Source organism: Actinacidiphila polyblastidii (genome assembly GCF_036353415.1).
Lineage (GTDB): Bacteria > Actinomycetota > Actinomycetes > Streptomycetales > Streptomycetaceae > Actinacidiphila > Actinacidiphila polyblastidii.
In genome coordinates this window covers 1-55,894 of record NZ_JAZEWV010000041.1, presented here as the reverse complement: position 1 = coordinate 55,894, position 55,894 = coordinate 1, and the positions used below count along the sequence as shown (strand labels likewise).

Genomic DNA, 55,894 nt, shown 5'->3' with positions numbered 1-55,894 from the left:
TGGTCGCCGTCACGCTGCTGTGCGGCGCGGCGACCGCCGCCTGCGGGCCGATCGTCTTCGTCGGGCTGATGGTGCCGCACGTCGTGCGCGGCATCACCGGACCCGACATGCGGTGGACCCTGCCGTACGCGGCCGTGCTGTCGCCGGTGCTGCTGCTCGGCGCGGACGTGATCGGACGGGTCGTCACCCGGCCCGCCGAACTCCAGGCCGGCATCGTCACCGCGGTGCTCGGCGGGCCCGTCTTCATCGTCCTGGTCCGGCGCGGAAGGATGGCCGAGCTGTGAGGAGAACGCACCGGCCCGCCGGCGGGTCCGGGGGCGGCGCCCTGCTGCTCCGCAAAGGCGCCTTGTCGATACGCGGCGACCGGCGCGCCCTGCTGGTCTGCGCGGCGCTGCTGCTGATCGCCCTCGCCGGGGCCGTCGTCCTGATCGGCACCGGCGACTACCGCATCGCGCCGCTGGACGTGCTGCGCTCCCTCACCGGCCACGGCGACCCCGGGCAGGACTTCGTGGTCCGCCAACTTCGCCTGCCCCGCGTCGTGGTGGCGCTGCTGGTGGGCGCCGCCCTCGGGATGGCGGGCGCCGCCTTCCAGACCGTCTCCCGCAACCCGCTCGGCAGCCCCGACGTGATCGGCTTCGGCCAGGGCTCGGCGGCCGGGGCGCTGCTGGTCATCGTGGTCCTCAAGGGCTCGTCCTACGAGGTCGCGGGCGGCGCCGTGGCGGGCGGCCTGCTCACCGGGCTCGCCGTCTACCTGCTGGCGTGGAAGCGCGGCGTGCACGGCTACCGGCTCGTGCTGGTCGGCATCGGCGCGTCCGCGGTGCTCTCCGCGGTCAACAGCTATCTGCTGGTCAAGGCCGACTTCGTGGACGCCGCGCGGGCCGTGGTGTGGCTCACCGGATCGCTCGACGGCCGCGACTGGGCGCAGGTGTGGCCGCTGCTCGCCGCGTGCGCCGTGCTGATGCCGGTGCTGCTCCTGCAGAGCCGGAGCCTGCGCGTCACCGAGATGGGCGACGACACCGCGCACGCCCTCGGCGTCCGCGTCGAACGCACCCGGCTGGTCACCGTGCTGGCCGCGGTGCTGCTCACCGCCTGCGCGACCGCGGCGGCCGGGCCCATCGCGTTCATCGCGCTCACCGCACCGCAGCTCGCCCGCCGGCTCGCCCGTTCGCCCGGCGTGGCCCTGGTGCCGTCCGCCCTGATGGGCGCCGCCCTGCTGGTCGCCGCCGACTGGGCGGCGCAGCGCGCCTTCGGCTCCGGCCAGGTCCCGGTCGGCGTCGCCACCGGGGTGCTCGGCGGCGGCTACCTGCTGTGGCTGCTGATCGCCGAACGCAGAGCGGGCCGGATGTGAACGGGCCGGAGGTGAACGCGCCGGAGGTGAACGAGGCCGGACACCGGCCGCCTCCCGCCGCGTCCCCGCCCCTGCCGCGGCCCACGACCCCACCATCTCCGGGAGGACCCCGCATGACCCGCAGCACCGACAAGTCGACCGCCCCGACCGGCCCGGGGCTTCCGGCCGTCCCGGGCGTCCCGGCGCAGCGCCTCGCCGCCGAGTCCGTCACCCTCGCCTACGACCAGCGGGTCATCGCCCGGGACCTCTCGGTGGCGATACCCGACCAGTCGTTCACCGTCATCGTTGGCCCCAACGCGTGCGGCAAGTCGACGCTGCTGCGGGCGCTGTCCCGGCTGCTGAAGCCGGCCGAGGGCAGGGTGCTGCTGGACGGCAGGGCGATCGGGACGCTGCCCGCCAAGGCGGTGGCGCGCACCCTGGGCCTGCTGCCGCAGAGTTCGGTCGCCCCCGACGGCATCACCGTCGCCGGGCTCGTCGCGCGCGGCCGCTACCCGCACCAGGGGCTGCTGCGGCAGTGGTCCGCCGAGGACGAGCGGATCGTCGACGAGTCGATGGCGGCGACCGGTGTGGCCGCGCTCGCCGATCGCTATGTCGACGAACTCTCCGGCGGCCAGCGGCAGCGCGTCTGGATCGCCATGGCGCTGGCCCAGCAGACGCCGCTGCTGCTGCTCGACGAACCCACCACGTACCTCGACATCCAGCACCAGATCGACGTCCTCGACCTGTGCGCGGACCTGCACGAGCAGCGCGGCCGCACGCTCGTCGCGGTGCTGCACGACCTCAACCAGGCCGCCCGCTACGCCACCCACCTGATCGCCATGCGCGACGGCCGGATCGAGGCGCAGGGGCGGCCCGCCGAGATCCTCACCGCCGCACTGGTGGAGGAGGTCTTCGGGGTGCGCTGCCGGATCATCGAGGACCCGGAGAGCGGCACGCCGCTGGTCGTCCCCTCGGCCCGCCGCGCCACGAGGCCGGCGGACACCGCCGTCACGGCGGGCCCGGCCACCGACCCGGCGGACACGGCGTCCTCGGATGCCGCGGCTACAGCAGCGACCGCAGCCGCAGCACGTCCCGCAGGCTCGCCTGCACCCTGACCCGGCCGGTCGCCCACGCCCGCGCGAAACCCAGCTCGCCGGCGACCATCGCGACGAGGTCGTCGCTCCTCATCGACAGCCGGATCTGGGCCTTGCGCCCCGGCTGTCCCTCGACGGTGACGACGTCCCTGATGTGGCCGCCCTCCAGCCGTCCCACGAAGGTGACGTCCAGATCGGCGATCCGGCAGTCGAGCGAGCGGTCGAGTGCCGCCGCGTCCCGCGCGGACCCCTCGGCGCCCGCGAGATGCGCGGCGAACCTGTCGAGTGCGGTACGGCACTCCTCGACGGTGGCCATGGGTGAGGTGCCCCCTGACGGTGCGGTGCGCCGGGCGGGCCGGCCGTGCGGTGGTGCGGGCCGCCGAGGCGTACGGCTGCCGTGCCCGGACGACGCTACCGCAGCCACCGTGATCGTTACCGGAGGGCCGGAGGCGGTAGCGTCATGCCCACACGCAGGACCAAAGGGACAACGGCAAGGCGAGGAGTGAGGGCGATGCGGGACGCACTGCGTACCTGTCTGCAGATCGCGGGCGGCCTGACCGAGGCCACCAGGCGCCGTACGGTCGACGCGGCGAGGGACCTGCTCGATCAGGCCGGGATCGACGTCGGCGCGGTCCAGCAGCGGATCGGCTCGGCCATCCCGGCGGAGGTGCAGACCCTCGCCGACGAGCTGATGGCGACCGGCCGGGCCAACCGCGACCTGCTCCTCGGCGTGGTCAGGGACGAGGTCGACAAGGCGATGGGCCGGGTCGGCCGGCTCGCCGACGAGGTGACCAAGGTCGGCGTCGTGCTGGAGACGCTCGAACGCCGCATCCGCAACCTGGAGTCGACCGAGCCGGAAGGCACCCCGCCGCCCGCCGAGCCCGCCCCGCCGGTGCAGCGCGTCCACGTCGAGCCCGAGCCCGAGCCCGAGCCGGAGCCGCAGCCGCGGCCCGCCGCCGCGCCCGTGGCGAAGAAGGCCGCCCCGGCGGCGAAGAAGACCCCTGCGGCGGCGAAGAAGACGCCGCCCGCGAAGAAGCCGGCGCCCGCGGCCGAGCGGACCGCCGCGCCCACCGCGAAGAAGGCCGCGCCGGCCAAGAAGACGACTGCGGCCGAGAAGACGGCCCCCGCCGCGAAGAAGACCGCCCCGGCGCGGAAGACGGCAACCTCGAAGAAGACGGCCGCCGCCGCTCCCGCTCCTGCGGCGCAGAAGGCCGCTCCCGCGCGGAAGCCGGCACCTTCGAAGAAGGCGGCCCCGGTCGGCCCGGAGGCGGTGGAGAAGACCGCCGCCGCCGCGGCGAAGAAGTCCTCTCCCGCCCGGAAGCCCGCGGCGGCGAAGAAGAGCCCGGCGGCCAGGAAGACCACCGCCGCCCGGAAGAGCACGGCCGCCAAGCCCGCCACCCCCGACACGTCCGGGTCCGGGTCCGGCGATGAGTGAGACGTACGACCTCCCGGGCGTGGAGCCCGCCGCCCCGTCCGCCACGAGCAGCGTCACCAGCACCGGCACGGCCGCCGTGCCCGAGCCGGAGTCCGCGCCCGAACCCGAGCCGCTGGGAGTCGTCCTCGGGGAGACCGGGAATGCTGAGGTGGACACCGCGGTTGAGCGGCTGCGGGACGCGGACGGGCTGCCCGTGCACGCGCACACCGAGGTGTACGAGGATGTACACCTGGGACTGCGGGACGCGTTGACCGCGCTGGACGAGAACAGGGGCTGAACCGTACGTGGCACGACGCCGACTCGACGCTGAGCTGGTGCGCCGGAACCTCGCGCGTTCACGGGAGCACGCGAGCCAGTTGATCGCCGCCGGTCGGGTGACCGTGGGCGGGGCGACCGCGACCAAGGCCGCCACGCAGGTGGAGACCAGCGCGGCGGTCGTCGTCGCGCGGGACGACGCCGAGTCCGACTACGTCTCGCGCGGCGGCCACAAACTCGCCGGCGCGCTCGCCGCGTTCCTGCCGCGGGGCCTGGTCGTCGAGGGCCGCAGGGCGCTCGACGCCGGCGCGTCCACCGGCGGTTTCACCGACGTCCTGCTGCGCGGCGGCGCCACCGAGGTGGTCGCCGTCGACGTCGGCTACGGCCAGCTCGCCTGGTCGCTGCAGAGCGACGACCGGGTCATCGTCAAGGACCGTACGAACGTACGGGAGTTGACGCTCGACGCGATCGACGGGCGGCCGGCGGAGGTGATCGTCGGCGACCTGTCCTTCATCCCGCTCGGCTTGGTGCTGCCCGCCCTGGTGCGGTGCGCCGCGCCGGACGCCGATCTGGTGCTGATGGTGAAACCGCAGTTCGAGGTGGGCCGGGAGCGGCTGGGCAGCGGCGGCGTGGTGCGCAGCAGCGCGCTGCGCGCCGAGAGCGTGCTCAAGGTGGCGGAACAGGCGGCCGAGCTGGGTCTCGGCGTGCTCGGCGTGACCGCGAGTCCGCTGCCGGGCCCGTCGGGCAACGTGGAGTATTTTCTGTGGCTGCGCGCCGGCGCCCCCGCGCCGGACCCGGCCGAAGTCGACCGTGCTGTGGCGGAGGGGCCCCGGTGACCGGAATCAGTGAAGTGCAGGACCGCACCGTGTTCCTGCTCACCCACACCGGCCGCGACTCCGCGATCCGCAGCGCCGAGCGGGTGGTGCAGGGCCTGCTGCGCTGCGGCATCGGGGCGCGGCTGCTGGAGGAGGAGGCCGCCGACCTGACGCTGACCGAAGGCGTCGAGCTGATCGGTGAGATCGGCCCCGCCGCGGTCCAGGGCTGCGAGCTGATCATCGTGCTCGGCGGTGACGGCACGCTGCTGCGCGGCGCGGAGTTCGCCCGCGCGTCGGGCGTGCCGATGCTCGGCGTCAATCTGGGCCGGGTCGGCTTCCTCGCGGAGGCGGAGCGCGACGACCTCGACAAGGTGGTGGACCGGGTCGTCACCAAGGAGTACGAGGTCGAGGAGCGGATGACGCTCGACGTGCTGGTCCGCACCGACGGCCGCATCGTGCACACCGACTGGGCGCTCAACGAGGCGTCGGTGGAGAAGGCGTCCCGCGAGCGGGTGCTCGAAGTGGTCACCGAGGTCGACGGCCGGCCGGTCTCCGCGTTCGGCGGCGACGGTGTGGTGTGCGCCACTCCCACCGGCTCCACCGCCTACGCCTTCTCGGCCGGCGGCCCGGTCGTCTGGCCCGAGGTGGAGGCGCTGCTGATGGTGCCGATCAGCGCGCACGCGCTGTTCGCCAAGCCGCTGGTCACCTCGCCGCGCTCGGTGCTGGCCGTCGAGGTGCAGCAGCACAGCCAGCACGGCGTGCTGTGGTGCGACGGCCGCAGGTCGGTCGAACTGGCCCCCGGCGCACGGGTGGAGGTGCGGCGCGGCGCGGTGCCGGTCCGGCTGGCCAGGCTCCACCACGCGTCCTTCACCGACCGGCTGGTGGCGAAGTTCGCCCTCCCCGTGGCGGGCTGGCGCGGCGCCCCGCGCTAGCACATCCGTGCGCCCGGCCTCTTTCGCGGCCGGCTCGGCATCGGGCTTCCACCCCGCTTCCCCTGTGCTTCCACCCCGCTTCCGGCAGGCCCGGCCCGGCGCGGCGGGGGGCTCCCGGCGGTCCGGGGGGAGGCGGCGCGCGGCGCCCGTCGCGCGTTCGGCCGTAAACCTCGTATGGTCGTACCCGTGTTGGAGGAAATGCGGATCAGGTCGCTGGGAGTCATCGAGGACGCCGTGGTGGAGCTGTCGCCCGGCTTCACGGCGGTGACCGGCGAGACCGGCGCGGGCAAGACCATGGTCGTCACCAGTCTGGGCCTGCTGCTGGGCGGCCGCGCCGACCCCGCGCTGGTGCGGATCGGCGCGGACAAGGCCGTCGTGGAGGGCAGGATCAGCCTCCGGCCCGACGCGCGCGCCGCGGTGCGGGCCGAGGAGGCCGGGGCGGAGCTGGACGACGGCATGCTCCTGATCAGCCGCACCGTCTCCGCCGAGGGCAGGTCCCGCGCGCACGTCGGCGGGCGCACCGTCCCGGTCGGGCTGCTCGCGGAGCTGGCCGACGACCTGGTGGCGGTGCACGGGCAGACCGACCAGCAGGGCCTGCTGCGTCCCGCCAGGCAGCGCGAGGCCCTCGACCGCTACGCCGGGGACGCGGTGGCCGCGCCGCTGGCCAAGTACGCCTCGGCCTACCGACGGCTGCGGGAGGCGGCGGTGGAGCTGGAGCAGCTGACCACCCGGGCCCGCGACCGGGCCCAGGAGGCCGACCTGCTGCGGTTCGGCCTGGAGGAGGTCGCCGCCGCGGAACCGCAGCCCGGTGAGGACGGCGAACTCGCCGCCGAGGCCGAGCGGCTCGGGCACGCCGAGGCGCTCGCGCAGGCCGCGACCGTCGGGCACGCCGCGCTCGCCGGAAACCCCGAGGACCCCGAGGGCGTCGACGCGGGCACTCTGGTCGCGGGGGCGCAGCGCGCGCTCGACGCGGTCAGCGCCCACGACCCGGTGCTCTCCGCGCTCGCCTCGCGGCTCGGCGAGGTCGGCATCCTGCTCGGCGACATCGCCGGTGAGCTGGCCGGATACGCGGACGATCTGGACGCCGATCCGCTGCGGCTGGCCGCGGTCGAGGAGCGCCGCTCGATCCTGTCCCACCTGGTCCGCAAGTACGGCTCCGACATCGACGGCGTACTCGCCTGGGCCGAGACCTCCGCGGCGCGCCTGACCGAACTCGAGGGCGACGACGACCGGATCACCGAGCTGACCGTGGAGCGGGACGCCCTGCGCGCGGAGCTGAGCGTGCTCGCCCAGGCGCTGAGCGACGCGCGCGCCGAGGCGGCCGGCCGGTTCGCCGCGGCCGTCACGCAGGAGCTGGCGGAGCTGGCCATGCCGCACGCGCGGGTCACCGTCGCGCTGCGGCAGACCGAGGCGCCCGACCCGGAGCACGGTGTCGACGTCGGCGGCCGCGCGGTGGTCTTCGGGCCGGCCGGCGCGGACGAGGTCGAGCTGCTGCTCGCCCCGCACCCGGGGTCGGCGCCGCGCCCCATCGCCAAGGGCGCGTCCGGCGGCGAGCTGTCCCGGGTCATGCTGGCCGTCGAGGTGGTGTTCGCCGGCTCCGACCCGGTGCCGACCTACCTCTTCGACGAGGTCGACGCGGGCGTCGGCGGCAAGGCGGCGGTCGAGGTCGGGCGCCGCCTCGCCCGGCTGGCGCGCACCGCGCAGGTCGTGGTGGTGACCCATCTGCCGCAGGTCGCGGCGTTCGCCGACCGCCAGCTGCTGGTGGAGAAGCGCAACGACGGGTCGGTGACCCGCAGCGGCGTCACGGTCCTCGAAGGCGAGGACCGGGTGCGGGAGCTGTCCCGGATGCTGGCCGGCCTGGAGGACTCCGAGCTGGGACGCGCGCACGCCGAGGAGCTGCTCGCCGCGGCCAAGGCCGCTCGCTGACCCGCCTGCCCGCCGACCGGCCGCCTGCCGACCGGCGGGCGCCGATCGGGCCGCGCGCCGGCCGCGCACGGCCCTACCCGAGGGGGAGAGCGATGAGCGTCAGGAACGCCGTGGCCGTCGGGGCCGCCGCCGCAGCGGCGACCCGGGCCGCGTACCGGCAGCTGCGCCGCCGCCCTCCGGTGGAAGCGCGCATGTGGCACCGCACCAACCACGCCGGGCGCGGCGTGGAGCTGTACGGCGGCCTCGCCGCGGCGGCCGGTGCGGCCACCGCGATGGCCACCACCCGCGGTTTGACCGCGCGCACCCGGCTGGCCGCGGTCGGCGCGGCGCTGGCCGCGGGCGCCTGCGGCGCGTACGACGACCAGAAGGGCTCACCCGACGAACGCGGCTTCGCCGCCCACCTGACGGCGCTGCGCGGCGGCCGGCTCACCTCCGGCGGGGTGAAGCTGCTGGGTGTCGGCGCCGCGGGGCTCGCGGCCGGTGCGCTGCTCAAGGCGAGGCCGCTGGACCAGCTGCTGGCCGGGGTGGTGGTGGCCGGCGCCGCCCACGCGGTGAACCTGCTGGACGTGGCGCCCGGCCGGGCCGCGAAGGCGGTGATCGCCGTGGGCGCGCCGGGACTGCTGCGCTGCGGGCCGGGCGCGCTGCTGGCGGCCGCGCCCCTGGGCGCGGCGGCGGCCGTGCTCGGCGACGACCTGTGCGAGCGGACCATGCTGGGCGACGCGGGCGCCCACGCGCTGGGCGCGGCGCTCGGCACCGCCGTCGTCGCGGCGAACGGGCGGCTCGGGCTGCTGCTGCACGCCGTCGCGGTCGTCGCGATGGCCATGGCGGGGGACCGGCTCTCCTCCGACGCACGGCTCTGGAAGGCGCCCGGCGTCCGCCGGCTGGACGCCTGGGGGCGGTTGGCCCACCCGTACGGGTGATCCCTGGCCCGGATGAGCGGGCCGGACGCCCGCCGCGGCGGCGAAGCCGTGGCCCCGGCCTGGCATCCTGGGAGCGGACCCCGCACCGGGCCATGTCTGCCACCCCGGGCCACCCCGACCGCGGGGCGGCCACCGCATCCCTACGAGCCGCCCCCCGCACCACCCGCACCGCCCGCAGCAGGGCGCCGAGTCAGGAGCAGCAGCCCGCGTGAGCAGCACCTCGCAGCCCGTCCAGGGGCAGCTGCACGCCGTGCACGTACTGGGCACGGCGGCGGCCGCGCACGTCAGTTCGCTGGCGGGCGGCCTGGTCGCGCGCGGGGTGCAGGTCACGGTGTGCGCGCCGGCCGCGGTGGAGCGGGACCACACGTTCGGCGGCTCGGGCGCGCGCTTCGTCCCCGTGGAGGTGGGGCGCGGCGCGGCGTCGGACGCGCCCGCGGTGGCCGCGCTGCGCGCGGCGTGCGCCGACGCGGGCGTGGTGCACGCGCACGGTCTGCGCCCGGCGCTGCTGGCCGCCCTCGCGCTCAGCGGGCGCGCTACGCCGCTGGTGGTCAGCTGGCACGGCGGCGACGCGGCCCCGGACGGCGGCCGCGGCGGGGTGCTGCTGCGCTGGCTGGAGCGGCGCGCGCTGCGCGCCGCGTCGGTGGTGCTCGGCGTCTCCTCGGAGTCGGTCGACCGCGCCCGCGCCCACGGCGCCCACGACGTGCGGCTGGCGCCGCCCGCGGTGCCGCGGCCCACACCCCGGCCGCCCCGCCCGCCGGCCGACGGCGAACGGCACCGGCGGAAGACCCGCGCCGAGTTCGGCGCGGTGGACCGGCCGCTGCTGCTCGCGGTGGGCCGCCTCGAACCGCACAAGGGCCACCAGCTGCTGCTGGACGTCGCCGCGCGCTGGCGTGCGCTCGATCCGCCGCCGCTGATCGCGATCGCCGGCGAGGGGTCGGAGCGGGCCGCGCTGGAGCGCCGCATCGAGGCGGAGCGGCTGCCGGTGCTGCTGCTCGGGCGGCGCGACGACGTGCCCGACCTGCTGGCCGCCGCCGACCTGGTGCTGCTGCCCAGCCGCTGGGAGGCGCGCCCGCTGATCGCCCAGGAGGCGCTGCACGCCGGGGTCCCCCTGGTCGCCGCCGACACGGGCGGCACCCGCGAACTGGTCGGCGAAGCCGCCGCCCTGGTCCCCTACGGCGACGCGGCCGCCCTCGCCGACACCGCCGCCGCCCTCCTCGCGGACCCGGCCCGCCGCACCGCCCTCGCCATCGCCGGCCGCGCCCAGGCCGCCACCTGGCCCACCGAGGACGACACCGTCGCCCAGGTCCTCACCATCTACGACGAGTTCACCCGCCCCTGACCTCTCGCCCACTGACCCCGGACGGCTCCCGCCCCGCCACGGGGGGCAGCGCGGCCCGCAGCAGCGCGCGGCGCGTCCACCCGGGGGCGCGGGGAACCGCGCGACGAGCCCGCGACCGGCCGGTGGCCCGGAGGCAAGTGCCCGGGGGCGCCCCGGACGGCTCCACCCCCAGCCCGCGGCAGCGCCCGGCTACGAGCGGAACGCGCCGCAGGCGGTGAGCCGGAGCGCCGTGTCGATCAGCGGCACATGGCTGAACGCCTGGGGGAAGTTGCCCACCTGGCGCTGCCGGCGGGGGTCCCACTCCTCGGCGAGCAGCCCCAGATCGTTCCGGAGCGCGAGCAGCTTCTCGAAGAGCCGCCGCGCCTCCTCCACCCGGCCGATCATCGCCAGGTCGTCGGCGAGCCAGAAGGAGCACGCCAGGAACGCCCCCTCGTCGCCGGGCAGGCCGTCGAGGTTCTCGTCGCCGCTCTCGTCGGAGCTGGACGTGCGGTAGCGCAGCACGAAGCCGTCGGAGGTGGACAGCTCCCGCTGGATCGCCTCGATCGTGCCGATCACCCGCTTGTCGTCCGGCGGCAGGAAGCCCATCTGCGGGATGAGCAGCAGCGAGGCGTCCAGCTCGCGCGAGCCGTAGGACTGGGTGAAGGTGTTGCGCTCCCGGTCGAAGCCCTTCTCGCACACGTCGTAGTGGATCTCGTCGCGCAGTTCCTTGAACCGCTCCAGCGGGCCGTCCACCTCGCCGGACTCGATGAGCTTGACGGTGCGGTCCACCGCGACCCAGGCCATCACCTTGGAGTGCACGAAGTGGCGGCGCGGGCCGCGTACCTCCCAGATGCCCTCGTCCGGCTCCATCCAGTGCTTCTCCAGGTAGCGGATCAGCTTCAGCTGCAGCAGGCACGCGTAGTCGTTGCGGGTGAGCCCGGTCATGTTCGCCAGGTGCAGCGCCTCGGTGACCTCGCCGTAGACGTCCAGCTGGAGCTGGTGGGCGGCGCCGTTGCCGATCCTGACCGGCGCGGAGTTCTCGTACCCGGGCAGCCAGTGCAGCTCGTTCTCGCCCAGCTCGCGCTCGCCCGCGATGCCGTACATGATCTGCAGGTTCTCCGGGTCGCCCGCGACCGCGCGCAGCAGCCACTCGCGCCAGGCGCGGGCCTCCTCGCGGTAGCCGGTGCGCAGCAGCGAGGACAGGGTGATCGCGGCGTCGCGCAGCCAGGTGAACCGGTAGTCCCAGTTCCGGACGCCGCCGATGTCCTCGGGCAACGATGTCGTCGGCGCCGCGACGATCCCGCCGGTCGGTCCGTAGGTGAGCGCCTTGAGGGTGATCAGCGAGCGGATCACCGCCTCGCGGTAGGGCCCGGTGTAGGTGCACTGCTCGACCCACTCGCGCCAGAAGTCCTCGGTCGCGGTGAGCGAGCCCTCGGGGTCCGGCAGCGCGGGCTGCGGCTTGTGCGACGGCTCCCAGCTGATGGTGAACGCGATCCGGTCGCCGGGCGAGACGGTGAACTCGGAGTAGGTGGTCAGGTCCTTGCCGTACGTGTCGACCTCGGTGTCCAGCCAGACCGAGTCAGGACCCGCGACCGCGACCGTGCGGTCGCCGACCTTGTGCACCCACGGCGTGATCTGCCCGTAGGAGAACCGCATCCGCAGGGACGAGCACATCGGCACCCGGCCGCTGACGCCCTCCACGATGCGGATCAGCTGCGGCGCGCCGTCGCGCGGCGGCATGAAGTCGATCACCCGGACCGTGCCGCGCCAGGTGTCCCACTCCGACTCCAGCACCAGCGAGTCGCCGCGGTACCTGCGGCGTGTCGCGCGGGGCGGCTCACCGCCCTCGGGGTCGGCGGGGCCGACCCGCCAGAAGCCGTGCTCCTCGGTGCCCAGCAGTCCGGCGAAGACCGCGGGGGAGTCGAACCTCGGCAGGCACAGCCAGTCGACGGTGCCGTCGATGCACACCAGTGCGGCGGTCTGCATGTCGCCGATGAGTGCGTAGTCCTCGATACGCCCTGCCACGTGCCACTCCAGTCGAACACGGCGCCGCCCTCACGGGAGCGGTCCAGCGGTCTAGGGGGATGAACAGATCTGGATCTGTGACGAGCTTTTCGATCCGGAAGTGGGCGGGGATGGTGCCGTGCCGGTCGCTCGCGCAATGCGTCCGTGCAGAATACGTCCTCGCGACCGGCGGTGGGTGCGTCTCTTCGATCTTCGACGAGTCTGTCAGGTCGCCCTTGGGGGAGCCTTGGGCCAGCCCCCGGAACAATAAATTCCGCCATCCGCCGGCGAACCCCGGTCGCCGTTGTCGCGAGGTTCGCACATCTCACCCACGAGCTTCTCACATCGCCGCGCGGACGCCCATGATCAGCGGAAAGCCACCGCCGGGTGACGGCGCATGCGGAGCCCCGCCGCCGTCGCTGATACCCTGGTAGCCCGTGGGCCGGTGGGCTGAACCACTGAACCGCCGCGACGGCGCTCCCCCTTAAGGCGCCGTCCCGACCCTCACCTCGCGACCACGGGAGCCCCCTCTTGGCACCTTTCTTGAACAGTGCGCCGAAGTCCACGACGACCAAGCACATCTTCGTCACCGGCGGCGTGGCCTCCTCGCTGGGCAAGGGGCTGACCGCGTCCAGCCTCGGCGCGCTGCTCAAGGCGCGCGGCCTGCGGGTCACCATGCAGAAGCTCGACCCGTATCTGAACGTCGACCCGGGCACGATGAACCCCTTCCAGCACGGTGAGGTCTTCGTCACCGACGACGGCGCCGAGACCGACCTGGACATCGGCCACTACGAGCGGTTCCTCGACGTCAACCTGGCGGGCTCGGCGAACGTCACCACCGGCCAGATCTACTCCTCGGTGATCGCCAAGGAGCGGCGCGGCGAGTACCTGGGCGACACCGTGCAGGTCATCCCGCACATCACCAACGAGATCAAGTCCCGCATCCGGCGGATGGCCACCGACGACGTGGACGTGGTGATCACCGAGGTCGGCGGCACGGTCGGCGACATCGAGTCGCTGCCGTTCCTGGAGTCGGTCCGCCAGGTCCGCCACGAGGTCGGCCGGGACAACGTGTTCGTGGTGCACATCTCCCTGCTCCCGTACATCGGCCCGTCCGGCGAGCTGAAGACCAAGCCCACCCAGCACTCCGTCGCGGCGCTGCGCAACATCGGCATCCAGCCCGACGCGATCGTGCTGCGCGCCGACCGCGACGTGCCCACCGCGATCAAGCGCAAGATCTCGCTGATGTGCGACGTCGACGAGGACGCGGTGGTCGCCGCGATCGACGCGCCGTCCATCTACGACATCCCCAAGGTGCTGCACACCGAGGGCCTGGACGCCTATGTGGTCCGCCGGCTGGACCTGCCGTTCCGCGATGTGGACTGGACCCAGTGGGACGACCTGCTCAGGCGGGTGCACGAGCCCGCGCACGAGGTGACCGTCGCCCTGGTCGGCAAGTACATCGACCTGCCCGACGCCTACCTCTCGGTCACCGAGGCGCTGCGGGCCGGCGGCTTCGCCAACAACGCCAAGGTCCACATCAAGTGGGTCACCTCCGACGACTGCAAGACCGCGGCGGGCGCCGCCGCCCAGCTCTCCGACGTGGACGCGATCTGCGTGCCCGGCGGCTTCGGCGACCGGGGCGTGGAGGGCAAGGTCTCCGCGATCACCTACGCCCGGGAGAACCGCGTCCCGCTGCTCGGCCTCTGCCTCGGCCTGCAGTGCATCGTCATCGAGGCGGCGCGCAACCTGGCCGGCATCGAGGACGCCAACTCCACCGAGTTCGACCCGGCCACCGGCCACCCGGTCATCTCCACCATGGCCGAGCAGCTCGACATCGTCGGCGGCAAGGGCGACCTCGGCGGCACCATGCGGCTGGGCACCTACCCGGCCAGGCTCGCCGAGGGCTCCATCGTCCGCGAGGTCTACGGCGACCAGCCCTACGTCGAGGAGCGGCACCGCCACCGCTACGAGGTCAACAACGCCTACCGCGCGGAGCTGGAGAAGAAGGCCGGCATCGTCTTCTCCGGCACCTCCCCCGACAACAAGCTCGTGGAGTACGTGGAGTACCCGCGCGAGGTGCACCCCTACCTGGTCGCCACCCAGGCGCACCCCGAACTGAAGTCCAGGCCGACCCGTCCGCACCCGCTCTTCGCCGGCCTGGTCAAGGCCGCGGTGACCGCTCTCACGGCGCGGCAGGAGGGCTGACATGCTGACCGACACCCCGCAGGAGTGGCGGGTCACGGCCACCACGACGCCGTTCACCGGCAACAAGACGGCCGTCCGCACCGACCAGGTGGTGATGCCCGACGGCAGCACCGCGGCCCGCGACTACCAGGTGCACCCCGGCTCGGTCGCGGTGCTCGCCCTGGACGAGGCCGGGCGGGTGCTGGTCATCAACCAGTACCGGCACCCGGTGCGCCACAAGCTGTGGGAGATCCCGGCCGGCCTGCTCGACGTCCCCGGCGAGAACCCGCTGCACGCCGCCCAGCGCGAGCTGTACGAGGAAGCCCACGTCAGGGCCGAGGACTGGCGGGTGCTCGTCGACCTCTTCCCCTCGCCGGGCGGCTCCGACGAGGCGGTGCGGATCTTCCTGGCGCGCGGCGTCGCGGAGGCGGAGGGCGAGCGCTACGAGGTCTCCGAGGAGGAGGCCGACATGGAGATCGCCCGGGTGCCGCTGGCCGAGCTGGTCCGCGGGGCGCTCGCCGGCGACCTGCACAACACCTGCATGGTCGCCGCGGTGACGGCGCTGTCGGCCGCGATCGCCGCGGACGCCGTCGAGGGGCTGCGGCCCGCCGAGGCGCCCTGGCCGGCCCGGCCCTTCACGCGCTGACCGGTCCGGGCGCCGGCGCGCAGCGTGGTCCGCGCACCGGCGTCCGTGCCCGTACCTGAGCCCGTGCGGCCTGACGCGGCTGACGCGGCCGACCGCGTATGACGCAGCGTCAGCGAGGTGGTCGGCGCGGGGTGGTGGGTGCGAGGCGGTGGCACGCTTGCCCCTCGATCTCGGTCCGATGATCCGATGGGGTGATCATGGACGGCGTTGGCCGCGTCGAAGCCGGGGGCGGCCGGTCCGGCGTGAACTAGGCTCGGCGCACGCCCCTTTCCGGGCCCCATCCCACTCAGCCGGGAGCGTGCCACGTGACCGACCAGGCGCTCGACCCGCCTCCGGCGCGATCCCTCGCGGGGAGCACGCCGGAACAGCCGGTGGCCGGGTCCCCGGCCGCGGCCGCGGGTGCGCGGAAGCGCGGCGCGCAGCCGGCGCGCGACGAGGAGCGCAGGGCCGCCGCCAAGTCCGCGGTGTCACACGGGCCGGCCGGACACCACGGACCGACGGGGTCGAACCCCTTCGTCGGGCGGGAGCGGGAACTCGGCGAGCTGCGGGCCGAGATCGAGCGGCCGGGACTCGGCGTCGCCGGCGGCCGCGAGGCCGAGCGGAGCCGGGTGCTGCTGGTCGTCGGGCGCCCCGGCATCGGCAGGACCGCGGTCGCGGTGGAGCTGGCCCGGCAGGTCAAGGACGCCTACCCCGACGGCAGGCTCTTCGCGCGGCTCACCACCGACGGCGGCGAGCCGGTCCCCGCCGAGCTGACCGCCCGCACCCTGCTGCGCGCGCTGCGCGCGGGGCCCGTCAAGGGCGACCCGGTGGCGGCGCTGCGCGAGGCCACCGAGGGCAGACGGCTGCTGCTGGTGCTGGACGACGTCCGCTCCGCCGAGAGCCTGGCCGGGCTGCTGCCGCGCTCGCCGGGCAGCCTGGTGGTGGCCACCTCGGACGGCCCGCTGTCCGGCGTCCCCGACGTCCGGCCCTGCACGCTCGGCGGCCTCGACACCCCGGCCGCGGTGCTGCTGCTCTCGCAGAGCCTCGGCGACATCCGCCTGACCAACGACCCGCGCGGCGCCGAGACCCTCGTACAGGAGGCAGGCGGCCATCCGACCGCGCTGCGGCTGCTCGCCGCCTGGCTCGCCGCTCAGCCCCGCCTCTCGCTGTCCGACGCCGCCGCCCGGCTGCGCGCGGTCCCGGCCACCGCGCCCACCAGGGCGGCGGCGCCCGCCGAGGCCGCCGCCGGGACGCCCGCCGCCGAGGCCGCGGCTCCCGCGGCGCGGCCCGCCGCCCCCACCACCCCGCCGGAACTGGTCCGCGCCTTCCGCCTGGTCCACGAGTCGCTGCCGGCGAACGCCGCGCGCATCCTGCGCCTGCTGGTGCTGGCCCCGGCCGGCTGGGTGGACGCGCAGGTGGCCTCCGCGCTCGCCGGCTGCTCGGTGGCGGCCGCCCGCGGCGCGCTGGACGACTTCGTGGCCGGCGGCCTGCTGCACGGCGGGCCCGAAGGACGGCGGCCGTACCGGGTGCCCGGCTGCCTGGAACCGCTGCTGCGGGCGCTCGCCGACATCACCGACCGGCCGGAGGACCTGCGGCTCGCGCGCGCCCGGATGCTGGAGCGGACCGTGCGGCTGCTGCACACCTGCCTTGCGGCGCTCACCGGGGAGGACCAGGACGACGCCCTGCCCGGCGCGCACCGCTTCGCCTCGCCCGCCGAGGCCGCCGACTGGCTGCGCCCCCGGCTGCCCGCGCTGCTCGCCGCGGCCAGGGACGCCGTCGCCGACGGCGAGCTGGACACGCTGGCCCGCCGACTGGTCGCCGCGCTGGTGCGCGCGCTGGTGGCGCTGCCCGGCGCGGACGCGATGGCGGCGGAGCGCTACGAGCTGCACCGGCTGGTCCTGGACGTCGCCGAGCGGCGCGGCCTGCACCGCGAGAAGGCCGCCGCGCTGATCAACCTCGCCGACCTCGACGCCGAGGCGGGCCGCGCCGACAGCGCGCTGGCCACATACCGGCAGGCGCTGGACGCGGCGCGCGCGGGCGACGACACGGAGGCGGAGGGCCGCGTCCTGGAGGCGCTCGGCGGCACCTACCTCGACCGGCAGGACCTGCCGCGGGCCTGCGACTGGTTCGGCCGCGCGCTGGCGCTGCGCCAGGGCCGCGGCGAGCTGGTCCACCAGGCCAGGCTGCACGGCAGGATCGGTGCCGTGCTCACGTACCTCGGGCGGTACGGTCCCGCGCTGCGCGAGTGGCGCTCCTCGGCGGCGATCCACCGCCGGCTCGGCGACCTGCCCGCGCAGGCCCGCGCGCTCACCGAGGCGGCCCGGGTGCAGGAGTACGCGGGCCACCCCGAGGACGCGCTGCGCACCTGCCGCGACGCGCTGTACTGGGCCCGGCAGGCGGGCGAGCGGCGGCTGGAGGGCGCGGTGCTGCTGCGGCTGGCCGACGCGCTGGACCGGCTCGGCGACAGCAGCGGCGCGGGCCTGCAGCGCGCGGCGGCGCAGCGGCTCTTCGGGCCCGGCGAGCTGCCGGCGTCCTGAGCCGCGCAGCCGCCCGCCGTTCGGCCCGGCTCCCCGGTTCCCGGCCTCGCGCCGGTTCCCCCCGATCTCCCCGCACCTCTGCGCGCCCTCTTCCCGCCTCTTCCGGCCTCGTGCGGCTTCTTCCGGCCCGATGCGGGCCCGCGGCCGGCCCGCGTGTGGGCCGCCGTGCGCCGGTCCGCGGGCCGCTGACCCGGTGTTCTGGCCGAGTGACTTCCTGGCGACCTACGAAACTGCCAATGGTCTCGGCCAAACAAACCACTTTGTAAGGCTGGACAGCAGCTCGCCCTTCACTAGACTGGCCTCACCGCGCGCATCGCGGTCACGTCCTGACGTGTCATGCCATCTCGCGTCATGTCCGGACGAACTGTCGGCATGTCCGCAGAACCCTCCAGAATCTCCCTGAGCACAAGGACCGTGATCGACGTGAAGGTGGGCATCCCCCGCGAGGTCAAGAACAACGAGTTCCGCGTGGCCATCACCCCGGCCGGCGTGCACGAGCTCGTTCGCAACGGACACCAGGTCGTCGTCGAGCAGGGCGCCGGCGCCGGCTCGTCCATCCCCGACGAGGAGTACGTCACGGCCGGCGCCGCCATCCTCGGCACCGCCGACGAGGTGTGGGCGGCGGCCGACCTGCTGCTGAAGGTCAAGGAGCCGATCGCGGAGGAGTACCACCGCCTGCGCAAGGGCCAGACCCTCTTCACCTACCTGCACCTGGCCGCCTCCCGCGCCTGCACCGACGCGCTCCTGGAGTCCGGCACCACCGCGATCGCGTACGAGACGGTGGAGACCGCGCAGCGCCAGCTGCCGCTGCTCGCGCCGATGTCCGAGGTGGCCGGGCGGCTCGCCCCGCAGGTCGGCGCCTACCACCTGATGCGCTCGGCCGGCGGCCGCGGCGTGCTGCCCGGCGGGGTGCCCGGCGTCCTCGCCGGGACCGCCGTCGTCATCGGCGCGGGCGTCTCCGGCTGGCACGCCGCGACGATCGCGCTCGGCCTCGGCTTCCACGTCACGCTGCTGGACAAGGACGTCAACAAGCTGCGCGAGGCCGACAAGGTGTTCGGCAACCGGGTGCAGACGCTCGCCTCCAACACCTACGCGCTGGAGCAGGCGGTGCTCGGCGCCGACCTGGTGATCGGCGCGGTGCTCATCCCCGGCGCCAAGGCGCCGAAGCTGGTCACCAACGAGCTGGTGTCGCGGATGAAGCCGGGTTCGGTACTTGTCGACATCGCGATCGACCAGGGCGGCTGCTTCGAGGACTCGCGGCCCACCACGCACGCGGAGCCGACCTTCGCGGTCCACGACTCGGTGTTCTACTGCGTGGCGAACATGCCGGGCGCGGTTCCCAACACCTCCACCTACGCGCTCACCAACGCGACGCTGCCGTACATCGTCGAACTGGCCAACCGCGGTTGGCGCGACGCGCTGCGCCGCGACCCGGCCCTCGCGCTGGGCCTCAACACCCATGAGGGACAGGTCGTTTACGGTCCGGTGGCCGAGGCGCACGGCCTGCACGCCGCCGACCTGCAGGCGCTGCTGGGCTGACCGCCCGAGGGCGCGGTTCAACTCGCGGAGGACGGCCGGGTCTTGGTGCACAAGATCCGGCCGTTCGCCTCGTTACGCCCTTGACAGAAGGGTGTTCGGTTGCCGACACATCGCGCCGTGTCCGGCGGATTGTGTTGCTGTGGACCACCGACACGCCATAGAGTCGCGAAACGTCGGCTGTAGTCACGCTGACCTGTCTAGAAGTTTCCTGGTCACCAAGGAGGTAAGACGACTTGTGAATGAGTCGACATTTGCTCCCGGGGGTGGTCAACCAGGAATGACCGTCGGTTCCGTCGCGGTCCGCACCTTCGAGTCCCGCCGAGCCGAGACGACGACCACAGAGACGCAACCCGCTTACGCCATGGCGCCTTTCAACAACAACAACGACGACCTGCAGGACGGCCAGTTCTACGACCCGGACGCCGAGTACGAACCGGACCCGGAGTACGCCGCCACGCTGGCCCCCGACGCCGCGCGCCAGCGCCGCGAACGCGTGGGCCCCACCGGTCGGCCGCTGCCGTACTTCCCGATCCCCAACCCGCTGACCGACCACGGCCCCGCGAAGATCATCGCGATGTGCAACCAGAAGGGCGGGGTCGGCAAGACCACCTCGACCATCAACCTGGGCGCCGCGCTCGCCGAGTACGGCCGCCGGGTGCTGCTCGTCGACTTCGACCCGCAGGGCGCGCTGTCGGTGGGCCTGGGCGTCAACCCGATGGAACTCGACATCACCGTCTACAACCTGCTGATGGAGCGCGGGCTGGCGGCGGACGAGGTGCTGCTCAAGACGGCCGTGCCCGGCATGGACCTGCTGCCCAGCAACATCGACCTGTCGGCCGCCGAGGTGCAGCTGGTGAGCGAGGTGGCCAGGGAGTCCGCGCTGCAGCGCGCCCTGAAGCCGCTGATGTCGGACTACGACTACGTGGTGATCGACTGCCAGCCCTCGCTCGGCCTGCTCACGGTCAACGCGCTGACCGCCGCGCACTCGGTGATCGTGCCGCTGGAGTGCGAGTTCTTCGCGCTGCGCGGCGTCGCGCTGCTCACCGAGACCATCGAGAAGGTCCGCGAGCGGCTCAACCCCGAGCTGGAGCTCGACGGCATCCTCGCCACCATGTACGACTCGCGCACCGTGCACAGCCGCGAGGTGCTCGCGCGGGTGGTCGAGGCGTTCGACGACCACGTCTTCCACACCGTCATCGGCCGCACCGTGCGGTTCCCGGAGACCACCGTGGCCGGCGAGCCGATCACCACCTACGCCTCCAACTCCGTCGGCGCGGCGGCTTATCGACAACTCGCCAGGGAGGTGCTCGCCCGGTGCCACGCCGAGTGAGTCTGCCGGGTGCCGACGAACTGTTCCGGACCACCGGGGGAGCCGCGCTCCAGGCACCGCAGCCGCGGCAGCACACCGGTGGCGAGACGCAGTCCGCGGCGCAGGGCGACCAGCGGCTGCGGCCCGTCCCCGACGAGGGGGACGCACCGGGCTCCCCGGGACAGGGCCAGGGACCGGCCCGCGCGCCCGACGGCGACGGCGCGGAGCACAGCGGCCGCGACGGCGGCAGGGACCCGGGCGCCGCGCCCGGAGTCGTCCGCCGGCCGCTCACCGCCGCGGCGGCGCCCACCGTGACCGCGACGGTCGCCCCGCAGGTGCCGTCGCAGACCACCGGACAGCAGAACGGCGTACCGCAGGCAGGACCGCAGCAGCAGGCCCAGCAGCCGCAGGCCGCCCGGCGCAAGGCCCCCCGCCAGAACCGCAGGCCCAGCGGGCGCGAGCGGCACGACGAGAAGATCACCGTCTACGTGTCGGCCGAGGAGCTCATGGACCTGGAGCACGCCCGGCTGGTGCTCCGCGGCGAGCACGGACTCGCCATCGACCGCGGCCGGATCGTCCGCGAGGCCGTCGCCGTCGTCCTCGCCGACCTCGAGTCGCGCGGCGACGCCAGCATCCTCGTCCGCCGGCTGCGCGGACGCTGAGGCCGCCCGCGCGGCGGTGAGCCGGCGGTCGGCGCCCCGCACGGTGCGGCTGCGCCTGGGCAGCCCCCGACGGCCGGGGAGATAGCCTGCCCTCCTGAACCCCGCACCCTGGACCACGATGCCTGCCACCCCCTCCGACGACTCGGAACGCCCCCGCCGCCGCCTCGGCGGCGGTCCCGCCGCGTCCCCGCGCCCGCCGGAGCCCGTGCAGGAGCCTGAGCCCTTCCACGAGCCTGAGCCCGTCCACGAGCCGGTCCCGCCGCCGGCGGCGGCAGCCGAAGCCGCGCCCGAGGTCGTCCGTCCGCGTGAGCCCGAGCCGCCGCGCGAGCCGCTGCCCGTGCCCGCGGCCAGGTCCGGGCCGCGGCCCGCACCGGCGGCGGAGCGCGAGCCCGTGGCGGAGCCGGACCCCGGGCCCGTACCGGTGCCCGCGGCCAGGGCCGAGCCCGACCCGGTGGACCGGGATACGGCGACCGGGGAGCCCGCGGCGGCCGCGGACGGCGGCGTCTTCACCGTGCGGCTGGCGAACTTCGAGGGGCCGTTCGACCTGCTGCTCCAGCTGATCTCCAAGCACAGGATGGACGTCACCGAGGTCGCGCTCTCCAAGGTCACCAACGAGTTCATGGCGCACCTGCACGCCATGGGACCCGACTGGGACCTCGACCAGACCACCGAGTTCCTGGTGGTCGCGGCGACCCTGCTGGACCTGAAGGCGGCCCGGCTGCTGCCCGCCGCCGAGGTCGAGGACGAGGCGGACCTCGCCCTGCTGGAGGCCAGGGACCTGCTCTTCGCGCGGCTGCTGCAGTACCGCGCGTACAAGCAGATCGCGGCGATCTTCGCCGAGCGGCTGGAGGCGGAGGCGCTGCGCCGGCCGCGGACCGTCGGCCTGGAGCCGCAGCACGCGGAGCTGCTGCCCGAGGTCGTGCTCAGCATCGGCCCGGAGCGCTTCGCGCAGCTCGCGGTGAAGGCGATGCAGCCCAAGCCGAAGCCGCAGGTGTACGTGGACCACATCCACGCACCGCTGGTCAGCGTGCGCGAGCAGGCCGAGCACGTGATCGCGGTCCTGCGGGCGGTGGGCGCGGCGAGCTTCGGCGAGCTGACCGCAGACGCCGGCGACACCCTGACCGTGGTGGCCCGCTTCCTGGCGCTGCTGGAGCTGTACCGCGAGCGGGTCGTCGCGCTGGACCAGGAGGAGGCGCTCGGCGTCCTCCAGGTCCGCTGGACCGGCGGTGAGCAGGACGCGGCACGGCCGCTGGTGACCGACGAATTCGACCAGGAGGGAACCGCGCGGCCGCAGGCCGCCGCGGCGCCCGCTATCGAGGGAGAGCAGAGATGACGGACCTCGCCACCGGCCCGGTGGACGCCGCCCTCGCGGACGGCGACCCACCACCCGCGGGCCTGCTCGACGCCGCGGCCGCCTCGCTCGACCTCAAGCCGGCGCTGGAGGCGGTGCTGATGGTCGTCGACGAGCCCGCGACCGAGGAGCACCTGGCCAAGGTGCTGGACCGGCCGCGCCGCGCGATCGGCAAGGCGCTGCGCGAGCTGTCCGACGACTACACCCGGGAGGGCCGCGGCTTCGACCTGCGGCTGATCGCCGGCGGCTGGCGTTTCTACACCCGGGCGGAGTTCGGGCCGGCGGTCGAGCGCTTCGTGCTGGACGGCCAGCACGCACGGCTCACCCAGGCCGCGCTGGAGACGCTCGCGGTCGTCGCGTACCGGCAGCCGGTGAGCCGATCGCGGGTCTCCGCGGTCCGCGGGGTCAACTGCGACGGCGTGATGCGGACCCTCCTGCAGCGGGGCCTGGTGGCCGAAGGTGGGACGGAACCCGAGACAGGTGCGATCCTGTACAGGACGACGAACTACTTCCTGGAACGTATGGGCCTGCGCAGCCTCGACGAGCTGCCCGAGCTCGCCCCGTTCCTGCCGGAGGCGGACGCGGTCGAGGCGGAGTCCCAGGAGGGCCTGCCGTCCTTCGACCCGGACGCACTCGACGAGACACCGACCAGTTCGATGACCACCTCGATTACGGAAACTTGATGCGAAGCAGCGACAGGAACAGCGGCGGCAACCGGAGCTCCCGGGGCGGCAGCGGCGGCGGACCCGACCGCCGTGGCGGCGGCTCCGAGCGGCGCGGCGGCGGCGCCGACCGCCGTGGCGGCGACGCCGGCGGCCGCGGGGACGCGGACCGCAGGGGCGACGGCCAGAACCGCCCGAGCAAGCCGCGTCCCGAGGAGCGCCGCTACGACGTCGGCAGCACCGGCCAGTCCGGGGCGAACAAGCCCGGCGGCATGCCCCGCACCAAGGCCGCCGGCGGCGCCAAGCCCGGCTCCAGGCCGACCGGGCCGAAGGCGTCGCCCGGCGGCCGCGGCCGCCGTACGCTGCCGGCCCGCCCGCGCGAGCTGGACGCCCAGATCGAGGAGCGCAACCGCGAGCGGCACGCCGGCAAGGAGCGCGCGGCCGGCGGCCGGGGCGGCGACGGCCAGGAAGGCGAGCGCCTGCAGAAGGTGCTGGCCAGGGCGGGCATGGGCTCGCGCCGGGCCTGCGAGGAGCTGATCGAGCAGCACCGCGTCGAGGTCAACGGGCAGATCGTCACCGAGCAGGGCATGCGGGTCGACCCGGAGCACGACGAGGTCAAGGTCGACGGCCTCACCGTCGCCACCCAGTCGTACCTGTTCTTCGCGCTGAACAAGCCGGCCGGCGTCGTCTCCACGATGGAGGACCCCGACGGGCGGCAGTGCCTCGGCGACTACGTCACCAACCGTGAGACGCGCCTGTTCCACGTCGGCCGGCTCGACACCGAGACCGAGGGTCTGATCCTGCTCACCAACCACGGCGAGCTGGCGCACCGGCTGACGCACCCGCGCTACGGCGTGAAGAAGACGTACCTGGCCGCGATCCAGGGCCCGCTGCCCCGCGACCTCGGCAAGCAGCTCAAGAACGGCATCGAGCTGGAGGACGGCTGGGCCAAGGCCGACCACTTCCGGATCGTGCAGAACACCGGCAAGAACTACCTGGTCGAGGTCACCCTGCACGAGGGCCGCAAGCACATCGTGCGGCGGATGCTCGCCGAGGCCGGCTTCCCCGTCGACAAGCTGGTCCGCACCAGCTTCGGCCCGATCCCGCTCGGCGACCAGAAGTCCGGGTGGCTGCGCCGCCTCACCAACACGGAGGTCGGCATGCTGATGCAGGAGGTCGAGCTCTGACCCGTCCCGGGCGGTGACCGGCCGGTGGCATGCGCGGGCAAACCCCTCGCCGCCACCGGCCCGGGCGGCTTGGATGGCCGTATGACCATCCACGACAGCGGGAGGACCGCCGACGGCGCGTCCCACCCCTCCGACCCGTCCGACCGTTCCGGCGCGCCCGTCACGGCCCGGCAGCACGGCAAGCGTGCGGCGACCGGGACGATGACAGGGCTCGCGCTCGGGGACGCGCTGGGGTTTCCGACCGAGTTCCACACCATCGCCATGATCGAGGCGAACTTCGGGCCGTGGCGCGGCATCGAGCTGTACCGGCCGGCGGTGGTGTCGGACGACACCCAGATGACGCTGGCCTTCGCGCGCGGGCTGACGGCGGCGCTGGCCGAGGGCCCGCTGACGCCGCGGCGGCTGGCGGGCCCGGTCCGGCGGGAGTTCGTGGCGTGGTCGCGTTCGCCGGAGAACAACCGGGCGCCCGGCCGCACCTGCATGGAGGCGTGCGAACTGCTCGGCGACGAGGGGCTGCGCTGGCAGCAGGCGAGCCGCATCCACTCCAAGGGGTGCGGGGCGAACATGCGGGTCGCGCCGGCGGCCCTGGTACCCGGGCTGACCGAGCGGAGCAGGGCCGGCGCCGCCCAGTTGCAGGCCGCGCTCACCCACGGCCACCCCACCGGGCTCGCCGCCTCCGACCTGACGGCGTACACGACACGGCTGCTCGCCGAGGGCGCGCGGCCCGCCGAACTGCCCGCGCTGCTGCGCGGATACGTGGCCGCCAACCGGTCGTACTACCACGAGCACTGGCTCGGCGACCTGTGGACGTACAGCCAGGACCCCACGCCGACGCACTTCGCCAACCGCGGCTGGGACGAGTGCGCGCAGGTGCTCGACCGGCTCGACGACGCGCTCGCCGCGCACGACGTGGAGGCCGATCCGTGCGCGGTCACCGGTGCCGGATGGGTGGCGGAGGAGGCGTTCGCCACCGGGCTGCTGTGCTTCCTGCTCTTCCCCGAGGAGCCGGTGACGGCGCTGCGCCGGGCCGCGTGCAGCTCCGGCGACTCCGACTCCATCGCCTGCCTGACCGGCGCGTTCGCCGGCGCGCACCTCGGGGCCGGGGCGTGGCCGGAGGAGTGGGCCGCACGCATCGAGTACGGCGAGGAGCTACGGGCGCTGGGCGGCCTCTGGGACGCGGGGGAGAGCGGGCGCTGAGGCGGTGCGGCCGCGGACGCGGATCAGGAAGTCCTCGACGCGGGCCCGGCCCGGGTCGGCCGGCAGCGGGCTGCGCGAGACGGCCGCGTCGGCCTCCTCGTGCAGCGTCCGCATCCACGCCCGCACCTCGTCCCAGGTCCGCTCGCCGCGCCTGACCGCGAGCAGCGGCTCGCGCTGCTCGCCCACGTCGATGCCGAGCCGCCCGGTGCGCAGCAGGTCCCGGCAGCTGAGCAGCAGCCGCAGCAGGTGCATGGCGTGTTTCCACCGCGGTTCGCCGCGGGTCCTGATGTCCGCCTCCAGCCTGTTCAGCTGCTGCGCCGCGTAGCCGCGGAAGGTGCCGTGGACCTGCCGGGAGAGGAACGCCTCCCGCAGGTCGAGCAGTTCCTCGCCGACCTCGTCGACGTGTTCCACCAGCGGCGAGTGCAGGCACTCCAGCAGGTTGGGGTTGGCGCGCAGGGCGAGCGCGCAGAACCGTTCGATCTCCCAGGAGAACTGCTCGTCGCGCGGCCCGTTCACATGGGTGGGGGGCTTGTCGAGCCGCCAGTACAGCGGGGTGGGCGCCACGAACACCCCGCGCCGGTCGGCGTCGCTGCCCTCCGTGGCGAGCCCGAACGCCCGCGACCCCATCACGCAGGCGTACACGGTGTGGTCCCTGACCAGCTCGTGCCCGCGTTCCTCGGTCCCGGGAGATTCGCGCATGAGGGCGATTATCGCCAGCGTGTGCCGTCCGCGCCGGGCTTTTCGCGCTTCGGACGGTGAGCAGGGGATTTCCCGCAGTGACGGTCCTCGCGTGGGTGAGGGGACGGGTGGGATACGGGTGGTGCGGGCGTGGTGCGGGGGCGCCCGTCTCGCACTGCGGGCCGCGCCGTTGGCGCACCCCGGCGATGACTACGCTGGTGCCATGAGGACCGCGCTCGTGATCGGAACCGGCCTGATGGGCACATCGGCCGCCCTCGCGCTCACCGCGCGCGGCGTCGACGTCCACCTCACCGACCACGACGGCTCGGCCGCCCGCACCGCGGCCGCGCTCGGCGCGGGCACCGCGGGCGTGCCCGACGAGCCGGTCGACCTGGTGGTGGTGGCGGTGCCGCCCGCGCACGTCGCGACCAGCCTCGCCGACGCCCTGGGCCGCGGCCTCGGCCGGGGATACCTCGACGTGGCCAGCGTCAAGGGCGGCCCGCGCCGCGAGCTGGAGGCGCTCGGCTGCGACCTGAGCCGCTACATCGGCACGCACCCGATGGCCGGCCGGGAGCGGTCGGGGCCGCTGGCCGCGTCGGCCGACCTCTTCGAGGGCCGCCCCTGGGTGCTGACGCCGACGCCCGCCACCGACACCGAGGTGCTCAACCTCGCCCTGGAACTCGTCGCACTGTGCCGCGCGGTGCCGGTCGTGATGGACGCGGACGCGCACGACCGGGCCGTGGCCCTGGTCTCGCACACCCCGCAGCTGGTCTCCAGCATGGTCGCCGCACGGCTGGAGCACGCCGAGGACAGCGCGGTGCGGCTGTGCGGGCAGGGCATCCTCGACGTGACCCGGATCGCCGGGTCGCAGCCCGCGATGTGGATGGACATCCTCACCGCCAACCCCGGCCCGGTCGCCGACGTCCTCGCCGACCTCGCCACCGACCTCTCCGAGACCGTCGCCGCGCTGCGCTCCCTGCAGTCCGCCGACGACGCCAAGCGCCGCGACGGCGCCGCGGGCATCGAGGACATCCTGCGCCGCGGCAACGCCGGCCGCGCCAAGGTGCCGGGCAAGCACGGCGCCGCCCCCACGACGTACGAGGTCGTCGCCGTGCTCATCGGCGACCAGCCCGGCGAGCTGGCGCGGCTGTTCGCCGACGCCGGCGCCGCGGGCGTCAACATCGAGGACGTCCGCATCGAGCACGCCACCGCCCAGCAGGCCGGCCTGGTCAACCTGCTGGTCGAGCCGCGCTCGGCGCCCAAGCTCGCCGCCGCGCTGCGCGAGCGGGGCTGGGCGCTGCGGCAGTAGGGGCGGGTGCCGGAGCCGGGCGGGCGCCGGCGCCCCCGCGGGCCGGTAACCTTGTCGGTGGCCTCCGGTGATGACACCGGGGCGCCCCCACCCCGCTTCCGTGCACGAGGAAGGCCATCCGCTGTGTCACATCCGGTCGAACCGGTGATCGTCGCGATCGACGGCCCCTCCGGCACGGGCAAGTCCAGCACCTCCAGGGCGGTCGCCGCCAAGCTCGGGCTGAGCTATCTGGACACCGGTGCGATGTACCGCGCGATCACCTGGTGGATGCTCGGCAACGGCGTGGACGTCGCCGACCCCGACGCCGTCGCCGACCAGGCGGGCAAGGCGGCCATCGTCTCCGGCACCGACCCGGCGGCCCCCACCATCACCGTCGACGGCATGGACGTCTCCGGCCCGATCCGCACCCAGCAGGTCACCGCCGCGGTCAGCGCCGTCAGCGCGGTCCCCGAGGTGCGGCAGCGGATGGTCGACCTGCAGCGCGCGGCGGCCGTCGCGGCGGCCGGCGGGATAGTCGTCGAGGGCCGCGACATCGGCACCACCGTGCTGCCCGACGCCACCGTCAAGATCTTCCTCACCGCCTCTGCCGAGGCCCGTGCGGCCCGCCGCAGCGGCGAGCTGAAGGGCGCGGTCACCGTCGCGGCCACCCAGGCCGACCTGGTCCGGCGCGACGCCGCCGACTCCGGCCGCAAGACCTCCCCGCTCGCCAAGGCCGCCGACGCGGTCGAGGTCGACACCACCCAGCTCACCCTCGAGCAGGTCATCGAATGCGTCGTGACTCTGGTCGAGGAGAAGCGGGCGGCCCTGTGACGTCCCAGGCACGCCCCGCGCCCGGCCCGCGCGGAGCGGCCGTCGCGCGCGGCATCGGCATCGGCCTGATGAACGGCCTGTGGCGGCCCCGGGTGCTCGGCGCCTGGCGGATCCCCGCCCAGGGCCCGGTCATCCTGGCCGGCAACCACAGCCACAACGTCGACGGCCCGATGCTCATCGGCACCTCGCCGCGGCCGATCCACTTCCTGGTGAAGAAGCAGGCGTTCGTCGGTCCGCTCGACCCGTTCCTGCGCTCCATCGGCCAGATCGGGATCGACCGGGACAGCGCCGACCGCACCGCGGTCGGCGCCGCCCTGGGCGTGCTGGAGCGCGGCGGCGTGCTCGGCATATTCCCCGAGGGCACCCGCGGCAACGGCGACTTCGCCGAGCTGCGCGGCGGCCTCGCCTACTTCGCGCTGCGCTCCGGCGCCCCGGTGCTGCCGGTGGCCGTGCTGGGCACCGCCCGCACCGGCCGGGTGGCACGGCGGCTGCCGCCGCTCGGCGCGCGGGTCGACGTCGTCTTCGGCGAGCCCTTCGACGCGGGGGACGGCAGCGGGCGCCGCACCCGTACCGCGCTGGACGCCGCCACCGTGCGGATCCAGGAACGGCTCGCCGCGCACCTGGCCGACGCCAGGCAGGCCACCGGCCGCTGAACCACACCGGCTGCCGCCTCCCGCACCACCGGCGGCAGCCACCACTGTTCGATCGACGGAGAGACCTCATGGACCAGCATTCCGACCACGGCGACACCGGCGCGCTCGGCGACGCCGAATACGCCGAGTTCATGGAGCTCGCCGCCGAAGAGGGCTTCGACCTCGAAGAGGTCGCCGACGACCTCGCCGAGGCGGGCCACGGCCCGCTCCCGGTGCTCGCCGTCGTCGGCCGGCCGAACGTCGGCAAGTCGACACTGGTGAACCGGATCATCGGCCGCCGCGAGGCCGTCGTGGAGGACCGCCCCGGCGTCACCCGCGACCGCGTCACGTACGAGGCGAACTGGAACGGCCGCCGCTTCAAGATCGTCGACACCGGCGGCTGGGAGCAGGACGTGCTCGGCATCGACGCCTCGGTCGCCGCGCAGGCCGAGTTCGCGATCGAGGCCGCCGACGCGGTGGTCTTCGTGGTCGACGCCACGGTCGGCGCCACCGACACCGACGAGGCCGTGGTGAAGCTGCTGCGCCGCGCGGGCAAGCCCGTGGTGCTCGCCGCGAACAAGGTCGACGGCCCCTCGGGCGAGGCGGACGCCGCCACGCTGTGGAACCTCGGCCTGGGCGAGCCGTTCCCGATCTCCTCGCTGCACGGGCGCGGCACCGGCGACCTGCTCGACGCCATCCTGGAGGCGCTGCCCGAGGCGCCCGCGATGACCTTCGGCAACGCTCTGGGCGGGCCCCGCAGGATCGCCCTGATCGGCCGGCCGAACGTCGGCAAGTCCTCGCTGCTGAACAAGGTCGCCAACGAGGACCGGGTGGTCGTCAACGAGGTCGCAGGCACCACCCGCGACCCCGTCGACGAGCTGATCGAACTCGGCGGGATCACCTGGAAGTTCATCGACACGGCCGGCATCCGCCGCCGGGTCCACCTCACCGAGGGCGCCGACTACTACGCCTCGCTGCGCACCGCGGCCGCGCTGGAGAAGGCCGAGGTCGCGGTGATCCTGATCGACTGCAGCGAGACGCTGGCCGAGCAGGACACCCGGATCATCACCATGGCCGTCGAGGCCGGCCGCGCCGTCGTCATCGCCTACAACAAGTGGGATCTGATGGACGAGGAGCGCCGCTACTACCTGGAGCGCGAGATCGAGCGCGACCTCGTCCAGGTGCAGTGGGCGCCGCGGGTGAACGTCTCGGCCCGCACCGGCCGCCACATGGAGAAGCTGGTGCCGGCGATCGAGGCCGCGCTGGCCGGCTGGGAGACCCGGGTGCCGACCGGGCGGCTCAACGCCTTCCTCGGCGAGCTGGTCGCCGCCCACCCGCACCCGATCCGCGGCGGCAAGCAGCCCCGCATCCTGTTCGGCACCCAGGCCGGCACCAAGCCGCCGCGCTTCGTGCTCTTCGCCTCCGGCTTCCTTGAGGCGGGCTACCGGCGCTTCATCGAGCGCCGGCTGCGCGAGGAGTTCGGCTTCGAGGGCACCCCGATCCAGGTGTCCGTACGGGTCAGGGAGAAGCGCGGCCGCAAGAAGTAGGCCGCGCTGCGGGCTACGGCCCGCGGTTCCTGGGCCGGTCCGGACCGGACCGCCGGTCTCAGTGCAGCCGGTTGTCGGAGCGGCCCGGCGGCAGCGCCGCCGGGCCCTCGCCGCGGTGCCGGCCGCCGGGGTTGAACGGCGGGTACTCCGCGTGCCAGGCCGCGAACCCCTTGAAGTGCAGCTGCTCCTCACCACTGCGGTCGCCGGGCAGGGTCAGGAAGAGCCGGCGGTACTCGGAGTACAGCGCGTCGTAGATCGGTGTGCCGCTGCCTGTCGCATACTCCTGCGCGCTGCGCATCGACGGGATGTAGCGCTGGTAGGGGGACCGGGGGGAGGAGGCGTCAAAGGAGTGCACGTAACTGCCAACGACGCTGTCCGCCCCCGAGATGCGGGCCGCACGGCTGAATTGCCGATCTTTGACCTCGTCGGCGGAGGCCCGGACGCACAGAGGGCGCGCCCGGCAGCCGCCGGACGCGCCCCCGGGGAGCAGCGGTGCGCTCAGGTGCCGGCGAGCGGCATGGTCGCGGCCACCAGCTGCCCGCGCGAGCACGCCTTGGCCAGCGCGTCCCGCATCAGGTCCTCGCGCGGCTGACGGCCGATCGAGCCGTGCGGGCCCGCGTACACGTACACCTCGTTGCTGCGGCTGACCGCGGCGCGCCAGCCGTCGCTGACCTGGAGCGGCTGGTGCGCCTGCCACCACGCGGTGCCGGCGGCGCCGCCCGGGCCGGGCTGCAGCACCGCGTGCAGCTGGCCCATCGCCAGCAGCACCGACCAGCCGGGCAGCGGCGACGGCCGCGCGTCCAGGTCGAGTTGCGGTACGAAGCCCTGCTCGATCAGCAGCGGCAGGAAGTCGTCCCCGCCGCCGTTCGCACCCACCCGGGCGACCGGCCCGGTGGGCTCCACGACCAGCGCGGGGCACAGCTGGTCCTCGACGATGATCAGGCCGCAGGTGATGCCGAGCACCGCCTGCCGGGGCGCGGCGTCGGGCGCCTGAGCCGGCGGCTGCCGTCCGGGTTCCTGCGGGCGGAAGTCCTGCGGCCGGAAGTCCTGCGGCCGGAAGTCCTGCTGCCGGGGCGACGCGCCGGGCGCGGGGACGCCGGTGGGCCCGGACGACACCGAGATGCTGCGCACCGCCCCCTGCAACTGCTCCTCCGCGACCGGGACGACCTGCGAGGGGATGCACGCGGCGTGGGCGAACGCCAGCACCGCGGTCTCCTCCCCGACGAACAGCACCGTGCTGGTGCGCTCCTGGCCGGTGTCGCCGGGCGTACGGCAGGAGGTGCAGTCGTACGTGCCCGGCGCGTTGTCGCCGGCGAGGAGGCGCGCGGTCTCCTCGTCGCCGATCTCGGCTCGTACCTCGTCGCTCACGTCGAGCATGGGCGCCACGGGGGTCTCCTTGGGAGTGCGGTGCTGCGGTCTGCGGTCGCGCAAGAGGAAAGGGGGAAGCCGTCGGGACGGCCTCGGGACAGCTTCAGGAAGGCATCGGGAACGCTCGGAACCGGCGGACCGGGGGTGTCCCGGCGCACTGTGTCAACGGCCGGTCCGCCGTCGGAGTCACGGTCTGCCACGGCTGCGATTCGCGGCGGCCGTGCCGGTGCCGCCGGGGCTGCCGCCGGCGCTGCCGGTGTGCTCCACCCGGGTGGGGCACACCGCGTGGCTGGACGTGGTGCCGGGGGAGCGGGGTGGGGGCGTGCTTAGCGTGGCCCGATGATCGAACTGTCGAATTATCGTCAAATCCACACGGCTCGCCGCGCCCCGGGCACCGCCAGCGCGACCGCGGCCCGCGCGGCGACGGTCATCGCGGCGCTCGGTGCGGCGGCCCTGCTGCCGCTCGTCGCGCAGCCGGCGATGGCCGCGCCCCCAGTGCAGCAGGCCGCCTCACCCCCGGCCCGAGCCGGTCAGGCCGCGCCCGGGGGTACCGCCTTCGCCGGAACCCCGCAGGACGCGGCCGCCCTCGTGCACACCGCCCTGGGCGCGATGGCGAAGGCTCCTCGCGTGATCCCCGCCGTCGAGGCGGACGTGTGGAACGACCTGGCGATGTGCGAGAGCAGCGGCAACTGGCACATCAACAGCGGCAACGGCTTCTACGGCGGCCTGCAGTTCTGGCAGCCCACCTGGGAGGCGTTCGGCGGCACGCGGTACGCCCGCCGAGCGGACCTGGCGAACCGCGCGCACCAGATCAGCATCGCCCGCTCGGTCCTGCGCGAGCAGGGCTGGCGGGCCTGGCCGGTGTGCTCGCGCAAGCTCCGCCTCAGCGACACCACGCCCGCGGCGGGCGGAACGGCCGGCCGGCCGCCGCAGACCGGCGCCACCGCGCCGGGCCAGGCCCCCGCCAAGATCCCCGCCAAGATCCCCGGCAAGGCTCCCGCCGCGGACCCCGGCAAGGTCGTGGACGGGCCCGCAGCGACGGCCACCGACCAGACGGACGGCAAGAACCGCGCCACGCACACCGTGCTGCCCGGAGAGACCCTCTCCGGCATCGCCAGGGCCGCCCACGTACGGGGCGGCTGGAAGCGGCTGTACGCCGTCAACAAGCAGGCGATCGGCCCCGACCCCGACCGGCTCCAGGCGGGCGTTGTCCTCACCATGCCCTGACGGCCTGCCGGCCGAACGCTCGCACCACCGGGTGCCGCCCGGTCCACCCGGGCCCTCACCGGTCGGGCTCCGGGCCCGAGCGCCCGCGCCCGGGCGGGGGTGCGCAGTCCGCAGGTCGCGGGCTGCGCACCGCAGGGCCGTGCCCGGGTGCCGGCCCGCAGGCCGGGGGCGCGACGTGGGCCGCGCACCGCGGCTGCGGCACCCGCGTTGCGGCACGCAGGCCCGCCCGGGGGCGCGAGAAGCCCGGGGTTCGGGCGCGAAGGGCCCGCCCGGCTGCGGGGGCGGGGCCTGGCATCCGGTGCCGGCTGACCGCGTCGGAGCGCGGGCCGTAGGCTCAGGGCGGGCGTCCAGGACTGCGGGCGCGACGCGCTCCGGCTGCCGGCCGCCGGAGAGCCCCGTGTCCGGGCGGCACCCGCGGCACCCGCGGCACCCGCGGCGCGCGGGGAGCCGGAGGCCGGCCCCGGCGGCGCGAGAGCCCCGGGGTTCGGGCGCGAAGGGCCTGCCCGGCTGCGGGGGCGGGGCCTGGCATCCGGTGGCGGCTGCCCGCGTCGGAGCGCAGGCGGCGGGCCGGGGCGCGGAGGGCCGCGCCGCCCGGCGGGTGGCTCACGGGGGTGGGGCGCGGAGCTCGCCGGGTGGGGGATGGGTCAACGTCCGGTAACGGCAGGGTTGTTGCTAGGGTCGGTGGCAAGCCCGCCGGCCCGCAGCAGCCGTCGCCATGCGCGGGGACCCGGCCGGGGATCTGGACTCGTATGCGCATCGCCTTCCTCATCAACAACGCCTACGGCCTCGGTGGCACCATCCGCACCACCTGCACCCTGGCGGGGCAGCTCGCCGCCGAGCACGACGTCCAGGTCGTGTCGGTCTTCCGGGACCGCGACGAGCCTGACTTCGCCTACGACCCCCGGGTGCGGCTGCACCCTCTCGCGGACCTGCGGGCGCACAGCGCCGACAACGTCAGGGACGACCCGCGGCGGCGCGTGCCGTCGGCCGTCTTCCCGCCGGGCGATCGCCGCCATGGCGAGTACAGCGCGCTCACCGACGAGCTGATCGGCCGCTGGCTCGCCGACCCCGGCGCCGACGTGCTGGTCGGCACCCGGCCGGGGCTCAACGTGCACCTGGCCCGGCAGGCGCCCCGCGGCGTGGTCCGCGTCGCGCAGGAGCACCTCACCCTCGACACGCACTCCACGCGGCTCGTGCTGGCCCTGCGCCGCGCCTATCCGGGCCTGGACGCGGTGACCACCACCACCGAGGGCGACGCGGCCGTCTACCGCCGCCGGCTGCCGGGCCTGCGGGTCACCGCCGTGCCCAACGGTGTGCCCGCGCCCGCCGCGCCGCCCTCGGACCGCACCGCACCGGTGGTCGTCGCGGCCGGCCGGCTCGCCGAGGCCAAGCGGTACGACGACCTGATCCGCGCCTTCGCCGTCGTCCGCGCCGCCCGCCCCGACTGGAGCCTGCGGCTCTACGGCGGCGGCCCGCAGCGGGCCGCGCTCGCCGCGCTGGTGGCCGAACTCGGCCTGGACGAGCACGTCACGCTGGCGGGCCCGGTCACCCCGCTGGAGCCGGAGCTCGCCAGAGCCTCGCTGCTCGCCGCCACCTCCACGATGGAGTCGTTCGGCATGACCCTGGTCGAGGCGATGCGGGCCGGCCTTCCGGTGGTGGCCACCGACTGCCCGCTGGGGCCGCGCGAGATCGTCCAGGACGGCGTCAACGGCCTGCTCGTCCCGCCGCGCGACGTCGCGGCCATCGCGGCCGCCCTGCTGTCGCTGATCGAGGACGACGAGCGGCGCGCGGCCATGGGCCGGGCCGCGCTGGAGTCCTCCACCGCATACGACCCGGCCCGCATCGCGGCCCGCCACGTGCGGCTCTTCCAGGCGCTGCTTGACGACCGCGCCCGGCCGGGTTTCCGTGCCAGGGCGGCTCTTCGCGCGGGGGTCTGCCGGACGCTCGGCGCATTCCTGTCGGTGTCCGACACGGCGGGCGCCGCCTTGCGAAAGGCCGCGCGACGCCGCCAGGCGACGTCCGGCTGAGGGCCGCAGGGCAGGTGGATTCCGCGCGGAACCTGTGCGGAAGTTGTGGAGAAGGCATCCGGCGGGTGGATGCACCAGGAATTCGGATGTGCGGAGAGTGACCGGCGGGCATTCGCCCCCGCCCCGCGCCGATCCCGCTTACGGTGGCCGTATGGGTGCGCAAGCGAACTTTCCCGGCGGCAATCCGCAGGACGATCCGGACGCCTACCTCGGCCTTCCGCAGCAGGAAGCGGAGCGCCGCGCCCGCGAGCACGGCTGGACCACGGTCCGCAGCGTGCCGCACGACGCGGTGGTGACCCTGGAGTACGTCACCGGGCGGCTGAATCTGGCCGTCGAGGACGGCCGGGTGCGCCGCTGCTGGCTCGGCTGACGGCCGCAGCGGCGCACGTCGGGCCTCGGTCGGCCCGCCGGGCTCAGCCGGCCAGGCCCCGGCCGCGTACCGGCTGGTGCACCAGCGGCTGGCCGGGCCGCAGCGGACGCTCGCCGGGCGGCCGGCGGCTGCCGGCAGGGGTCAGCGGGGTGCGCTCGTTGCGCCCGGTGGGCGGGCGGCCCGGCGCATGCGGGGCGCCGGCGCCCGGCGCTGAGGGGCCTGGGCCGGAGCCGGGCAGGCCGGGAGCGGGCAGGCCAGGAGCGCCGCCGCCGGTCCCGGTGGAGGTGACCGCGGGGGGCGCGGCCGTGGCCGCGGCCCCGCTGGCGGTGACCGTGGCCGCGGTGGAGGCGACCGGCGCGACGGTCGCACCGTGCGGCCCGGCGCCGACGCTCTCCCGGTCCGGCTCGCCCTCCTCCGCGATCCGCGGCGTGACCAGGGCCGGAACGCGGGCCGGAGCGACCTTGAAGGCCCCGGAGCGGGCCCGGCTGCGCGCCCAGGCGGCCGCGATCCACGCCTCGGTTCGGGCCATCGCCGGCTCGAACCACGGCAGCGCCAGCAGGATCAGCAGCCCCGCGGCCCAGCCGAGCAGGACGTCGCTGACCCAGTGGGTGCCCAGGTAGACGGTGGTGGCGCCGACGCCCAGCGCCAGCAGTGCGCTGATCACCGAGCCGAGCCTGCGGGCCCGCTGGGTGGTGGCCAGGTAGGCCAGCACACCCCAGGTCACCACGGCGTTCGCGGTGTGGCCGGAGGGAAATATATCGCCGCCGGCGAACATCTCCGCGGACCCGACCGTCGTCGCGTAGTGCGGGCCGAGCCGTCCGAGGCCGTATTTCACGGCCCCCACGGTGATGTTCAGGAGCAGCAGGGAGGTGCCGAGCACGAGCAACGGATGCAGGGTGCGGTGGCGCCAGGAACGCCAGCCGAGCCATGCGAGCACCATCACGGCGGTGGGACCACGCTGGCCGAGAACCACGAAATAGTCCAGAAACGCGTGGATTTGCGGCCATTGCTTGTAGGGACGCCAGAGCATGACCTGCCAGTCAAGCGTCACCAGTTTGGAGGTGGTCAGAACGCCCACGACGATGGCCACGTAGACCGCCAGGGTCAAGCCGAACAGCCATACGCGTGTTCGGCTCATCCGCGGCAGGTCGCGGGTGGTCGGGCGCTCCGCCGTGCGGTGGAGCCTCTCATCGGTACGCACTCAATCGACGTTACAGCGTGTGACGGCATAGGTCGGCTGAACGGCATGCTTTGTAATGACGATGTGATGTGGAGTGCGTCTCACCAACCCATTGGCACCAGCGGTTTGGCGTGAATGCGAAGGCTGGATGGAGTTTATGTTCGGGTGTTGATACTCACATCGTCGTCTTCTTATTTATCGCTTATTTCCCTCGACTTTCTTCGGGGTTTCCCGGCCGGGGCCACGCCCACCGTGAGCCGGGCCACGGACCGGCGCGGCACCCTGCCGTACGCTGGCGTACCCGTCGTTCGTGGAGGTAGGGCCTATGGCGCGGCCGGTGAGCCGGTGGACCGTCCTGGTGGTGCTGTGCGTCAGCCTGCTCATCGTGGCGCTCGACGCGACCGTGCTGCACGTGGCGGTGCCCGCGCTCACCGAGGACCTGCGCCCCGGTGACCAGCAGCTGCTGTGGATCGTGGACGCCTATCCACTGGTCGCCGCCGCGCTGCTGATCCTCTTCGGCACCCTGGGCGACCGGATCGGCCGCCGGCGCGTGCTGCTGATGGGCTACGCCCTCTTCGGCGCGGCCTCCGCGCTCGCCGCCTTCGCACCGGACGCCCACGTCCTGATCGCCGCCCGCGCGCTGCTCGGCGCCGGCGGCGCCATGATCATGCCCGCCACGCTCTCCCTCCTGCGCCAGGTCTTCCCCGACCGGCGCGAACGGGCCATGGCGATCGGCCTGTGGAGCGCGGTCGCGGCCGTCGGCGCGGCGGTCGGCCCGGTGCTCGGCGGCTTCCTGGTCGAACACTTCTGGTGGGGCTCGGTCTTCCTCGTCAACATCCCGCTGATGCTGGTGATGCTGCCGCTCGGCCGGCTGCTGCTGCCCGAGTCGCGCGGTTCCGCCGAAGGGCCGTGGGACGTGCTCGGCGCGCTGACCGCCGCGGTCGGTGTGCTCGGCTGCGTGTTCGGGGTCAAGCGGCTGGGCGGCGGCGCGAGCCCGCTCGACGCCTCGGTCTGCGTGCCGCTGCTGGCCGGCGCGGCCCTGCTGGTGTTCTTCGTCCGCCGCCAGCGCCGCCGCGCCCACCCGCTGATCGACGTGCGGATGTTCGCCAACGCGGCGTTCTCCACCTCGGTCGGCTGCATCGTGCTCGCGATGCTGGCGCTGGTCGGCCTGGAACTGATCGCCGTGCAGTACCTGCAACTGGTCCTCGGGCTGAGCCCGTTCGAGACCGGGCTGCGGCTGCTGCCGCTGACCTTCGCGGCGATGGCCGCCGGGCTCGGCGGCTCCCGCATGCTGCACCGCTGGGGGCCGCGCCGGATGGTCGCGGCCGGCTTCGCCCTCACCGCCCTCGCCGTGCTCACCCTCACCGCGATGGGGCAGCACGACCGGCCCTGGCTGCTCACCTCGGCTTTCGTGCTGCTCGGCTTCGGCCTGGAGACCACGCTGTTCGGTGCGTACGAGTCGATGCTCAGCGAGGCGCCGGCGCACCGGGCAGGCGGCGCCGCGGCGATCGGCGAGACCGCCTACCAGCTCGGCGCGGGCATGGGGATAGCGCTGCTCGGCAGTGTGATGAACGCCGCCTATGCCCCGCACGCCGCCGGGGTCAGCCCCGCCGACAGCGCGGCGGCCGGCCGGTCGCTCGGCGAGGCGTACGACATCGCGGACCGGCTCGGCGGGGGCTCCGGCAGCGCGCTGCGGCACGCCGCCCGGCACTCCTTCGTCCACGGTATGCATATGACGCTGCTGGTCAGCGCGGTGCTGCTGCTCGGCGGCGCGTGCGCGGCGCTGCGGCTGCCCCGGGTCATGGAGTGCGGGCTTCAGGCCGGGCAGGGCGCCAGCGCGGTCGCGCACGAGGCGCCCGACGCGGCGCGCCGCCAGCCGGTGGCGGCGACCGTACGCTCTGGACGCGCGGAAGACTGAGCCGTAACGTCGGCGCCGAGCCGCTGATTACCACCGCTAGTTTTTGGGCCGGAGGTCCTGCCATGCCCGCATCCGAGGCGCCCGAGCCCGAGGCCCAGCCGTCGTCCGCCCCCGCGTCGACGGCCGCGCGCGGATCGCGTCCGGCCTTCGACCCGTACGACCCGCTGGGTCTGGACGACCTGCTCAGCGCGGAGGACCGCGCGGTCCGCGACACCGTGCGGCGGTGGGCGCGGGACCGGGTGCTGCCGTACGTCGCCGAGTGGTACGAGGCCGGCCGGCTGCCCGCGATCCGCGAACTCGCCCGCGAACTGGGCGCCATCGGCGCGCTCGGCATGCCGCTCACCGGCTACGGGTGCGCGGGCGCCAGCGCGGTGCAGTACGGGCTCGCCTGCCTGGAACTGGAGGCCGCCGACTCCGGCATCCGCTCGCTGGTCTCGGTGCAGGGCTCCCTCGCGATGTACGCCCTCCACCGCTACGGATCGCAGGAGCAGCGCGAGCAGTGGCTGCCGTCGATGGCCGCAGGCGAGGTGATCGGCTGCTTCGGCCTCACCGAGCCCGACCACGGCTCCGACCCGGCCGGCATGCGGACCCGGGCCCGGCGCGACGGGTCCGACTGGGTGCTCGACGGACGCAAGATGTGGATCACCAACGGCTCGGTCGCAGGCGTCGCCGTGGTGTGGGCGCAGACGCCCGACGGCGTGCGCGGCTTCGTGGTCCCCACCGACACCCCGGGCTTCTCCGCCCCCGAGATCCACCACAAGTGGAGCCTTCGCGCCTCGGTCACCAGCGAACTGGTGCTGGACGGCGTACGGCTGCCGGCCGACGCGGTGCTCCCCGGGGCGGCCGGCCTCGGCGGCCCGCTGAGCTGCCTCAACCACGCCCGCTACGGCATCGTCTGGGGCGCCATGGGCGCGGCCCGCAGCTGCTTCGAGGCGGCGCTCGGCTACGCCAAGGAGCGCGAGCAGTTCGGGCGTCCCATCGGGGGCTTCCAGCTCACCCAGGCCAAGCTCGCCGACATGGCACTCGAACTGCACAAGGGCATCCTGCTCGCCCACCACCTGGGCCGGCGGATGGACGAGGGCACCCTGCGCCCGGAACAGGTGAGCTTCGGCAAGCTCAACAACGTGCGCGAGGCGATCGACATCTGCCGCACCGCCCGCACCGTCCTGGGCGCCAACGGGATCTCGCTCGAGTACCCGGTGATGCGGCACGCGACCAACCTGGAGTCCGTGCTCACCTACGAGGGCACGGTCGAGATGCACCAGCTGGTGCTGGGCAAGGCGCTCACCGGACTCGACGCGTTCCGCGGGTAGGGCTGCCGCCCCGCCGCGAGGGTCCGGTGAGGGCCCTGCTCAGTTCTGGTTGAAGTCACTTGCCGTAGCGCAGAGACGGGCCCCCACCAGCGGCTTAGCCGCCAACGGGGGCCCGTCGCACGCCTACTGGGCCGTCTGTGGGCCGTGAGGCTTTTGAGCGGCGGCCCGGTACACCTCATCCACCGCCTTGCGGGTGCGGCTCTCGCTGCTCGGCATGAGGTGCGTGTACGTCCGCAGGGTGAAGCCCGGGTCCGAGTGCCCGAGGTACTGGCTCAGTGCCTTGATGTTCTCCCCGGCGTCCAGGAGGACCGACGCGTAGAAGTGCCGTAGGGCGTGCATGCCGTCCTCCCGCGATGACTTGGGTGACTGGCCCCGCTCAGGCTTCGGCAGCACGCCCGCGGCCACCAGAGCTGGCTTCCACGTGTTCGAGTTGAAGTCGTTCCGGCGGATCACCTTGCCCGCCCCCGTGGTGAAGAGCAGCCTCTTGGTCACCAGGGGCCCGCCGGGAGTGAGCCACGGCAGGGTCACTTCGGCCGGCGGGAACTGCTTTGCATGAGCCTTGAGGATGTCGCCCACCTGCTCGGGTAGGGGCACGTCCCGGAGCTTGCCGCCCTTGGGCGGGGCGAAGAGCAGCTTGCCCCGCACGAACTTCACCTGATAGCCCACGTGCAGCCAACCCGTGCCGAACCCAACCTCATCGACGGGCAGGCCGAAGATTTCGCCCTGGCGAAGTCCGCACCCGGCGCCGAGGTCCGCCATCGCCTGATAGCGCTCCGGGAGCGCGGTCCGTACGGCGAACACGCGAGCGGCGGCCCACGGCCGTACGCGTCCCGGGGCAGGCTTTGGGGCCCGTACCGAGTCGGCACGGCATGGGTTCTTGGCAATCAGCCGGTCATCGACGGCGGCCGTCAGAACGGCCGATACGCTGCCGAAGATGACCCGGCGGTACGAGGTTGCCGGAATGGCGTCTTCCAGCTCACGGGACCACGCGCGAATGTGCTCCGGCTGGAACGCCCCCAGCGGGCGGGAACCGATGTACGGGAAGGCGTGCAGCCTGAGCTGAGACTCCACGGCTGAGCGGGTGGCGATGTCGCTCGTCTGGGCTGCGATCCACCGTTCCGCGTACTGCTGGAACGTGGTGCGGCTCGCCTTCGGGTCGATGTACTGGCCCCGCTCCATGTCCGCTTTCGTCTGTGCGAGCCAGGCTTCGGCGAGGCGTCGTTGGCGGTCCGGGAACCCTTTGGACTTCTCCTTACCGTCGGGCCCGATGTAGCGGGCCCGGTAGCGGAGACCAGTCCCGTAGCGGTCCGTCTTCACCTTGACGGGCTTCCCGTCAGGGCCGGGTTTCGTCGTGTACCAGCGGTCTTGGATGTGGCCTGCCATAGGTGATGCCTTCCGTGAGCGCGGAAAGGGGGACGGCCGCGGGTCGCGGCCGTCCCCCTTGGGGATTGGCGTGGTGAGTTGTTCAGGCGGCGTCGGCGTTCATCTGCTGGTTGACCCAGCGCTGTACGGCTGTGGGGTCGTAGCGGATGTGCTTTCCGACGCGGAACCCAGGCGGTCCGGTGTGCTTCTTGCGCCACTGGTAGACGGTTTCCTTGGGCACGTCGAACATTTCGGCGATGTCGTCGGCGGTGAGGTACCGGTCCGGCAAGCCTCCGCGAAGGGTGGCGCGGGGGTCGGGTTGAGCGGAACGGGTTCGGCTCATGGGGTTCCTCGAAGGTTGGGTCAGGCTGCATGTGTCCGAGGTTCGGATTTCTGCGTCACAGCGTCACGTGCGTCATTTAGGCCCGTGACCTGCGGTTTTGTGTGACGCGGCGGGGCGGGGCTGCGTCACCGCTGCGTCACGCGGTGCGTCACGGCGTGACGCAGGTGACGCAGGATGACGCAGAGATTTCCGTCTGCGTCACGCCCTTTGCCGCAGGTCAGAGGCCGTATTTCAAGATCGCGTGACGCTGTGACGCAGACTCTCCCTACTTAGGAAAAAAGAAGGGGTGTCTGTAGTGGTCGGGTGCGCCTTCAAGCGTGAAGAAGGAGCCGCTGCGCGGCGCGACCTTTGGGCGGCCCGTGGGGCCGAACAGCAAGAGGAGCACCACGGCGCCGCAGCGGCGGTGGTGCTCTTCTTGCTTGTCCGCCCGAACAGCGGTCAGAACGCGGCCTGTTGCTCGGGTGGGGGCGGTCCGGGCGGGCGGACCATTTCGAGATAGCGACCCTCGCGGGTGCGGCCTGCGTCGATGAGCACCCCCCGGGCGGCAAGGGTGGGTTGGAGGCGTTTGAGGCGGTCTGAGAGGACTTTTCCGGTCGTCGGCCACCCTTTAGGAAGGGGACGGGTCTCCTCGCCGCTGTAGAGGCGACTGAGGGCTTGCAGCCACTCCGTGGACGTCATCCGCTCTTCCGCGCCCGGGGCGAGGGTTTCGGCGTAGCCAAGGACGGTCTGTGCGAGCAGATCGCCCTCGATCACGTCGTCGTTCAGGTCGTCCAAGGTGGCCCGGTACGCGGCCAGCGCTCCGAGACCGGTTGCCGTGTCGAGTTGCGCGCACAGGTGGGCGAAGTCGGCCATGCGCAGGTCCGTGGGGGTCTCTGCAGTGGCGGCGCGGACCTTGACGGTCAGGTCCAGGAGCGAGCCGAGCACGACCGGCAGAGCCTCCGCGTAGTCCGCCCACAACTCCGCTTCGGTCCGTCGGACGCCGGGCCGGTCCAACCGCAGGGGAAGGAGGCGTTCGGCGAGGTCGGGGCGGATGACTCCCACGTCGATGCCGGTCAGCAGCAGCGGCCGGCGGTAGCCGACGCGGAAGACGTCCCCGTCGGTGAACAGCGCCCGCTTGACGTTCTCCGCGCCGGTCACGATGCAGCACATGGCGTCGGACAGGTCCGGCGTCATGTGGGACAGGTTGTCCAGCGCCGTCACCCAACCGGCAGCCACGGCCGCGATCAGGTTTTCCTCATCCTTGGGCGCCCGGCGCAGGTCTCCGCTCATGCCCTCGATGATCCGAACGAGCATCCGGCCGCCGGTGGACTTGCCGGCGCCCTGCGGCCCGGTGAGGAACGGCGCGGGCACCGGAACCGAGGGTCCGAGGCAGCCGATCAGCCACGCGATGGCGAGGCATTCGGTCTCGGGGGTGGCGAAGTTGCACAACCGCAGAAGCAGGTCGATTCCCTTGCTGTCGGTGTCCTTGGCCGGCAGGGGGAGTTCTCCGGTGAGCTGTGTGCGCCGCCAGCACACTTCGCGGGGGTCGGGGGTGAGGATGTCCCACCCGGTGGGGTGGATGCGGACCGACTGTCCGTCGTCGCGTCCCAGGTCCAGCCAGGTGGCGCCGTCGAATCCGGGGGCCACGCGGATGTGCACGGCGTGCGTGTCCTCATACAGCGCAAGCGCCTCGATCAGGTCCAGCGCCTCTTTCAGCGCGGTGCCGTTGAAGACGCCGCGACCGTCGCGGAACAGGCCGACCATGAGTTCCTGCCGGTGGCTGCCGGTGGTGCCCTGCGACCGGATCGGACGGGCCACCGGGTGCCCGTTCTTCTGCGCGTACACGGTCCCGTCGGCGGTGCGGAAGTACCGGAAGTGCGATTGCGCGTACTCCGCGATGACCTCGCGCGCGGGGTTCTTCTCGTCGTCCGACACCGGTCACACCCCCAATCGGGTTCGGGCGTTGGTCCACGCGTCGGTGCAGTGCCGGACGCTCTCGCCCTTGGCCTGCGCAGCGGCGAACAGCCGCGCCATGTGCGCGTCGGTCAGGCACCCGCACCGGCCGTGCGCGGACAGCACCGCGAGGAACGTCCGGTAGACCGTGGCATGCACCCCACCGGCCGCGCCCGTGATGGCCTGCTCGGCCATCGTGATGCCCCGTTCCAAGTAGGAGGGCGTGCGGTGCCGGCAGACTCCGCCCGCGGCCGGTGCAGACGCGGCCACCGGCCGGACCGGGACGGGTGCTTTCACGACCAGCGCCCGCACGGCATCGGGCAGGGCGGCCATGCTGCCGGTGCCGGGACCGAGCCAGCGTGCGTAGGCCATGGTCGACTTGATGTCGACGCCGGGTCGCACGGCGTTGGCGGACTGCATGACGCCGCGGTAGAGCCAGTGTTCGCCGCGTGTCGTGGGCAGGGCCCGTGTGGCGGGCAGCGTCTCGCGTGCCCACGCGATGGCCGTTGCGTTGTCGAGGTCCAGCACGGTCAGGCTTCCACCGCCGGGGTGGTATGCCAGCGCCGCGGCGTCCAGCCATGCCCGCGTCCACGCCGGGGAGGACACGACACGGGAGTCGGTGGTCGCGGCGGCCCACCCGTGGCACGGCGCGGGGCACGCACACGGGCCCGGGGTCTTCATGTTCGGCCTGCCGCCGCACGCGTTGTGCGTGCATGCGGGGCAGTTGGCGAACGGTACTTTCCCGGCGCGCAGGGGAAGCACGGGCAGGCCGCCGGACGCGACACGGAGGGCGGTGCGCAGGTGGTCGCTCATGCTGCTGCCCCCATCTCTGTCGCGGCGAGGAAGGCGCGGCCGATGTAGGTGGTGTAGGCGGGTGGGATGCACTCGCGGATGCCGTCGCGGTTCATCCACGGCACGTCCATGGCGGCGCGGGCCTGGTCGACGCCGGAGAAGTTTCCGACGTACTGGCCGAACCAGCCGTCGGGGACGGGGCGGCCCATCTTGGCCTGCGGCGCGAGGTGTTGCGGGTGCTCGGGCGGGGTGAGGGTGAAGCCTCCGCCTGTCTCGAAGTACCGGTGCCGGTAGGTGGCGATGCCGAACATCGCCCCGCACAGCATCACCGGGGTACGGAGCTTGGGCACTGCCCCTCGGACGTTCTCCATCACCCACGGCCGCCCCGTCGCTTCGAGGGCGGCGCGGGTGGGCGCGATGAGGTCGGGGTGGTCCCGTCCTTGGATGCGCTGGCACTCGGAGTCGTGCTGGCACGGCGGAGAGGCGTGGATGAAGTCGAACTCCGCGCCGTGGGCCAGGATGTAGGCGATGGCGTCGCCCTGGATGAACCGGTAGGGGTAGCGGGGCTGGGGGTTGAGGTCTATGCCGGTGACGTCGAAGCCGGCCAGCTTGTACCCGGCGGCGGCGCCGCCCTGGCAGCAGAACGCGTCCAGCAGACGCGGCCGGATCGGCCGTCGCGGGATGGTGGTGGGTTGGGTCATGCTGGGGTTTCTCCTGTTCCTTCGGGAGCGGTGAGGGAGCCGGGACGGCCGCAGTTCTTTGGCGAGATGTGGCGGCCGTCCCGGGCGGATCTACAGCCCTGTCGGGGACCCGGATGCGATCTCCGGGCGCCCGGCCGCCGTGACGACAGCCGGGTCGTAGCCGGGCAGGGCGGCGCGGGCGGTCATGGCGGCGGTCAGGGCGTTGGCGTAGGCGGCGCCCTCGCGGGCGGTTTCGACCTGCGCGCGGGCGCGGATGACTTCCACGGTTTCGACGTGGTGCTGCGTCTCGCGGCGGGCCTGCGTCGCCCGCTCGTACGCGATCCGCTCACGTCGCTCCGCCCGGGCCTGGCGGAAGACCAGGACGTAGGACAGCACGGTGGCGACCGACCAGAGCAGCAGGGGCAGGGGAAGGCCGTCGGAGTAGGCGGCCACTCCGGCGGTGGCCAGGGTGCCGGCTGCGGTGAAGCCGATGCTGGCGGCGGTGCTGTCGCCGTTCTCGCCGGTGGCCAGGGCGCGGCCGGCGAACGCGGCGCCGACGGCGAGCACGCTCATGACGGTGGCGTCGCCGATGGAGTGCTGCGCGCCGTGGGCGTTCCAGATCCGCGCCAGGATCAGCACGGTTGAGGTGGCCACGGCGGGTGCGGCCTTGGGTGCGGCGTCGGCGAGCCAGTGCCGGTGCACGATCGGCTCGTTGACGCCGGCCGGGGTGTAGGGGTTCATGGTGGCGGTTCCTTCCTTGGGGTCAGCCGCGTATCTGGGCAAGGGTGTGGGCGGCGCCGGTCATGAACTGGTCGACGGGTCCGGCCAGGCCGGACGACGCGGCGTAGAAGCCGAAGAGGAACACCACGGCGGCGGCCACGATGTTGGTGGCCTTGGAGCGGACGGCGAAGAACGAGCCGACGCCGAAGAGCAGCACGGCGGACAGGGACAGGACCATGACGGGGTCTCCGATCCGGGAGTCAGCGGGTGCCGCGGGTGTGGGTGCGGCGCCAGGCGTTGTAAAGGTGGCGTCCGCGGCGTATGCGGATGCCGTGTCCGCCGCAACGGCGGCAGACCTTCCCGCGCCGGACCTTGCCGCGGCGGTTGGTCTTGATCAGGTGGCCGATGCCGTCGCACTTGCGGCAGCGCGCGAACGGCTGCGCCGCACACACACCGATGTAACCGACAGTGACGACCAGGAGGAGTGCGCTAGCAAGCTCAGGGAGGTTCACCAGGGTCTCCAGGGCAGGTTTTCGGGGTTTCCGCAGGTCAGTCGCTAGTTACTAGCGACCTGCTCAGGTAGCGGATGGGTCGCTAGCGAGGTTGCTAGGTCTAGCGAGGTGACTCGCTAGACCTAGCAACCGTCCGGGCTACTTGCCGGCCCGGTTCTTGTTGCGCTGAGTGATGGCGTCGATGATGTGCTGCCGCTCGATGCCGCGGCGGTTGGCGCCCTTGCCGGCCTCGGTCTTGCCCCACACCTGGTCCGTGGCGATGCCGTAGGGCTTCAGCGCGGCGGCCAACTGGTCGGCCTTCGCGCGGCCTTCCAGCGCTGCCCAGTCCCCATACGCAGCCTCGTTGAGGACGGCCAGGCGGTCCACGATGGTCTCGGACCACACCTTGGTCTCCGCCTTGCCCAGCACCATCGCCACGTCGTCCAGGATGGCGTCCGCGCTGCGCACGGTCGCCTTCTCGCCGGCGGCATCCCCGGTCAGCGTTCCCTCAGCCTCGCGCAGGGCGTTGGCCCTGGTCAGGACGGCTTCCGCGTCCCGGCCGTCGGCGAGGTAGGTGCGGACGATGCCGGCGTCGTCGGTCATGCCCTTGAGGATGCCGACGCCCTTGTGGGACTTCAGCAGCCGCGAGGCGTCCAGCCCCTCCGAGTAGGACCCGGCACCCAGCACCACATCCGAGACCTGCCAGGACCCCACCCGCAGGGAGAACCGGCCCTGGCACTGGTCGCGGAGCTTGGGCGGGCACGCGGTGTCGTCGGGCTTCTGCGTGGAGAGCATGACGCTCACGCCGACGGCGGGGGCGACGCGTGCGAGGTAGACCAGCAGGTCGAGGATGACCTGCCCGTAGACGGGGTGCTGGAGGTATTCCTGCACCTCATCGATCACCACGAGCGTCAGCGGCATGTTCAGCTTCTTGTCCCGGGACAGTTCCGGGGTGAGCTTGCCCTCGGGGCAGATGTGCAGCGGCAGTTCAGAGAGCCGGTGGTAGCGGTCCTCGACATCGCCCTTGAGTTCTTCCAGGGCGGCCACCAGGTGTTCCACGGGGTCGATGCCGTTGCGGGGCACGATGCCGAAGCCGATCCGGTGCGCGACCAGCGCGAACTTCCGCCAGTCCGGCGACGCTTTCCCGTCGAACACGATCAGCCGGACGTAGGGGTCCAGGGCCGCGGCCAGCGCGATCGTCCGCGCGGAGAACGTCTTGCCCTGCCGGGGCACGGCGCCGACCAGGAACGACAGCCACAGCATCGTGGCCATCACCGGGTTGCCCCGCTCATCGACACCCCAGGGGAAGGGCTGCCAGAAGTCCACCCGCGTTGCACCCAGCAGAGGCGACTTGCCCGCCGGCACGGCGAGCGGATCGCGGTCGGCGATCCACATCGACACCCGCCGCTCACTGGTCAGATCCGGATCGAGGAAGAGCTGTGTTGCGGCGATGTCGATGCCGGACGCCAGCGATTGACGCTTGGCCAGCGCGTCCTTGAACGACTTCCCGTAGGGCAGGTCGACGATGACGCGCCATCCGTCGCCGTCCCGGCCGATCGGACGCGGGAACGCGATCCCGGTGTCCTTGCCGGTCAGACCTGCCGCAGCGTAGGCGCGGGTGATGATGTCGGAGGACAGCTTGCGCTTGCGGAAGGTCACCTTGGCCCGGTCGATCAGCGGCCGGTCGGCCGGCGCCCCGGCGACACCGAGGGTGGTGGTCAGGGTGGCGATGGCCAGCAGCAGCATCCACGTGGGTGCCATCACCCACAGCGCCAGCGCAGCGATCAGACCGACCACGCCCACCAGGCCGGCGATGATGCCGCGCAGCCGCACCCGGTCGTCCCGCACCGCGGAAAGGCGCAGGTACTCACCGGCGTCCTCTGCCGCGACGGCCGCGGCCCGCAGGGGCTTGGCTTCGTAGTCGAACACCCAGTGCCCGGCGGCCGTCGACCACCGCCACACCCCGCGCGGGGCGTAGGCGAGCAGCTTGGGCGTGTAGATGCACGGGATGCGCACCGCGTGGTACCCGATGACGGTTCCGTAGTGCCGCACGGCCCACTTGCGGACCGCTTTGCGCTGGTCAGGGAGCTTCACCCACTCCGGGATGACCGGCTGACGCGCCTTGTCGTGCTCCGCCATCCACTCCGCCACGGACGGCGGGTAGACCTGCCGCGGCGGGTCCACCGGGGCGCCCTCGGTCACCTCTGCGGTTTCGTCGTCGGTGTCGGTGTCGTCGGGCAGGTCGGCCTGCCACTCACCGGGCTTGACCTCCCCCGGCGCCAACGGCTCCCCGCCGGCGGTGCGCTTCTTGAACGGCAGCACGGCCGCCGTGTTCTGCTCGGTGTCGTCCGGATCGGCCTCGGGCGGCCTGCCCGGCTGGTCAAAGTCGTTGATCTCAGACACGGTTGGTCTGCTCCTCATCTCAGGAGGTCAGGGGCACAGGGAGGGGGTCCGGCCGCGGCTTTGGACGGTGGCGGCCGGACCCCCGAAAAGCAGGGACGCGCTGATCAGAGAGCTATCGGGCCTTGTTCTGGCGCTCGCGGGCGCCGTCGATGATGCGGTCAATGCGCTTGAGCTGCCGGGTGGTGAGCTGGCCCTGGCGGATCGCGGCCATACCCGTGATGCGGGCAATGGCGGCGGCCTCGCGGGCGGTCAGCGGCGGGTCATCTCGGTGGGTGCGGATCACGCGTTCTCCCAGGTCAGTACGGTTCAGGCGACGCGCTGTTCTTCGGGGTATGCGCACGGCACGCACATGCCGAGGGAGGTGGGCAGGACGTATCCGGCATCCCGCCGGCAGGTCGGGCAGGTACGGCGGGCGCGCATCGCCGCGGCGAGCGCGGCCCACCGGCCGGCCGTCATGGGACGCACCGGCAGGGCCAGGTCAAGGCGGAACAGCCACGCCACGCGGATCTCCCCGCGGGCCTTCCGTGAACGCCACATCAGTTGCGCGGCAACCGGCTGACCGCCCGGCCGAAGCCCCCGGGTACGGAGTTGGCGGCGGGTGGCGTAGCCGTCCGGCGCGCACCCCAGCGGGAAGGTGGGGATGCCGTAGCGGGCGCCGGTCGGGTCGTAGAAGCGGCTCATGCCGCCGCAAGCCCGGCCCGCTCAGCCCTCAGCGTGTCGCGCAGCAGCCGGGCCTTGGCCGGCGCCGTGCGCAGCGCCTTGCGGATCGCCTCCGCCGTCAGGTCCCCATCGGCCCAGTCCGCCGTCACCTTCCGCGCCTGGCTCAGGAGTTCTTCCGGAGATCGGGTCGGCCGGGGCGATCGGGCCGCCGCCGGTACCGGACCGGTCGGCCGACGCCGCGGCCCGGCCGCGGGGAGGGGAACCGGGCGGGCGGCAGGCTCCGAGTCGCCCGACTCGACAGGCTCTTCCGGGGTCGATTCCCGCAGGTCACTACTCGACTGATTTGCGGTGCCCTGCTGAGATTCCTCCTGGTTTGCGTCCACGTCCGCGGCCGTCGGCTCGGGGGTACCGGTCGGGGTGTCCGGGGTCGACTCGATCGCGGGTGCGGCGGTGGTGAACATCGCGGCCAGTGCGGCGTCTGCGCCGGTGGTGACGCGCTCGCGCTGCACCTCCAGCAGCCGCAGACCCAGCGCGTAGTCCCCGACACCGACCTTCCGCGCCAGCTTCCACGACGCGCGGTCCGCCTTCGCCTTCACCTTCGCATCCGGGTGGTTGGCGGCAACGGCGCGCTGGTAGGCCAGCTCCCGCACCACGGCCGCGGCCTTGGCTTCTGCTTCGGCGTCCCGGCCCTCCTGGTGAACCACGATCCGCCGGGCCAGGAACGCCATGCCCTCCGCCGAGACGCACATGCCCATCGGGGTGATGGCATAGATGGCGATGCGCCCGGGGTCCTGCGCAGCGGACGCGGCCATCACCGACGCCGCGGCCGGCAGCGCCCACAGGCCCAGCCGGATCACGCGCGGAGAGGACTGACCCAGCATGGTCAACCCCATCAGCACCAGCGCCAGCACCGCCGTCGCACCCTCACCAGCGGCGACCGCACCCATCGCGGTGCCGCTGCCGTAAGCGCGGGAGATGTTGGTGAACGTGCCGCGGCCGCCGAAGAACGCGGTACCGAGCATCGGCAGGAACGCAGCGGCAAGGACGATGCCCTGCGCCTTGGTCAGCTTGGTCCGCGTCGCCATCACGCCGCACCCCCCGCCGGGAGTTCCCGGGCGGTGTTGGCCAGCGCGCGGCGGGCGGCCATCAGCCGGTTGTGCGACCGGCGCAGGCGCCGCCGGTCCAGGTCGGTCGGGCGCCGGTCCAGCAGGGAAATCCGCACGTCCAGCAGTTCCACCTCCGCCAGAACCACCGGCATCTCGTGTTCGAGCGCGGCCAGTTCGGCGTCGGTGGGCTCGGTGATGTCGGCGGGCAGGCCGGCGGTGGCGTCCTTGGTCCAGTTGTGGGGCAGCATGGGGGTACTCCTGTTTCCGGTTGCGGGATCAGAGAGCCGGGACGGCCGCAGTTCTTTGGCGAGATGCGGCGGCCGTCCCGGGCGGATCAGAAATGGGCGATGACCAGGGCCGCGACCAGCAGCCACAAGTGATGGAAGGACTGGTCCAGCGCGTAGGCGCCGGTCCCCAGCGACGGGTTGTCATCCCGCCCGGTCCGCGGTGCACCGAGCCGGTAGAAGTCGCTCTTACCGGTGAGCCGGGCCAGCCACGCCAGCGTGGTGCGCCGGTCGGCCCACCAGTGCGCCGCAGCGTCCACCGCCAGGCCCAGCGCCACGGCCGGCGCCGACAAGCGCAGGTCCAGCAGCACCGCGACCGGCAGCAGCACGGCCAGCTTGGTCAACGTCAGCGTGCCCACGTGCCGGGCATCGGCCAGACGTCCCGGCCAGCCGGGATGCCCCTTGGCCAGCGCCTGCATGTGGGTCTGCACCCAGTGGTCACCGATGCTGTGGGCGACGAACAACGCCGCAAAGACTGCGGCGAAGGTGGAAGCATCCATACGGAAAACTCCTGGTAGGAGGGCTGAAGGGAGAGAGTGAGTGAGTGCCCCGGGCCGCATTCGATGCGGCGCCCTTCACGGCTGGTTGCCGGGGCGGTGGTGGATGGATCTCAGCTACGCGTGGACCTGCTCGCCCCGGAGAGATCCCTCCCAGGGGTCGTCGCTGGCCAAGGTCAGCCACGCGGTGTTTTGAGCCGGCTGCGTGTCCCATGTACGGGCCGCCGTCTTAAGAGCGATCCGAGGTGTCAGGGCGCGAGCCCCTTCTCTGCCAGCTGGTCTCCAGTCGCCTCGGCCGGTGCGGTCACGGCCGTTGAGCTGCGCTGAATCACGCTCTTGAGTTGTCCGGCACTCGTGCGGATCAAGGACCCGTACGAGAGGTACATGTACTACCTGTTCCTCATCATGGAGAGGGAAGTTCGCTCCGTCAAGCCCTTCGGCTTCGTGGAGTTCGGCGAGCCCCTCGCCGCGACGTACCTACAGATTGCCGCCAGCCTGCGCGACGTTCGACTCCGTACCTGTACGGCTCGGGTCCTTCTTGGCTAGCGTGAAGTCGTACCAAGTCGTCCCGGATAGACGGAGGTTGACGTGGCAAACGAGCGACTGCGCGGCGCAATCGTGGACTTAGGCATGACGCTCGACGAGGTTGCGGACAACCTCGGGGTGGCCGCCAAGACCGTCGAGCGCTGGATCAACGATCCAGAGCGCAAGCCCTATCGGCGCTTCCAGTACGCCACCGCGTCCCTGCTGAAGTGCGAGGTCTCCTACCTGTGGCCGGACGAACGCACCTCGGCCGAGGTCACCGCATCCGGCAACGCGGAGTTGATCCGGCTGTACCCGCACCGATCCGTCGTGATGCAAACGCTCTGGACAAACCTGTACTCCAGGGCGACACGCCAGTTCGATGTGCTGGTGTACTCCGGGTTCTGGCTCACCGAAGACGCTTCCTTCCACCGCATCGTGAAAGAGAAGTCCGCCGCCGGCGTCCCGATCCGGTTCATGCTCGGAGAGCCCAGTTCCCAAGCTGTAGCCGTGCGCGGTGAGGACGAGGGCATCGGCGTGACGATGGCCGGGAAGATCCGGAACGCTCTCACGAACTACGGCCCGCTTTTCGGGCTGCCCGGGGTCGAGTTCCGCCTACACGACACCACGCTCTACAACTCGATCTACCGGGCCGATGACGAGTTGCTGGCCAACGGCCATCTCTACGGCGTGGGCGCCTACATGGCGCCCGTCCTGCACCTGCGCCGTGTGCCGGGCGGCGAGTTGTTCGACGCCTACGCTGAGAGCGTTGAGCGCGTCTGGCAGACGGCTCGCCCGATCTCCTCGCCCGCCGATTGGGAAGGCACTCACTGAATGAGCCGCATCGACTACTTCCGGGACCCGAACGCGCCCAAGGCGAACTCCGTGGTGCCGTCTGTCACCACGGTTGTCCAGGACGGCGCCGGCCGACTGCTGCTCATCCACAAGACGGACAACGACCTGTGGGCGCTGCCCGGTGGTGGCCATGACATCGGCGAGCGCATCACCGACACCGCGGTCCGGGAGGTGTTGGAAGAGACCGGGATACGGGTGAAAGTGGACAACATCGTCGGGCTCTACACCGATCCCGAGCACGTGCTCGCGTACGACGACGGAGAAGTCCGGCAGCAGTTCTCCATCTGCTTCCGCGCCCACCCTGTGGGCGGCTCTCTGCGCACCAGCAGCGAATCCAAAGAGGTCCGCTGGTTCGACCCAGCGGACCTTGACGGCTTGGACATTCACCCGTCGATGATGCTGCGCATCCGGCACGGCCTAGACAAGACGCGGCGAGAACCCTACCTCGGCTGACCGCTGGTCGACGCCTGCGCCAGCCGCTCCTCCACGCGCCCGGCCGCCGCGTGAATGTTAGGGGCGGCTCGCTGGATGAAGCGACCGACCACTGTGTCCGGGCCGTATCGCTGCACGATCTCACTGACGCGATCGGCCGACGTCGTAGGCGTTCCGTCCGGCGTCGTCGTCATGTCGCAGTACAGCAGCGCGTCCACCAGGTCCGGGCGCTCAAGCTCGAACTCGCTTTCCAGCTCTGGGCGCAAACCGCGTTCCTCGGCTTCCAGGAGGGCGCAAGAGTGATGCGCAACGAGACGGATGACCCGTTCGTCAGCCCCTTCCTGGCTCCGGAGGAAGCGGGCGCCGTCCAGGGGGTGAAAGCCGGTGGCGGCGATGGCCGGCGAGTAGCCGACATCGTGCAGCACGGCGGCGGCTTCCAGTAGCTCCGCATCGCCACCCAGGATCGGGCTCAGCGAACGGGCCCGCTCAGCAACTCCGAGGGAGTGCACCCAACGGCGCGGCAACGGCTCAGACAGCATCGCTTCAGAGAGCGAGTACGCCCACTCAGTCAGTCCCATGTCGGCCAAGGCTACGGCCGGGAGGTGGGAGTGGGGAGAGCCCGTACCGTGCGTCCCTTGCCATGAACCGTGGCAAGCAGGCCGTTTCCCTCCATCTGGGCAAGCACACGGCGCACCGCGGTCCGCGAGGCTCCGAACCGCTCACACAGCTTCGCTTCCGACGGATACGTGTCGCCCACGGAGAGAGATTCCTCCACGAGCAGGTCTGCCATGAGTTCCGTTAGGGAACGTCGGTCTCCGCCGCGGACGACGCGCCAGCCGATACCCGGAGCGGACGCAACGACACCGTCGGCCTCCAACACTTTCAGAGCACGACGGACCGTGTTGCGGGAGACGCCGTGTGAACTCATGAGAGCAGCCTCCGACGGCAGGACATCGCCAGCGCCCCCAGATTCGATCTGCCGACGCAGAGACTCAGAGACCTGCAAGTACGTACCTCGCGGACTGGCCTGTGGCACGTGACCTCCCTTTTCCGGTCGTCAACGGCAGTACCAGCTTCCCACGACTCGACCGAAGGCCAGAACCAGGATGGCTGGGGGCTCCGCCCGGAGCCCTTTCGGAGCGAGGCCAAAACACTGAAAGTAGTGCACAGCCCTGCACGCCAATGGTACATTCGGTGCACAATATGAGCTTATAGGTGGAGTTATCTTATGCCGAAAATGCCCAGCAATGCACAGACGCTGATCATGCGGATCTTTGGCGCTTGGAAGGAGGAGAACCTGCCTACGGTCGACGGAGGAACTGCCTTCGAGATATTTGCATCCGAGTTGGCGTTGCGGCCGTTTGGGTTGGGGCTTGAGGACATCGAAGCAGGAATCGCGGGAGGTGGGCAGGACGGCGCCATCGACTCAGTCTATGTCTTTTTCGATGACACACTTCTAGATGAAGACTCAGACGTTGTTTCGGAGGCGAGTCGCCCTGCCGATTTCGGCCAGGATAGGAACCTGGAACTTTGGGTCGTGCAAGCCAAGCGGACGCCGAGTTTCGCTGAGGAGGTGGCGGAAAAGATCGAGAATACAATGCGACGACTGCTAGACCTGTCGCTATCACTGGAAGACCTCGCCGTTTTGTACAATCCCACACTACTCGCACGCTTCGGCGTCTTCCGTGATGCATGGGAAAAACTGCTCACGCGACGCCCTCGTATTAGCGTGAATGTAATTTATGCCGCTCCAGGAGACTCGCGCGACATCACACCTCAGTTTGAGGCAAAACTGCAGGCATTGAGGCAAGTAATTCTTTCTTCGGTTCCAGACGCGCGAACAATTTCGGTGGAACTTCTCGGCGATAAAGAGCTACTGGCGAGATACAACGAGCGTCCGCCTTACACCCTTGCCATGAACTATCAAGAAAGTGCCACGAGTGGACGGTCGCATGTGGCTCTCGTGAAGTTGAGAGACTACTATAATTTGATCGTTGATGAAAACGGTCGACTCCGCCGTCACCTTTTCGAGTGGAATGTCAGGGATTATCAGGGCAACGTCTCGGTGAATCAAGAGATCCGCCAATCCCTTACATCAACGGACAGCCCCGAGTTCTGGTGGCTGAACAACGGCGTCACACTACTTTGCAGCGAAGCCACCAGCACAGCTAAGACGTATTCACTGTCAAATATTCAGATCGTGAATGGTCTGCAGACCAGTCACGAAATCTTTGATGCGCTCAGGGGCGACCATACGACCGACACCGAGGAGCGCATGCTACTCGTGCGGATTATCGTCACTGGTGATGCTGCCACCAGAGATATGGTCATCAGGGCCACGAACCGCCAAACCGCGATCACAGACGCCTCTCTGCGCGCCACGGACGAGGTCCAACGCAATATCGAAGACTACTTTCTGACTCAAGGGTGGTACTACGACAGGAGGAAGGGATATTACAAGAACGACGGCAAGGACCCCGCCAAGATTGTAAGCATTCAGTTCGTCGGGGCATCGATCACCGCCATGGGGCTGGCTCGCCCCGATAAATCACGAGGAAAGCCTTCCTCGCTGCTTAAGAATGACGAAGACTACCGCCTGGTGTTCAATTCATCCATCGACCTGCAGACCTACCTTTGGGCCGCGAGGCTGCAACGGCAGGTAGACAATTTTATTCTGTCGGACGCCGCAGAAGCGAATGTGTCCCAGAAAAGCAACCTAAAGTTCCATCTATCCATGCTTATCGTAGAGCGGATGAATGGCAGTGCTGTTCGTCGGCCACAGCAGCTTCATCGACTAGCCGCAAGAAATGCCGCAGTGGACGAAGCTGAGATCAAGGTTCTGTTTGGGAATCTCAAGGAATGGTCTGTGGCCTACCTTGAACAAGAAGGCGTAATCCTGGAAAGAGCAACCAAGGCTCAGCGGTTCAGTGATTACCTGCTCAACCGCGCGCAGGAAGCTCGGGGCCCCGCTTCTTGACCTATTCATGCGCCGTCGCCGCCGGCAGAGGTCCCTAGGGATGGGTTTGCACCTCCATTGCCCTCGGTCAGTACGCTAGTCAGTTGGCCGAGGGATGGTGCAAAAAGGCTGTTCGAGGTTCCGTTCAACCGATACGCAACCGAGCCGTGGGTGGGGGGGGGGGGGGGGGCCCTGGGG

General features: G+C 72.6%; 55 protein-coding genes (1 of these 55 cut by a window edge). 33 read left to right on the top strand and 22 right to left on the bottom strand.

Going from position 1 to position 55,894, the window contains the following annotated elements; translation table 11 throughout:
• The 3 genes from V2S66_RS30195 to V2S66_RS30185 form a co-directional block, all read left to right on the top strand.
• Positions 1-284 carry the 3' end of a FecCD family ABC transporter permease gene (locus tag V2S66_RS30195; RefSeq protein ID WP_330799935.1) on the top strand. The gene continues 682 nt to the left of window position 1, outside the view, so the window shows 284 of its 966 coding nt (coding positions 683-966); the start codon falls outside the window, past its left edge; its stop codon occupies positions 282-284.
• Complete coding sequence (locus tag V2S66_RS30190; protein ID WP_413966518.1) at positions 281-1,348, top strand: FecCD family ABC transporter permease; 1,068 nt, start codon at positions 281-283, stop codon at positions 1,346-1,348. The genes V2S66_RS30195 and V2S66_RS30190 overlap by 4 nt, the downstream gene beginning before the upstream one ends.
• Positions 1,349-1,461: 113 nt before the next feature.
• Entirely contained in the window at positions 1,462-2,442 is a 981-nt protein-coding gene (locus V2S66_RS30185; protein WP_330799925.1) for an ABC transporter ATP-binding protein, read from the top strand.
• Here the strand turns inward: V2S66_RS30185 and V2S66_RS30180 are convergent.
• Positions 2,390-2,737: an SCP2 sterol-binding domain-containing protein gene (locus tag V2S66_RS30180; RefSeq protein ID WP_330799924.1), complete on the bottom strand. Its 348-nt coding sequence runs from the start codon at positions 2,735-2,737 to the stop codon at positions 2,390-2,392. The two genes, V2S66_RS30185 and V2S66_RS30180, sit on opposite strands and share 53 nt — an antisense overlap.
• Positions 2,738-2,932: 195 nt before the next feature.
• Between V2S66_RS30180 and V2S66_RS30175 the strand changes: the two genes are divergently transcribed.
• From V2S66_RS30175 to V2S66_RS30145, 7 genes are all read left to right on the top strand, one after another.
• On the top strand, positions 2,933-3,856 hold the full coding sequence (locus V2S66_RS30175) for a histone (protein WP_330799923.1): 924 nt from the start codon (positions 2,933-2,935) through the stop codon (positions 3,854-3,856).
• Positions 3,849-4,133, top strand: a complete 285-nt coding sequence (locus tag V2S66_RS30170) for a hypothetical protein (RefSeq protein ID WP_330799922.1) — start codon at positions 3,849-3,851, stop codon at positions 4,131-4,133. Before V2S66_RS30175 ends, V2S66_RS30170 begins: the two co-directional genes overlap by 8 nt.
• A gap of 7 nt (positions 4,134-4,140) precedes the next feature.
• Positions 4,141-4,947: a TlyA family RNA methyltransferase gene (locus V2S66_RS30165; protein WP_330799921.1), complete on the top strand. Its 807-nt coding sequence runs from the start codon at positions 4,141-4,143 to the stop codon at positions 4,945-4,947.
• Positions 4,944-5,858: an NAD kinase gene (locus V2S66_RS30160; RefSeq protein WP_330799920.1), complete on the top strand. Its 915-nt coding sequence runs from the start codon at positions 4,944-4,946 to the stop codon at positions 5,856-5,858. The genes V2S66_RS30165 and V2S66_RS30160 overlap by 4 nt, the downstream gene beginning before the upstream one ends.
• Before the next feature lie 174 nt (positions 5,859-6,032).
• On the top strand, positions 6,033-7,784 hold the full coding sequence (recN, locus tag V2S66_RS30155) for a DNA repair protein RecN (RefSeq protein ID WP_330799919.1): 1,752 nt from the start codon (positions 6,033-6,035) through the stop codon (positions 7,782-7,784).
• Between the two features lie 92 nt (positions 7,785-7,876).
• Positions 7,877-8,704, top strand: coding sequence for a hypothetical protein (locus V2S66_RS30150; RefSeq protein WP_330799918.1), 828 nt, complete (start codon positions 7,877-7,879; stop codon positions 8,702-8,704).
• A 208-nt stretch (positions 8,705-8,912) separates the two neighbouring features.
• A complete protein-coding gene (locus V2S66_RS30145; protein ID WP_330799917.1) occupies positions 8,913-10,043 on the top strand; it encodes a glycosyltransferase family 4 protein in 1,131 nt (376 codons plus the stop codon).
• 189 nt (positions 10,044-10,232) lie between these two features.
• On the opposite strand, the gene V2S66_RS30140 is transcribed toward V2S66_RS30145, so the two are convergent.
• Positions 10,233-12,059: a glycoside hydrolase family 15 protein gene (locus V2S66_RS30140; RefSeq protein ID WP_330799933.1), complete on the bottom strand. Its 1,827-nt coding sequence runs from the start codon at positions 12,057-12,059 to the stop codon at positions 10,233-10,235.
• A 498-nt stretch (positions 12,060-12,557) separates the two neighbouring features.
• On the opposite strand from V2S66_RS30140, the gene V2S66_RS30135 reads away from it, so the two are divergent.
• The 10 genes from V2S66_RS30135 (at position 12,558) to V2S66_RS30090 (ending at position 25,282) form a co-directional block, all read left to right on the top strand.
• On the top strand, positions 12,558-14,234 hold the full coding sequence (locus V2S66_RS30135; protein ID WP_330799916.1) for a CTP synthase: 1,677 nt from the start codon (positions 12,558-12,560) through the stop codon (positions 14,232-14,234).
• A 1-nt stretch (position 14,235) separates the two neighbouring features.
• Entirely contained in the window at positions 14,236-14,859 is a 624-nt protein-coding gene (locus V2S66_RS30130) for an NUDIX hydrolase (RefSeq protein ID WP_330799915.1), read from the top strand.
• A gap of 305 nt (positions 14,860-15,164) precedes the next feature.
• On the top strand, positions 15,165-17,375 hold the full coding sequence (locus V2S66_RS30125) for a tetratricopeptide repeat protein (protein ID WP_330799914.1): 2,211 nt from the start codon (positions 15,165-15,167) through the stop codon (positions 17,373-17,375).
• 423 nt (positions 17,376-17,798) lie between these two features.
• Positions 17,799-18,914: an alanine dehydrogenase gene (ald, locus tag V2S66_RS30120; protein ID WP_330799932.1), complete on the top strand. Its 1,116-nt coding sequence runs from the start codon at positions 17,799-17,801 to the stop codon at positions 18,912-18,914.
• A gap of 361 nt (positions 18,915-19,275) precedes the next feature.
• Positions 19,276-20,244, top strand: coding sequence for a ParA family protein (locus V2S66_RS30115; RefSeq protein ID WP_413966520.1), 969 nt, complete (start codon positions 19,276-19,278; stop codon positions 20,242-20,244).
• Positions 20,229-20,885 (top strand): hypothetical protein, encoded by a 657-nt coding sequence (locus V2S66_RS30110; protein ID WP_330799912.1) that lies wholly within the window; start codon positions 20,229-20,231, stop codon positions 20,883-20,885. Before V2S66_RS30115 ends, V2S66_RS30110 begins: the two co-directional genes overlap by 16 nt.
• 118 nt (positions 20,886-21,003) lie before the next feature.
• Positions 21,004-22,218, top strand: coding sequence for a segregation and condensation protein A (locus V2S66_RS30105; RefSeq protein ID WP_330799911.1), 1,215 nt, complete (start codon positions 21,004-21,006; stop codon positions 22,216-22,218).
• Positions 22,215-22,919, top strand: a complete 705-nt coding sequence (scpB, locus tag V2S66_RS30100) for an SMC-Scp complex subunit ScpB (protein WP_330799910.1) — start codon at positions 22,215-22,217, stop codon at positions 22,917-22,919. The genes V2S66_RS30105 and scpB overlap by 4 nt, the downstream gene beginning before the upstream one ends.
• Positions 22,919-24,085 carry a pseudouridine synthase gene (locus V2S66_RS30095; protein WP_330799909.1) on the top strand — a complete coding sequence of 389 codons (1,167 nt, stop codon included), beginning with the start codon at positions 22,919-22,921 and terminating at the stop codon, positions 24,083-24,085. Before scpB ends, V2S66_RS30095 begins: the two co-directional genes overlap by 1 nt.
• A 201-nt stretch (positions 24,086-24,286) precedes the next feature.
• Positions 24,287-25,282, top strand: coding sequence for an ADP-ribosylglycohydrolase family protein (locus tag V2S66_RS30090; RefSeq protein ID WP_330799931.1), 996 nt, complete (start codon positions 24,287-24,289; stop codon positions 25,280-25,282).
• Here V2S66_RS30090 and V2S66_RS30085 read toward each other — a convergent pair.
• Positions 25,235-25,981 (bottom strand): nucleotidyltransferase domain-containing protein, encoded by a 747-nt coding sequence (locus tag V2S66_RS30085; RefSeq protein ID WP_330799908.1) that lies wholly within the window; start codon positions 25,979-25,981, stop codon positions 25,235-25,237. The two genes, V2S66_RS30090 and V2S66_RS30085, sit on opposite strands and share 48 nt — an antisense overlap.
• Before the next feature lie 202 nt (positions 25,982-26,183).
• Here V2S66_RS30085 and V2S66_RS30080 point away from each other — a divergent pair, with 202 nt between their 5' ends.
• The 4 genes from V2S66_RS30080 (at position 26,184) to der (ending at position 30,258) form a co-directional block, all read left to right on the top strand.
• The gene (locus V2S66_RS30080) at positions 26,184-27,269 is read left to right on the top strand and encodes a prephenate dehydrogenase (protein ID WP_330799907.1); all 1,086 of its coding nucleotides are present in this window, start codon (positions 26,184-26,186) and stop codon (positions 27,267-27,269) included.
• 123 nt (positions 27,270-27,392) lie between these two features.
• Entirely contained in the window at positions 27,393-28,079 is a 687-nt protein-coding gene (gene cmk / locus V2S66_RS30075) for a (d)CMP kinase (RefSeq protein ID WP_330799906.1), read from the top strand.
• On the top strand, positions 28,037-28,732 hold the full coding sequence (locus V2S66_RS30070) for a lysophospholipid acyltransferase family protein (protein WP_330799905.1): 696 nt from the start codon (positions 28,037-28,039) through the stop codon (positions 28,730-28,732). The genes cmk and V2S66_RS30070 overlap by 43 nt, the downstream gene beginning before the upstream one ends.
• 68 nt (positions 28,733-28,800) lie before the next feature.
• On the top strand, positions 28,801-30,258 hold the full coding sequence (der, locus tag V2S66_RS30065) for a ribosome biogenesis GTPase Der (protein WP_330799904.1): 1,458 nt from the start codon (positions 28,801-28,803) through the stop codon (positions 30,256-30,258).
• A 58-nt stretch (positions 30,259-30,316) separates the two neighbouring features.
• Here the strand turns inward: der and V2S66_RS30060 are convergent, their stop codons facing one another.
• Both V2S66_RS30060 and V2S66_RS30055 read right to left on the bottom strand, forming a co-directional pair.
• Positions 30,317-30,556: a hypothetical protein gene (locus V2S66_RS30060; RefSeq protein ID WP_330799903.1), complete on the bottom strand. Its 240-nt coding sequence runs from the start codon at positions 30,554-30,556 to the stop codon at positions 30,317-30,319.
• 200 nt (positions 30,557-30,756) lie between these two features.
• Positions 30,757-31,635, bottom strand: coding sequence for a hypothetical protein (locus V2S66_RS30055; RefSeq protein WP_330799930.1), 879 nt, complete (start codon positions 31,633-31,635; stop codon positions 30,757-30,759).
• A gap of 330 nt (positions 31,636-31,965) precedes the next feature.
• Between V2S66_RS30055 and V2S66_RS30050 the strand changes: the two genes are divergently transcribed.
• The 3 genes from V2S66_RS30050 (at position 31,966) to V2S66_RS30040 (ending at position 35,250) form a co-directional block, all read left to right on the top strand.
• Positions 31,966-32,853 carry a transglycosylase family protein gene (locus V2S66_RS30050; RefSeq protein WP_330799902.1) on the top strand — a complete coding sequence of 296 codons (888 nt, stop codon included), beginning with the start codon at positions 31,966-31,968 and terminating at the stop codon, positions 32,851-32,853.
• A 749-nt stretch (positions 32,854-33,602) separates the two neighbouring features.
• Positions 33,603-34,880, top strand: a complete 1,278-nt coding sequence (locus tag V2S66_RS30045) for a glycosyltransferase (protein ID WP_330799901.1) — start codon at positions 33,603-33,605, stop codon at positions 34,878-34,880.
• A 151-nt stretch (positions 34,881-35,031) separates the two neighbouring features.
• Positions 35,032-35,250, top strand: coding sequence for a hypothetical protein (locus V2S66_RS30040; RefSeq protein ID WP_330799900.1), 219 nt, complete (start codon positions 35,032-35,034; stop codon positions 35,248-35,250).
• 43 nt (positions 35,251-35,293) lie between these two features.
• Here V2S66_RS30040 and V2S66_RS30035 read toward each other — a convergent pair whose 3' ends face one another.
• The gene (locus V2S66_RS30035; RefSeq protein ID WP_330799899.1) at positions 35,294-36,451 is read right to left on the bottom strand and encodes a phosphatase PAP2 family protein; all 1,158 of its coding nucleotides are present in this window, start codon (positions 36,449-36,451) and stop codon (positions 35,294-35,296) included.
• Positions 36,452-36,755: 304 nt separating this feature from the next.
• On the opposite strand from V2S66_RS30035, the gene V2S66_RS30030 reads away from it, so the two are divergent.
• Together V2S66_RS30030 and V2S66_RS30025 are read left to right on the top strand one after the other, a co-directional pair.
• A complete protein-coding gene (locus V2S66_RS30030; RefSeq protein ID WP_330799898.1) occupies positions 36,756-38,348 on the top strand; it encodes an MFS transporter in 1,593 nt (530 codons plus the stop codon).
• A gap of 62 nt (positions 38,349-38,410) precedes the next feature.
• Positions 38,411-39,661 carry an acyl-CoA dehydrogenase family protein gene (locus V2S66_RS30025; RefSeq protein WP_330799897.1) on the top strand — a complete coding sequence of 417 codons (1,251 nt, stop codon included), beginning with the start codon at positions 38,411-38,413 and terminating at the stop codon, positions 39,659-39,661.
• Positions 39,662-39,784: 123 nt separating this feature from the next.
• Here V2S66_RS30025 and V2S66_RS30020 read toward each other — a convergent pair whose 3' ends face one another.
• The 14 genes from V2S66_RS30020 to V2S66_RS29955 form a co-directional block, all read right to left on the bottom strand.
• Positions 39,785-41,044 (bottom strand): tyrosine-type recombinase/integrase, encoded by a 1,260-nt coding sequence (locus V2S66_RS30020; RefSeq protein ID WP_330799896.1) that lies wholly within the window; start codon positions 41,042-41,044, stop codon positions 39,785-39,787.
• An 82-nt stretch (positions 41,045-41,126) separates the two neighbouring features.
• Positions 41,127-41,366 (bottom strand): helix-turn-helix domain-containing protein, encoded by a 240-nt coding sequence (locus V2S66_RS30015; RefSeq protein ID WP_330799895.1) that lies wholly within the window; start codon positions 41,364-41,366, stop codon positions 41,127-41,129.
• Between the two features lie 438 nt (positions 41,367-41,804).
• Positions 41,805-43,280, bottom strand: coding sequence for an ATP-binding protein (locus tag V2S66_RS30010; protein ID WP_330799894.1), 1,476 nt, complete (start codon positions 43,278-43,280; stop codon positions 41,805-41,807).
• A 3-nt stretch (positions 43,281-43,283) separates the two neighbouring features.
• Positions 43,284-44,111, bottom strand: coding sequence for a bifunctional DNA primase/polymerase (locus V2S66_RS30005; RefSeq protein WP_330799893.1), 828 nt, complete (start codon positions 44,109-44,111; stop codon positions 43,284-43,286).
• The gene (locus tag V2S66_RS30000) at positions 44,108-44,791 is read right to left on the bottom strand and encodes a class I SAM-dependent methyltransferase (protein WP_330799892.1); all 684 of its coding nucleotides are present in this window, start codon (positions 44,789-44,791) and stop codon (positions 44,108-44,110) included. The genes V2S66_RS30005 and V2S66_RS30000 overlap by 4 nt, the downstream gene beginning before the upstream one ends.
• A 90-nt stretch (positions 44,792-44,881) precedes the next feature.
• Positions 44,882-45,511 (bottom strand): hypothetical protein, encoded by a 630-nt coding sequence (locus V2S66_RS29995; protein WP_330799891.1) that lies wholly within the window; start codon positions 45,509-45,511, stop codon positions 44,882-44,884.
• Between the two features lie 22 nt (positions 45,512-45,533).
• The gene (locus V2S66_RS29990; protein ID WP_330799890.1) at positions 45,534-45,728 is read right to left on the bottom strand and encodes a hypothetical protein; all 195 of its coding nucleotides are present in this window, start codon (positions 45,726-45,728) and stop codon (positions 45,534-45,536) included.
• Positions 45,729-45,750: 22 nt separating this feature from the next.
• Positions 45,751-46,002, bottom strand: a complete 252-nt coding sequence (locus tag V2S66_RS29985; RefSeq protein WP_330799889.1) for a hypothetical protein — start codon at positions 46,000-46,002, stop codon at positions 45,751-45,753.
• A 138-nt stretch (positions 46,003-46,140) separates the two neighbouring features.
• Complete coding sequence (locus tag V2S66_RS29980) at positions 46,141-48,384, bottom strand: cell division protein FtsK (RefSeq protein ID WP_330799888.1); 2,244 nt, start codon at positions 48,382-48,384, stop codon at positions 46,141-46,143.
• 112 nt (positions 48,385-48,496) lie between these two features.
• The gene (locus V2S66_RS29975) at positions 48,497-48,667 is read right to left on the bottom strand and encodes a hypothetical protein (protein WP_330799887.1); all 171 of its coding nucleotides are present in this window, start codon (positions 48,665-48,667) and stop codon (positions 48,497-48,499) included.
• A gap of 23 nt (positions 48,668-48,690) precedes the next feature.
• Positions 48,691-49,065 (bottom strand): RRQRL motif-containing zinc-binding protein, encoded by a 375-nt coding sequence (locus V2S66_RS29970; RefSeq protein ID WP_330799886.1) that lies wholly within the window; start codon positions 49,063-49,065, stop codon positions 48,691-48,693.
• Positions 49,062-50,129: a conjugal transfer protein gene (locus V2S66_RS29965; RefSeq protein WP_330799885.1), complete on the bottom strand. Its 1,068-nt coding sequence runs from the start codon at positions 50,127-50,129 to the stop codon at positions 49,062-49,064. The genes V2S66_RS29970 and V2S66_RS29965 overlap by 4 nt, the downstream gene beginning before the upstream one ends.
• Complete coding sequence (locus V2S66_RS29960) at positions 50,129-50,398, bottom strand: DUF6284 family protein (protein WP_330799884.1); 270 nt, start codon at positions 50,396-50,398, stop codon at positions 50,129-50,131. Before V2S66_RS29960 ends, V2S66_RS29965 begins: the two co-directional genes overlap by 1 nt.
• An 86-nt stretch (positions 50,399-50,484) precedes the next feature.
• Positions 50,485-50,934, bottom strand: coding sequence for a transcriptional regulator (locus V2S66_RS29955; RefSeq protein ID WP_330799883.1), 450 nt, complete (start codon positions 50,932-50,934; stop codon positions 50,485-50,487).
• A 381-nt stretch (positions 50,935-51,315) separates the two neighbouring features.
• On the opposite strand from V2S66_RS29955, the gene V2S66_RS29950 reads away from it, so the two are divergent.
• The 3 genes from V2S66_RS29950 to V2S66_RS29940 are packed head-to-tail and all read left to right on the top strand — an operon-like array spanning position 51,316 to position 52,761.
• Entirely contained in the window at positions 51,316-51,477 is a 162-nt protein-coding gene (locus tag V2S66_RS29950; RefSeq protein WP_330799882.1) for an RNA-binding protein, read from the top strand.
• A 42-nt stretch (positions 51,478-51,519) separates the two neighbouring features.
• Positions 51,520-52,287, top strand: coding sequence for a helix-turn-helix domain-containing protein (locus V2S66_RS29945; RefSeq protein WP_330799881.1), 768 nt, complete (start codon positions 51,520-51,522; stop codon positions 52,285-52,287).
• Positions 52,288-52,761, top strand: coding sequence for an NUDIX hydrolase (locus V2S66_RS29940; RefSeq protein ID WP_330799880.1), 474 nt, complete (start codon positions 52,288-52,290; stop codon positions 52,759-52,761).
• Here V2S66_RS29940 and V2S66_RS29935 read toward each other — a convergent pair.
• Complete coding sequence (locus V2S66_RS29935; RefSeq protein ID WP_330799879.1) at positions 52,749-53,318, bottom strand: HD domain-containing protein; 570 nt, start codon at positions 53,316-53,318, stop codon at positions 52,749-52,751. The genes V2S66_RS29940 and V2S66_RS29935 overlap by 13 nt on opposite strands.
• An 11-nt stretch (positions 53,319-53,329) precedes the next feature.
• Positions 53,330-53,776: a GntR family transcriptional regulator gene (locus tag V2S66_RS29930; RefSeq protein WP_330799878.1), complete on the bottom strand. Its 447-nt coding sequence runs from the start codon at positions 53,774-53,776 to the stop codon at positions 53,330-53,332.
• Positions 53,777-53,977: 201 nt separating this feature from the next.
• Here V2S66_RS29930 and V2S66_RS29925 point away from each other — a divergent pair, with 201 nt between their 5' ends.
• The gene (locus V2S66_RS29925; RefSeq protein ID WP_330799877.1) at positions 53,978-55,717 is read left to right on the top strand and encodes an AIPR family protein; all 1,740 of its coding nucleotides are present in this window, start codon (positions 53,978-53,980) and stop codon (positions 55,715-55,717) included.
• The last annotated feature ends 177 nt before the right edge of the window (positions 55,718-55,894 follow it).

What these genes read in the sequence shown, in the direction of transcription:
- V2S66_RS30185 (WP_330799925.1), top strand. Translation starts at nt 1,462, where the DNA reads ATGACCCGCAGCACCGACAAGTCGACCGCCCCGACCGGCCCGGGGCTT.
- V2S66_RS30180 (WP_330799924.1), bottom strand. Translation starts at nt 2,737, where the DNA reads ATGGCCACCGTCGAGGAGTGCCGTACCGCACTCGACAGGTTCGCCGCG.
- V2S66_RS30175 (WP_330799923.1), top strand. Translation starts at nt 2,933, where the DNA reads ATGCGGGACGCACTGCGTACCTGTCTGCAGATCGCGGGCGGCCTGACC.
- V2S66_RS30170 (WP_330799922.1), top strand. Translation starts at nt 3,849, where the DNA reads ATGAGTGAGACGTACGACCTCCCGGGCGTGGAGCCCGCCGCCCCGTCC.
- recN (WP_330799919.1), top strand. Translation starts at nt 6,033, where the DNA reads ATGGTCGTACCCGTGTTGGAGGAAATGCGGATCAGGTCGCTGGGAGTC.
- V2S66_RS30150 (WP_330799918.1), top strand. Translation starts at nt 7,877, where the DNA reads ATGAGCGTCAGGAACGCCGTGGCCGTCGGGGCCGCCGCCGCAGCGGCG.
- V2S66_RS30130 (WP_330799915.1), top strand. Translation starts at nt 14,236, where the DNA reads ATGCTGACCGACACCCCGCAGGAGTGGCGGGTCACGGCCACCACGACG.
- V2S66_RS30115 (WP_413966520.1), top strand. Translation starts at nt 19,276, where the DNA reads ATGGCGCCTTTCAACAACAACAACGACGACCTGCAGGACGGCCAGTTC.
- V2S66_RS30105 (WP_330799911.1), top strand. Translation starts at nt 21,004, where the DNA reads ATGCCTGCCACCCCCTCCGACGACTCGGAACGCCCCCGCCGCCGCCTC.
- scpB (WP_330799910.1), top strand. Translation starts at nt 22,215, where the DNA reads ATGACGGACCTCGCCACCGGCCCGGTGGACGCCGCCCTCGCGGACGGC.
- V2S66_RS30095 (WP_330799909.1), top strand. Translation starts at nt 22,919, where the DNA reads ATGCGAAGCAGCGACAGGAACAGCGGCGGCAACCGGAGCTCCCGGGGC.
- V2S66_RS30090 (WP_330799931.1), top strand. Translation starts at nt 24,287, where the DNA reads ATGACAGGGCTCGCGCTCGGGGACGCGCTGGGGTTTCCGACCGAGTTC.
- V2S66_RS30085 (WP_330799908.1), bottom strand. Translation starts at nt 25,981, where the DNA reads ATGCGCGAATCTCCCGGGACCGAGGAACGCGGGCACGAGCTGGTCAGG.
- V2S66_RS30080 (WP_330799907.1), top strand. Translation starts at nt 26,184, where the DNA reads ATGAGGACCGCGCTCGTGATCGGAACCGGCCTGATGGGCACATCGGCC.
- V2S66_RS30070 (WP_330799905.1), top strand. Translation starts at nt 28,037, where the DNA reads ATGCGTCGTGACTCTGGTCGAGGAGAAGCGGGCGGCCCTGTGACGTCC.
- der (WP_330799904.1), top strand. Translation starts at nt 28,801, where the DNA reads ATGGACCAGCATTCCGACCACGGCGACACCGGCGCGCTCGGCGACGCC.
- V2S66_RS30060 (WP_330799903.1), bottom strand. Translation starts at nt 30,556, where the DNA reads ATGCGCAGCGCGCAGGAGTATGCGACAGGCAGCGGCACACCGATCTAC.
- V2S66_RS30055 (WP_330799930.1), bottom strand. Translation starts at nt 31,635, where the DNA reads ATGCTCGACGTGAGCGACGAGGTACGAGCCGAGATCGGCGACGAGGAG.
- V2S66_RS30050 (WP_330799902.1), top strand. Translation starts at nt 31,966, where the DNA reads ATGATCGAACTGTCGAATTATCGTCAAATCCACACGGCTCGCCGCGCC.
- V2S66_RS30045 (WP_330799901.1), top strand. Translation starts at nt 33,603, where the DNA reads ATGCGCATCGCCTTCCTCATCAACAACGCCTACGGCCTCGGTGGCACC.
- V2S66_RS30040 (WP_330799900.1), top strand. Translation starts at nt 35,032, where the DNA reads ATGGGTGCGCAAGCGAACTTTCCCGGCGGCAATCCGCAGGACGATCCG.
- V2S66_RS30030 (WP_330799898.1), top strand. Translation starts at nt 36,756, where the DNA reads ATGGCGCGGCCGGTGAGCCGGTGGACCGTCCTGGTGGTGCTGTGCGTC.
- V2S66_RS30025 (WP_330799897.1), top strand. Translation starts at nt 38,411, where the DNA reads ATGCCCGCATCCGAGGCGCCCGAGCCCGAGGCCCAGCCGTCGTCCGCC.
- V2S66_RS30020 (WP_330799896.1), bottom strand. Translation starts at nt 41,044, where the DNA reads ATGGCAGGCCACATCCAAGACCGCTGGTACACGACGAAACCCGGCCCT.
- V2S66_RS30015 (WP_330799895.1), bottom strand. Translation starts at nt 41,366, where the DNA reads ATGAGCCGAACCCGTTCCGCTCAACCCGACCCCCGCGCCACCCTTCGC.
- V2S66_RS30005 (WP_330799893.1), bottom strand. Translation starts at nt 44,111, where the DNA reads ATGAGCGACCACCTGCGCACCGCCCTCCGTGTCGCGTCCGGCGGCCTG.
- V2S66_RS30000 (WP_330799892.1), bottom strand. Translation starts at nt 44,791, where the DNA reads ATGACCCAACCCACCACCATCCCGCGACGGCCGATCCGGCCGCGTCTG.
- V2S66_RS29995 (WP_330799891.1), bottom strand. Translation starts at nt 45,511, where the DNA reads ATGAACCCCTACACCCCGGCCGGCGTCAACGAGCCGATCGTGCACCGG.
- V2S66_RS29990 (WP_330799890.1), bottom strand. Translation starts at nt 45,728, where the DNA reads ATGGTCCTGTCCCTGTCCGCCGTGCTGCTCTTCGGCGTCGGCTCGTTC.
- V2S66_RS29970 (WP_330799886.1), bottom strand. Translation starts at nt 49,065, where the DNA reads ATGAGCCGCTTCTACGACCCGACCGGCGCCCGCTACGGCATCCCCACC.
- V2S66_RS29965 (WP_330799885.1), bottom strand. Translation starts at nt 50,129, where the DNA reads ATGGCGACGCGGACCAAGCTGACCAAGGCGCAGGGCATCGTCCTTGCC.
- V2S66_RS29960 (WP_330799884.1), bottom strand. Translation starts at nt 50,398, where the DNA reads ATGCTGCCCCACAACTGGACCAAGGACGCCACCGCCGGCCTGCCCGCC.
- V2S66_RS29955 (WP_330799883.1), bottom strand. Translation starts at nt 50,934, where the DNA reads ATGGATGCTTCCACCTTCGCCGCAGTCTTTGCGGCGTTGTTCGTCGCC.
- V2S66_RS29950 (WP_330799882.1), top strand. Translation starts at nt 51,316, where the DNA reads ATGTACTACCTGTTCCTCATCATGGAGAGGGAAGTTCGCTCCGTCAAG.
- V2S66_RS29940 (WP_330799880.1), top strand. Translation starts at nt 52,288, where the DNA reads ATGAGCCGCATCGACTACTTCCGGGACCCGAACGCGCCCAAGGCGAAC.
- V2S66_RS29935 (WP_330799879.1), bottom strand. Translation starts at nt 53,318, where the DNA reads ATGGGACTGACTGAGTGGGCGTACTCGCTCTCTGAAGCGATGCTGTCT.
- V2S66_RS29925 (WP_330799877.1), top strand. Translation starts at nt 53,978, where the DNA reads ATGCCCAGCAATGCACAGACGCTGATCATGCGGATCTTTGGCGCTTGG.